This is a genomic window from Vampirovibrio chlorellavorus, from assembly GCF_003149375.1.
Taxonomy (GTDB): domain Bacteria; phylum Cyanobacteriota; class Vampirovibrionia; order Vampirovibrionales; family Vampirovibrionaceae; genus Vampirovibrio; species Vampirovibrio chlorellavorus_B.
In genome coordinates, this window is record NZ_QFWH01000008.1 from 115343 (window position 1) to 171451 (window position 56109).

A 56109-nucleotide genomic window follows, 5' to 3' on the forward strand; every position below is an offset into this window, starting at 1 on the left:
TGAATGTGGGTGTTGAGGAGGCCCGGCGTGATCAGGCTGCCGGGTTTCGGCACCGGGCATTGAGCGCTGGGTGGGCAGTCGGCATATTGTCCCACCGAGTGGATGTGAGGGCCCTCAATGGCCAAAAATCCCCATTCAATAGGAGGTCCGTCAATGGGGATGACCCACTGGGCGCTGTGGTATTGAAGTGGGGTGGGCTGGCTGGTGGACATGGGCGGTTATTCGTATGGCCTGAAGCCATTTGGAGGGTACCTATAGAGCATAGACCGAGCAGGTAAGTCCGTAAAGCCAGAGATGGAGGACCCGGCGGGGGGAATGGCTCCGGGACTTTGTCCTTGTTATAATACAGGTAAGTCAGGCTGGTTTATTTATAATGACAGTCTACCCCTATATTCCAAAGAGAAAGGTAAATGACCCCGCCATGAGCGATAAAGCCAAGTCTTCCTTTTTGTGCGCCAACCCGGAAAAAGCCATGATCATCATGTTCCCCCTGATTTCCTTTGCCCTGTTTGCGGGTGGAGCGGTGTTGTGGTGGCTGGTGCAATTTATTTTGTCGCTCTAGTTGAAGGGGTTGTCTTTTTTTTAATGGCCTAGAGACCAGAGCCGGTCGTTTGCCTTGTCGGCTGTCTCTTTGACAGGGCAGGGTTGACTCAAGTTTCAGGAGCGGGGACGGGAATGACCACCAGCAGAACCTTTATGTCGCCAATTATTAATCCGTTGGTCGTGGCTGGCGTGCGGTTTATGCTGCCCTTTTTGTTTCGGCATTTATCGGGTCGGCTCTCGATTCATATTTCCCAGCAGGATCTGGCCAGGCTGAAGGAGTACCAGAACCAGCGCATGCTGCTGTTGCCCAATCATCCCACCGGGGAAGAGCCATTGGTGCTGTTTGAGATTGCCCGGCGACTGAATGAGGTATTTCACTTTGTGGCCGCCCGGGAGGTGTTTGACTGGGAACATGGCTTTCGGGGCTGGTTGCTGCGCCGGGTTGGGGCTTATTCGGTAATTCGGGGGGCCGCTGATCGGGAGTCCTTTATGACCTCCAAAAAAATCCTGATGGAGGGCCTGCATCGGTTGGTGATTTTTATTGAAGGGGAAATCTCGCGCGGCAATGAGACACTCATTCCCTTTGAGCCCGGGGTGATCCAGCTGGCCTTTTGGGCTCAGGAAGGCTTGGTGAAAGAGGCTGTCAAGCAGGCCCGCTCCGGTTCGGAGCCCGGTGCTGTGGCCGCGCCGCCTATTTATATTGCCCCTGTGGGCATCAAGTATTTTTTCGCGCCCGGTTTTGAGCCGACCGTCGAACAGGCCCTGCAGCGTCTGGAAATGGCGGTGGGCTTAAAGCGTAATGCCCGACAGGATTGGTATGAGCGCATCGGGGCTGTGGGCGAAGTGGTTTTGAAGGTGCAGGAAGAGTTGCATCACGTGGTCACCCGCCCGGAGGCTAGTTTTACGGAGCGTGTGGAGACAATTCGCAGCTGCATGTTGCAAAAAATGGAACTCTTCCTGGACATAACGCCACCTACTGGGGCTAGTACGCTGAACCGCCTCCGGGAAATTCGGAATACCATGGATCACTTGATTCACACCTATGAAGACCCCACGGATCTGACGGATTATCAGCGCCGTATGGTAGAGCATTTGCGCATTGCCCTGAGCGATTTTTATACGGATCTGGACCGAGTGGTCTATTTTCTGACCTATGACGAGGCTTATTTGCGTGAGAGCCGCTCTCCGGAGCGGTTTATTGAAATGGTCTGTCGGCTGGAGCGGGAAGTGTACGGGGAAGTGCGCCTCCGGCATCCCCGGGTGGCCGTGCTGAAAGTCGGGGAGGTGCGCAATCTGCAAGCCTGTTACCCGGATTACGAGCGGGACAAGAAAGGGTATGTCCGGCAGTTGGCCGCCGAGCTGGAGGAAGATATGCGGGCCATGATTTTGGGAATGCCAAATCCCTTTCACCATCACCAGTAGCACAGGGGGCGGTCCGTAAAATATTTCAGGCGCAAAAAAGCCTCTGGGGGTGCCAGAGGCTTTTTGAGCTGAGTTGGAAAACGAATTAACGTTTGGAGAACTGAGAAGCTTTCCGGGCTTTTTTCAAGCCGTACTTCTTGCGCTCTTTCACGCGAGCGTCACGGGTGAGGAAGCCCTCTTTCCGCATGACAATTTCGTGTTCCTTGTTGATTGCTTTTAAAGCACGCGCCACACCCATACGGATGGCGATAGACTGGCCCACAACGCCGCCACCGGTGGCGTTCACAAGCACGTTGTAGCGATCTTCGACGCCTGCGGCTACCAACGGTTGCTTGACCGGAATGTGCAAGGCTTTGCGGTTACCCAGGTATTGCTCCATGGATTTACCGTTGATGATGACCTGACCGTTGCCGGGAACCAGACGGACGCGTACAATTGCTTCCTTCCGGCGGCCGGTGCCACGGGTGCCTACTTTAGGATATGCGGCTGCCATTAGTTAGCGCCCTCCTTTGCGAACTGGTAAGAAACAGGTTTTTGAGCGGCATGCGGATGCTCTGCGCCAGCGTACACAAACATTTTGTGAAACTGCTGACGTCCCAAGGTGTTGTGGGGCAGCATGCCTTTTACAGCGATTTCAATAATTTTGTGCGGGCGATTCGCTTGCATATCGCAGAATTTAACAGTCTTCAATCCACCGGGATAGTGGGAGTGACGGCGATACAGCTTGGTGGTGAACTTGCTGCCGGAAACCTTTACTTTTTCGGCGTTAATCACGATCACGAAATCACCCGTATCAATGTTGGGGGTGAATTGTGGTTTGTGCTTACCACGGAGCAGGTTTGCGATTTGGGAAGCCAAACGCCCCAAGGTCAGACCTTCGGCATCGATTACCCACCAGGTACGCTCAAGCTCAAGAGGCTTTGCGGAATAGGTTTTCATTGTGTGGAGACTCCATTTGGGTTGATTTGAGTAGTTGTGTTAGCTGTCGGACACGGGAATCCGACTCGAAGTAGTTGAACGGGGAGGGATAAACAATTGCCATCAGGCTTAAACCTTCAGGGCGAGCGGGTGAGGCTGCCTTGGTTCGGTCGCGCCCAGCCAGCACTTGTAAAATACTTTCTGGTGACAGGGAATTTTCAGGATTCCCGATGAGCAGAAGCTGACCAGCGATATTCCTTACCATTTTATAAAGAAAACGGTTGGCGGCAACGTCAAAATTAATAAATTCGCCTTCTTGCTGCGCCTGAATATGCCAAATCGTGCATAAATCATTGGTTTCCGGGGAACTGGAGTCTTTAAAACTTGTGAAAAAATGAGAGCCAAGCAGGTATTGAGCCGCCTGATTCATTCGTTCCACATCCAAAAGCTGAGGATAGTGGGCACTGTCGTTCCCCATCAGGGCTGACCGCTGGCGATTGTTGTAAATGCGGTAGCGATACCATTTGCACTGGGCTTCCCGGCGGCTGTGGAAGTTTGGCTGCGCGTTCAGCTGAAAATCCCGAATGGAAACGGTGTTGGGAAGGCGCACGTTTAAAGCCGCCGCCAGGTTGGGAATATTTCTTAAAGCGCCCTCTGGGAGATCAAAATGAGCCACCTGCCCGTACGCATTTACCCCGGTATCGGTTCGCCCCGCAAAGCTGACCGCAGAGGCGGTTAAGCCCAGTTTTGACAACGCCAGCTGAAGTTCAGCCTGCACCGTCGGTACGTTGGGCTGGAATTGGCTACCATGGAAGTCTTTGCCACAATACTCAACCAGAAGAGCGACTCTGGTTGTTGAATCCTGCTCTTCTGGTTGGAGTGTATTAAATTGTGAAATGGCGTTAATCATGCCTGCCTGTTTTCAGCCTGCTACTTTTCACAGTTCGCCGCGTAATTGAAATTTATTCGGCCAACTCGTAAGTCAGTTGAATCAAGGCCATTGGGGCTGCATCGCCACGGCGGGGAGGCATTTGAATCACTCGGGTGTAGCCACCTTTGCGGTTTTCAAAGCGCGGGCCGACCTTGCTGAAAATACGGCGGAGAACGGTTTCAGGTACTTCCCGATTTTTTTCATCAGTCAGCATTTCACCAGTCCGGCTATGATAAATCAGGTTTTTGACCTGACGAATGGCATGGACATCCCCACGCTTGGCCAAAGTAACGATGCGATCGGCGTGCTTTTTCAAAGCCTTTGCCCGCACCAGGGTCGTGGTGATCTCATCATGCGTAAACAAGCTGGTAGCCAAAGTGCGGATCAACGCCTTGCGCTGATCGGCAGGTCTGCCCAGATGGTCAACTTTACAGCGGTGTCTCATGATGAATGGGTTCCTTTTAGGTTGTGATCTTTAATAATGATTGCTATTCAACGTCAACCGGCAGCACAGTGCCTTCCGGATCAGGACGCAAGTACAAACTGAAGGCCTGAAGCCGCTCAATTACTTCATCAGAAGACTTCTTGCCGAAGTTTTTGATATTTAGCAGATCACTTTCAGACTTGGTTAATAACTCGGCGATACTGTTGATATTGGCACGTTTCAAGCAGTTGAACGCACGAACGGAGAGTTCTAGATCCTCTATGGTGATATTGGGGGCCTGAACCTCTTCCTTGCTTTCGCTCTCCGGCTGGGCCTGTGTTACCAGCGTCGGAATTCCGCTCAAAGAAGCAATGGGGACCAGGTGTTCGATCAGCAAATTGGCAGACTGGCTGAGCGCTGAGCTAACATCAATGCTGCCATTCGACCAGATTTCCAGAATCAGTTTGTCGTAATCGGTACGCTGACCAACCCGGGTATCTTCGACGGTGTAAGCCACACGACGGATGGGCATGTACACAGCATCCAGCGTCAGGGTGTCAACAGCCTTGTTCGCCGTGTTGGTGTCTGCCGGAACATAGCCTTTACCCACTTCGGCGGTCATCACAGCGTGAACGCTGGCACCTTCGCTCAGTGTGCAGATGTGCCAGTCGGGATTAACGATTTTTACATCCGCAGGGACTTCCAGATCACCGGCTACCACAGGACCCGTCTTGTCGGCATCCAGGCGAATGTAAAGCGGCTCATCGCTGTTGCTCTTGAGAACAACACCCTTGAGGTTCAACATAACATCCAAGACATCCTCAACCACACCGGGGATGGTTGTAAATTCGTGGGTTACACCTTCGATACGCACAGAAGTGATAGCGCAACCTTTTAAGCTGGACAGCAGTACACGTCTCAGGGAATTCCCCAAAGTCGTACCGTATCCTCTCTCCAGAGGCTCAATCACAAACTTACCATAAATGGAACCATCCGAATCAGTAGTAGTGTTTACACACTTGATATTCAGTTGCTGATCCATGTGATTTGTTGCTCCAAAATTAATACTTTACGAAGTAGATCAATGCGACTGTGATTAACGAGAGTAGTATTCGATGATGAGTGCTTCGTTAATGGTTTGATCCAAATCTTCGCGCTCAGGAGTACTCTTGAATTTAACCACCATGTTGGTTTCATCTACTTCTAACCAGTGTGGAACCATGGGAGAGTGGTGCGGGTTGGCTGCTTGCAGGTTTTTAGCCAATGCCTTACTTTTTTCACGGATGGCCAACAAGTCACCGGGCTTCATTTTGTAAGAAGCGATGTCTACTTTATGACCGTTGATTTCGATGTGGCCGTGGCTAATCAACTGACGCGCTTGAGGGCGGGTGGTGGCCAAGCCGGAACGATACAGAATATTGTCGACGCGACTCTCTAAGAACTGGAGCAGAATGGTACCGGTTACACCTTGACGGCGTACAGCCTTTTCATAAGTGCGACGGAACTGCTTTTCAACCAAGCCATAAATACGACGAACTTTTTGTTTTTCAGCAAGCTGCAAAGCATATTCGGACAGCTTTTTGCGCGCTGCGCCGTGCTGACCTGGCGGGTTGCTGTTTTTCATTTTGGCTGCTTTGGGGCTTATGTCCAAAATGGTGCCGGCTCTGCGGCTTTGTTTGAAAATTGAATCGCGATAACGTGCCAAGGCAAAAACTCCTATTAGGCTTTAGTAATTAAACTCTACGACGCTTGGGTGGACGGCAACCGTTGTGAGGAATGGGCGTCACATCCTTGATCAAGCTGATTTCCAAGCCAGCCACTTGCAGCGCACGAATGGCCGTTTCCCGACCGGCGCCAGGGCCACTGACATAAACCTCTGCGGAACGCATGCCGTTATCCATCGCTTTTTTAGCCACGGATTCAGCAGCGGATTGAGCAGCAAACGGGGTCCCTTTGCGAGCACCCTTGAAGCCTTCAGAACCTGAACTACCCCAGGCAATTACATTACCTTGAGGGTCGGTTGCCGAAACAATTGTATTGTTAAAAGTGGACTGAATATGAACAACGCCTTGAAGAATATTCTTCTTCTCTTTGCGTTTTGGTTTTGCAGACTTGTCAGCCATATCGACTTTATATCTCCATAATAAAGATTGTTAAAGTGAAGTTTACCTTCAGTTGAAGACCGGTTGAGATTGCTGAGCCAAAAGCAGAAGTCCTGATGGCTCATTGCTTAATCTGTGAAGGTTAAGCTTTCTTCTTCATCGGGGCAGAGCGTTTACCGCGACGAGTCCGTGCATTTGTTTTGGTACGCTGACCGCGAGTTGGCAAGCCACGTTTGTGACGTTGACCACGGTAGCAATTGATTTCAATCAAACGCTTGATATTCAAGGACTCGGAGCGACGCAAATCACCTTCAACCTGGTAATTCTTTTCGATTTCGTCCCGGAGGGCGTTAATTTCAGACTCAGTCAGATCGTCAGTCCGCTTGTCCGGGTCAATTTTAGTAATCTGCAGAATTTTACGGGCCAAGGACAGACCAATGCCGTAAATGTAAGGCAGAGCATATAACATTTTTTTGTTTCTAGGGAGATCGACTCCAACGATTCTTGCCATTAGGACTCCTGTTTAACTGGTCTTCAGAACTGATGAATAGAAAGAGGGAGGTAGCACAAGGTGTTGTGCAATTGCACACTCAAGACAAACAAAGTTAGTTTAAAAACAACGCATAATCAAGAGGGTGACTTTTATCAGGTGCAGTTTATAAACTTATGTAAAACCCTGACTGCCAGATCTTCAACAGCAAAGAGACTCTTTTGCCAGAGTCCCACAGCGTTTTACAAAGCCTTTTACCCTTGACGTTGCTTGTGCTTGGGGTTCAGGCAGATGATAGCAACCCGTTTCTTGCGACGGATTACCTTGCAATGCTCACACATTTTTTTTACAGATGTACGGACTTTCATGGTCTAACCTTCGATTTTATGGGGGATGGACTTTACTTGAGACGATAGGTGATTCTGCCACGGGTGAGGTCGTAAGGCGACAATTCAATCTTGACTTTATCGCCAGGCAGAATACGAATAAAATTTTTGCGAATTTTACCAGAAATATGGGCCAGGATCACCAAACCGTTTTCCAATTCTACCCGAAACATAGCGTTGGGTAGAGATTCATGGACGGTGCCTTCCATTTCAATGACATCTTTGGCCATAAGTATTTTTATAGGTTCCTAATAATGCGACTGGGTGTGCTGGAAATCACTTCAGGAGGGTGAGAATCTCAGGCTCTCCTTTGACAACAACTACTGTATGCTCAAAATGCGCTGAGGGCAAGTGATCTTTTGTTAGGACAGTCCACTCGTCTTCAGCTGTATAGACGTCATCGCCGCCCAGATTGAACATGGGTTCAATTGCCAGAACATTGCCCTCTTCTAAGGTGGGGCCTGCTTCGCCTGTCCTGAAATTGTGAATAAATGGTGCCTCGTGCGGTTTTTTGCCCACGCCGTGGCCGCCGTAGTTACGCACCAAGCCATAGCCATATTTTAGACAAACGTCTTCAATGGCCCCTGAAATCTCATCCAGCGGGTTACCGGGCAGCATTTTGCTGATGCCCGCCATCAAAGCCTCTTCGGTGGCCGCAAGTAACTTTAAAACTTCTGGTTTTACCGTGCCCACCGGCCAGGTGACTGCTGAATCAGAGTATAAACCCTTGTAAATCGTTCCACAGTCGACGCTGACCACGTCTCCTTCCTGAAGAATCTTGTCGGACTTAGGGATGCCGTGAACGACTTCCTCATTGACCGACACGCACAATGTGGCCGGAAAACCATAGAGTCCCTTGAAAGCAGGTACACCACCGGCCTTTCTGATATGAGCCTCTGCGATTTCATCCAGTTCCAGCGTTGAAATGCCTGGCTTGATGGCTGCCTGAACTGCTAGATGGGCTTCTGCGTTAATTTTGGCTGCCGAGCGGATCAGGCTGATTTCGTGTCTGGATTTGCGGTCAATACGTTCCGGCATGTTTAATTTCCTTGGGAAGCGGTGGTTAAGCCCAATAATGGGTGAATGATCTGCTCAATGGCTTGAGTAACTTTTTCGGGAGCCTGTTCTCCGTTGATTTCGGCGATGAGGTCTTTTTCTCTCAACAAGGCGATGAGTGGATTGGTTTCTTTTTCGTATTCCTGCAGGCGCTTGTCCACTGTCTGGGGCTCATCGTCAGCCCGTATGATGAGTTCAGCCTGATCGATGTCACAGAGCCAGATGGCCCGACCTTGGGCGTCGGTCACTGGTTGGCCGGACTCGCTCAACTTTTCTTGTCTGGGTGCGAGCCGGGCATCGTTGACATTGTAGACGTGCCGGGTATTTTCTGAGCAAAATCGGCGGCCGGTGGCTCTTGCCCTGACCACATCCAGACCCACGTTCAGGTATATGGTTTGGCTAAGGGTAGCGCCCCAGTGCTGGCATAATTTTAGCAATGCGTCTGCTTGTTCGTTGTTTCGGGGAAAGCCGTCCAGGATGAAGCCCTTGGCTTCAGGATGACTCTCGGCCAGCGCTTCAAAACCTTTTTGGAATACCTTTACAACCGTGTCAATGGGCACCAGTTTCCCATTGTTCATGTAAGACTCCAGCTCCGCCTTGAGTTCGGGGTCTTTTCCCTCTTTCATGATGGCCCGGAAAGTGGAGCCCATGTCAAACGTGGGTAGATGGTAACGGTCAGAGAGAATTTGGGTTTGGGTGCCCTTGCCACCATTGGGAGGAGCCACGAATGGGAATAAGAGTTTGTCCTTTAAAGCCGGGCTGTGATTACTCATAAGTCATCCTTTGCGGGGAGCGGGGTAATTACTTGAGGAAACCTTCGTATTGGCGGGCCAATAGGTGAACCCTGATTTGGTTCACGGTGTCAAGAGCCACACCAACCATGATGATCAGAGAGGTGGCCCCCAAGCCCTGCAGGGTGGTGATTCCGGTGATACTGGTGGCGGAGCTGGCGATTAAAGTGATGGCGGCCAGGGCAAACGCACCAATGAATGTCGTGCGACTCAGGATTTCACCCAGTTTCTCAGACGTGGGTCGTCCCGGTTTTACGCCGGGAATGGAGCTGCCGTATTTTTTGAGATTGTCCGCAATTTCCTTCGGCTGCATGCTGGGAATGATGGACGAGTAAAAGAACGTAAAGAAAACAATGAGCAAGAATTCCAACACGATGTAGGCGGGTTTACCTGCGGCCAGGTACATGGTGTAGAAGTCAAGCACATTCCGCATCAGGCCGGTGGGATTTTGCTGCTGCAGGAATGCAAAAATGGTGCTGGGGAAGGCAAGTACCGCAAAGGCGAAAATAATGGGCATAACGCCAGCCGGATTAATTTTGAAAGGAATGTGCGTGTTTTGCCCCCCGTAAATGCGATTGCCCACCTGACGCTTGGCGCTGACAATGAAGATTTTGCGGGTGGCTTCCTGCAACACAATGATTAAGCCAATGGTGACCAGATAAATCGCGAGCAAAATAACCAGAAAGAATGCTTTTTGGGCGTCATTGGATACCAGCTGCTCGGTTTGAGTCCAGTAAAAAGGAACGCGGGACAGGATGCCAGAGAAAATCAGCAGCGAACCGCCGTTACCAATCCCGCGCTCGGTGATGATCTCCGAAACCCACAGCGCAAAGACTGAACCAGCGGTCAGTGCCAGAATAGCCTGCACGTAGAATACCCAGGGCGTGATACCAGGATCAATGGCCCCTGCGCTGCCAATGAGACGCAAAATCAAACCTGCCTGAAACATGGCCAAAACCACGGTCAGGTAGCGGGTGTATTGAGAGATTTTTCGGCGGCCAGCCTCACCCTCTTCCTTCTGCAATTCCTCCAGGCGTGGAATGACCACTGTGAGAAGCTGCATGATGATGGAGGAGGTAATGTACGGGCCAATCCCAAGTGCCAACACCGAAACACTGGTCAGCGCCCCACCGGAAAACATATCCAGGAAGCCGAGCATTTGACTGCCCAGTGCCCCTTGGAGCCGTTCCGCGTGGACGCCCCAGACGGGTACTTGAACACCCAGTCTGAAGACGGCGAGCATGGTGATGGTGAATAGCAATTTGCTTTTGAGGCCGGACGCTTCCCAGATGGCCTGGATATCGCCGACTCCCGGGATTGCGCCTGCTTTGGGCTTAGCCACCGAAGAATCCTCTTAAAAATACACGGTATGGTGAAACGAATTACTTACTTTCGGCTTCAGCGCCCATCAAACGGATGGTGCCACCAGCCGCTTCAATTTTCTCACGCGCGGAAGGGGTCACATAGTGCGCTTCCACGGTGATCTTGCGCTTGACTTCGCCTTTACCCAGAATGCGGATGCCGTCGTGCTTGATCTTCATCAGGCCGCCGGTCAGCAGCAAATCGTAGGTCAATTCGTTTTCTTCCGGTAACAGGATTTGTTCCAGATCTTCTACGTTCAGTTCCAGCCACTGACGGGGGTTTACCAGCTGGAATCCGTTGATCTTGGGCATACGACGATAACCGGGCATCTGGCCACCTTCGAAACCACGTTTTCTGGAACGACCGGAACGCTGGCCTTCACCATTGTGTCCCCGGTTGGCGGTTTTACCAGCGCCGCTGGCGCGACCCCGACCCACCCGTAACTTGGCTTTGACAGAGCCTTTGGCTGGTTTTAGGTCACTCAATGTGAGAAAAGCGGCGCTTTCGGTAGCTGCTTCAGTTGATTTCTTTGCCATGATTATGCGGTCTCCACGGTGAGCAGGTGAGAAATTTTGGTGATCATGCCACGGATGATATCCGTGTCGTAATGCACCACGGTGTGATTGGTTTTGGTTAAACCCAAAGCTCTGGCCACGCGGCGGTGCTTCTCTGGGCGGCCCAATAAACTGCGGGTCAGGGTTACTTTCACCTGACGATCGCTTTTTTGTTGTTCGTTATTCGCAGACATTTGAAACTTTCTCCAACGTTAGTGGCAATTAAAGCAGAATTTCTTTGACGGTTTTGCCACGGCTGCGAGCGATTTGCTCGAAGGTGCGCAATTCAGCCAAACCTTTTAAAGTGGCGCGGGCCACGTTCAAAGGAGAGTTAGAGCCTAGGGACTTGGACAGGATGTTTTCAATGCCCGCCAGTTCCAGTAGCGCACGGGCAGCGCCACCAGCGATGACTCCGGTACCTTTGGAGGCGGGACGAAGGACCACTACGCTGCCGCCAGCTTTGGTCTTGACAGGGTGAGGAATGGTTGTGTTGTGCAAGGGAACCGTGATCAGACTCTTCTTGGCTGCGGCGACACCCTTCTGGATGGCCCCGATCACTTCGTTGGATTTGCCGATACCGATACCAACCTGACCCTTGCCGTTTCCTACGACCACAACGGCCCGGAAAGACATTTTTTTACCGCCTTTAACAACTTTAGTTACCCGGCGGATTTGAATGACCTTTTCTTTCCACTCGTTGCGCTCATCATCTTCAGCCTGGGAAGGACCTGCGTTGCGACGATCGCCGGGACGACCGGGGCCGCCACCGGGGCCACGCCCTTGACCGCCGCCTCTTCTGGGGCCGCGATCACCGCCACGTGGGGGCTGTGCTACGGGGGCCTGAGGTTGAGCAGATTCGGTTACAGCATCCTGAGCCACCTGGCTTTGCTCCTGTTGCAATTCGTTATCTTGAGACATTTCGTTTGTCATTACCTTTTCAATTCCTATGTAAAGGGCTATTGCTGCAATTGCTTGCAAGAAGTAAAGCGCATTTTTCTCGGGTTAGTTAGAAAACTGCGGGTTAGACAAGGCTTCCGTGGACACTGAATACGGTTAGAGGGGACTCTAAGGGCCAAGCCTACATTGAGGACTGTTACTCTAACAAAAGCATATGGTACTGACAAGATTTGTGTAAATTTGCCTTGTTTTTGCGTGGCGGCACTATTTTAGGGTAATCTATGTTCGGCACCCGTTTCAATGAGAGAGGTAACGCGTGGCATGAATCGTTCTGTTTTAATAGCGTCTCTGCTGTCCCTGTTTTTGGTGGTTTGGGGCTCTTTTGTCACCCGAAGTAACGCGGTTGCACCGTCCAGGCCTACTTTGGATGGGCTTTCGGCCTATCAGGGGGCAAAGCCTGTCGCTGGAGCCACTTATCGATTTGTGGCCATGGGCGATTGGGGTGCTGGCACCCCCTTTCAGAAAGATGTGGCCGCGCAGTTGGCCAAGCGTTACAAGGAAGCCCCTTATCAGGCGGTATTGTTGCTGGGCGACAATATATACCCGGATGGCAATGTCACGAAGCATGGAAAGGCCTACTTCACCGATACCTATGCTCCTTTGATTGAACAGTCGGTTCAGTTCATTGTGGCGCTGGGCAATCATGACGTCTTGGCTGGTCATCAGGATGACCAACTGCGTTTTTTCCACATGCCCGGTTATTATTACTCGGTTCACAAGCCGCTTGTTGATATTTTTGTGATTGATTCCAACCGCTTTGCCAAGGATGAAGTGCAGCAGCGCTGGCTCGCAAAGGCCCTCCATGCTTCCAGAACGCCATGGAAGGTGGTGATGGGACACCATCCCATCTACTCTTCCGGGGATCATGGGCTGAATTCTGGATTGCGTAAAACCCTGGAGCCCATTTTGGTGAAAGAAAAGGCGGATTTGTATCTGGCAGGACACGATCATGAGTATGAGCGCTTTCAGCCGATTCAAGGGGTGGTGCATCTGGTTTCCGGCGGAGGTGGCGCCTATTTGCGTAACTTTGAAAAGCCCCTGCCCGGTTCTCTGGTGCGCGTAAAAGCCCATCATTTTCTGGATTTTGAAGCCAGAGCCAATCAACTTACCCTGACGGTCATTTCCAAAACCGGAGAAATCATTGATCAGGCCTTGTGGCCCAAGCATGCCCCTGCCCAACTGCCCTCCGCCGCGGTGGTTACTCCGAAATCCGCCGCGCTGCGATAGCGCTGGCGCCTAGATACTCCAGAATACAAGGGACGGACTCAACAATGCCCTCTAGCATCTCCTCTTCCTCTCCAAAGTCGACCCGGACCAAGCGAATCTGGGGACTGCTCGCACTTAGCCTGGCCTTGTTGCTGGGAGTGCTTTTCTGGGCATTCTGGTTTGAGGATTTTGACTTTTACCGTCCCCAGACGCCCTTGCTCTGTTCCGAAGCCCCAGCGCAGGAGCGGCCCTTGCGCTTTATCGCCTTTGGGGACTTTGGACAGGGTACCCCCTTTCAGGCCCGACTGGCGGATGAAATGGTCCGGCTGAGCCACCGAAAGCCTTATGGGCTCACCCTGCTGTTGGGCGACAATATTTATCCCAACGGGGATATCAATAGACTGGCCAAATCGCATTTTGAAGATCCCTATTCGGGGTTGATTGCACAAAAAATGCGGTTTCTGGCGGCCATTGGGGATCATGATGACCGCAAGGGCCACAGAGAAGATGAAATGGCTTACTTCAAAATGCCCGGGGATTATTACAAGGTCTCTGAGGGGCCAGTAGACTTTTTTATCCTGAATACCACCTATTTTGTGCGCAATCCGGCGCAACGGGCCTGGATTGCCAAAGCGCTGGCTGAAAGCAAAGCGCCCTGGAAAGTGGTGGTGGGCCATCACCCGCTGTATTCATCCGGTCGGAATGGTAATACGGAAGGAACACGGGCCATTCTGGAACCTTTATTGGTGAAATACAATGTGGACTTGTATCTGGCAGGCCACGATCACGACTATGAACGCTTTGCGCCCATACAGGGCGTGCGTTACATTGTTTCTGGCGGCGGTGGAAGCTATTTGTACAACTTCAAGCAGATCCAGCCGTATTCCGAAGTGCGCCTGAAAACGCATCACTTCCTGTTTCTTGAAGTGACGCCCAAGCACATCTGGGTCAAGGCCATCAATCGGCACGGCGATGTGATTGATTGTCTTGACTGGGAGAAGCAACGCGCGGGTACCGATGCCAAGCCGCCCACGGAGAGTGTCTTGTAGCGGAGCCGTTTCCCTTTCGCTGATTGGGGGGGCGTGATTGGCCTTGCTTAGGGACGCCGGCGTGAACGTTGAGCATTCTTTTTCATCGTTCCATTACTACTCAACAGATTCTTGTGTATAATTTTGTTAAGTAATCGGATTGTTGGCTAAAGTTTTCCGTATCAGGTGTCGAACTTTAGGCAACACGTTACTTTCCTTTTATTTTGAACTGCCTGCCACGATGGAAGAGCGTTTCTGGCGATGAAAGTAAAAATCAAGGAACTGGCCAAAGAAAAAAAAGACTGGAGCCTGTACCGACTGGCCAAGGAGTTGGGCTTGCCGCAGCAGACCGTTTATTCCTGGGCCAGCGGGCGAACGCAGCCCAGCTATGACAACATGGATCGGCTGTGCGATATTTTGGATTGCCCGGTGGGCGACCTGTTTGAGGCGGAGCCGGTTCAGAAAAAACTGTTTTAAAAAGACTCTGCCCGTATTGAGATTAAGGACAGGCGTTGTAAGGACAGGCGTTGTAAGGACAGGCGTTGAATGTCCTGGGGCATGGCCTAATGCTGTCTGGACTTCGAGTGGGGCCGAGCCCTTTGAAGTTGACTTTACACCTGTACGCTGGGCTTTTGCCAAACGTCGCCCACCAGCACTTCTTCAATCAACGGTGGAAGGGTGACGGGTTGGGGGGAGAAGTGGAAGGCTTTTTTCAGTACTTCAAGGGCCTCCCAATGATCTTTATCCCCGGCGTGCAGCTCCACCAGTGTTTCACCTTCCTTCACGGCATCGCCCACCTTTTTACGCAACACCACGCCGACCCCCAGGTTGATGGGGCAATCCTTGGTCAGGCGACCGGCGCCCACCAGCTTGGCGGATTTGGCCACTTCCAGGGCATCAATCTCGGCAATGTATCCCGATTGTGGCGAAGGTACCATGAGTACCCGATCTGGCTGCGGTAACAGGCTGAAGTCATCCAGAATGCCTACATCCCCCCGCTGAGCCTGAATGAGGGCCTTGAATTTGGCCAAGGCGGTTCCATCGTGCAGTTCAGCCCGCAGGGTGCTTTCGGCTTCTTCCAGACTGTCAAATCGCCCGGCGCCAATCAGGGCCACCCCGCCCAGCCGCACGCACAGATCCTCTAAATCCTGCGGGCCTTGCCCTTTCAGCAGGTTGACGATCTCGATGACTTCCAGACTATGCCCGATGGCATAGCCCAAAGGCTGGTTCATGGCGGAAATGACCGTGGAAATACTTTTACCCAGTCGCTTGCCCACTTCCCGGCAGGTGAAGGCCAGGTCCTTGGCATCTTCCAGGGTGCCCATAAAGGCCCCGGAGCCATATTTAATGTCCAGCACAATCACGTCAGCCCCGGCGGCAATTTTTTTGGAGATGACCGAGGCCGCAATCAGGGGAATACTGGCCACTGTGGCGGTCACATCCCGCAAGGCGTACATTTTGCCATCGGCAGGGGCCAAATCGGCGGTTTGGGAGGAAATGGCCATGCCCAGTTTCTGGATTTGCTCCACGAATTCAATGCCGCTGAGGGAGGTTTTAAATCCCGGAATGGCCTCCAGCTTGTCGATAGTGCCGCCGGTAAAACCCAGCCCCCGCCCGGAGAGCTTGGCCACCTTGACACCGGCGCTGGCCAGCATGGGGATCAGCGCCAGGGTAGTTTTATCGCCCACCCCGCCGGTGCTGTGTTTATCGACCACCACACCGCCAGCCTCGGACAGGTCGATTTTCTTCCCGGAGTCCACAAAGGCCTGGGTCAGCCAAGTGGTCTCGTCCATATTGAGGCCCTGAATGCACACGGCCATCAACCAGGCCGAAATCTGGTAGTCGTGGGCTTTTCCCGACTCCATCATGCCTACCAAAGTGGCAATCTCTTCGTGGGAATGGGTTAACCCCCGGCGTTTTTTATCTATAATCTCAATAATGTTCATGGACAGTGCCTGCCTAGATTGACTGAATATGGTCGACTGAATGTAAATGGCTGGATATGGACAACAAAACTTTGAAAGCACAGATTTAAGGGAAGGCGGCGTTTACAAGCGCCTTTCCCCAAATTATAGCCCAAAAGCCAAACAGGATTTTTTACCATGTCTTTTCAGGAACAATTGGCCGAAGCCGTCGCCTATATCCAGAATCACCTGTCCGGTCAGTCTCTAAAGGGGCTGGTCATCTTGGGATCTGGGCTGGGGGCCTTTGCGGATACCTTGCAATATTCGGTTGCCATCGATTACAAAAATATTCCCCATTTCCAAAAGTCCTGGGTGCAGGGACACGCGGGCCGTCTGGTGATTGGGGATGTGGCGCCCGGCTTTACCATCGCCTGCATGCAGGGGCGTTTTCACTACTATGAAGGGCACTCCATGGAGACGGTGGTTTTTCCAGTGCGAGTTTTGAAGCAACTGGGCATTGAGTTTTTGATTGTGACCAACGCCGCGGGCGGCATTAATCCCGCATTCCAGCCGGGGACGCTGATGCTGATTGAGGATCATTTGAACTTGATGGGCGATAATCCGCTGCGGGGAGAGAACCATGACAGTCTGGGGCCTCGTTTCCCGGATATGAGTGAAGCCTACAGCAAGCCACTCCGCGTCCTGGCCCAGCAAGTGGCTCAGGATAACAGTGTTGAGCTGGCGTCCGGGGTTTACGCCGGACTCAGTGGACCCACCTACGAAACACCCGCCGAGGTGCGCATGCTACGTGCGTTGGGTGCGGATGCCGTGGGTATGTCCACCGTGCCAGAGGTGATTGCGGCCAATCACATGGGGCTTTCCGTGCTGGGGATTTCCTGTATTACCAACGCCGCTTGTGGCCTGTCGGATCAGAAATTGAGCCATCAGGAAGTGATGGAAACAGCCGAGCAAGCCCGTCAGCGCTTTACCACCTTGCTCAGTGGGGTCTTGATCCAGTTGGCCAGTCAGGCTGCGGGCGCTTTGTCGCAGGTGGGCCGGTGATGAGCGGATTTCAACTGGAAGATTTTCAGGCCCAGCTCGATTTTCCGCTGGATGATTTCCAGCAGGAGGCCATTCGCAATATTTCCGAGGGGCACAGTGTGGTGGTGTGCGCCCCCACCGGTAGCGGGAAAACCATCATCGCTGAATACGCCGCCATGCGGGCCCTGGCCGAAGGGAAAAAAATCTTTTACACCACGCCGCTCAAGGCTTTGAGCAACCAGAAGTATTTTGATTTGAAAAAGCAGTACGGCGAGGCCAACGTGGGCTTGCTGACCGGGGATTCCTCCTTTAACCGGGATGCCCGTATTATTGTGATGACCACTGAAATCTTCCGCAACATGTTGTACGGCATTGAGGGCGATAGCAGTGTCCTCAGCTATCTGGGCTATGTGGTGCTGGATGAGTGCCACTACATGAACGACTCCGAGCGGGGCACGGTGTGGGAAGAGTGCATTATTTACTGTCCGGACAACATTCAGCTCATCGCCTTGTCTGCCACGGTGGCCAATGCCGCGGAGCTGACCGACTGGATCAATGAGGTACACCACGATACCCGGCTGATCTGGAGCGATTTTCGTCCGGTGCCGCTGCGCTTTTCCTTCTACGATCGGGATCGCCTGCTGCCCCTGTTTGAACCCATTGGCGCTGACGGGCAGAAAAAGCTCAATCGCAAGCTGAAACTGGACCTGAAGGGCCAGCGCTTCGCCAAGGGCAGTCGCTTTTTCCGGCCCAACGAGCTGATTTCGGCCATGGCGGAGAAGGACATGCTGCCCGCCATCTTCTTTACCTTCAGCCGCAAGGATTGCGATAAGCATTTGGAGTACACCTTCCCCCTCAAGCTGTTGTCTCCCGCCGAGCGCAAACAGTTAGAGCGTAAGGTGGATGAGTTCGTGGCCCAGAATCCCTTTCTGGAGAGCAGCCCCCAGATCAAGTTCATTCGTAATGGCTTTGCTAGTCACCATGCCGGGTTACTGCCGGCCATGAAGCATCTGGTGGAGACTTTGTTTCAGCAGGGCCTGATTAAAGTGGTCTTTGCCACGGAGACCTTGGCCGCGGGCATCAACATGCCGGCCCGCTCTACGGTCATTACCAAGATTTCCAAGCGCACCAACGACGGGCACCGTATCCTGACGGCCAGCGAGTTCCTGCAAATGTCCGGACGGGCCGGGCGGCGGGGCATGGATGACGTGGGCTACGTGATCATCGTCAGTTCCCAGTACGAAGGGGCCCAAGAGGCGGCCACTCTGGCCAGCAGCCCGCCGGAGCCCCTGAACAGCCAGTTCACGCCCACCTATGGCATGGTTTTGAACCTGTTGCAGAAGCACAGTTTGGAGCAAGCGGAATTCCTGATTCGGCAGAGTTTCGGCCAATTTACCGCCGCTCGGCGCTTGCGCCCCCTGGAGGAGTCTAAAGCCCATCACGAGGCCGAATTACAGCAGTTGTTAGGCTTCAAATGCCCGGTAGGGGTCACGGACAAGGATTTTCACGGCTACTTGCGGGCCAAGGAACTGGTGCATGAAACCGCCCGCTTTGTGCGCATTTTGCAGAAGCAGCTCAAACAGCATGGCAATTCCCCGGAAGTGCATAAGCAGCTGAATCACGAGCAGGGCAAGCTGAATAACCTTCGGGCCACCATAAACAGCAGTCCTTGTAACCGCTGCGATGTGCTACGCAAGCACGAGCGGGTGGAGGAGCGCATTCAGCGGGAGCAGCGCAAGCTGAAGACGGTGAATCGCTTGCTGGAGGAAGAGAATAATACCCATTGGCGGCGCTTTATGAACATTTACGCCTTGCTGCGAGAGACCGAATACCTGAACGAGCAGGACAAACCCACTCGTCGTGGGGAGCTGACCGCCCAGATTCGCTCGGAGAACGAGTATGCCATGGCTGAAATTCTGCTGGCCGTTGGGGTGATTGATGATCTGACGGCCCCGCAGTTGGCCGCTTTGGTATCCGCCTTGCTGAACGACAGCAACCGGGAGAATTTATACGTCAAATTCCACTTGTCCAATGCGGTGGGAGAGGCCTTAAACAAGGTGGATCTGCTCTTGCAGCGGGTGGATCGTCTGCAACGCAAGCACAAGGTGGCCGTGGGCCTGATTCTGAACCCGGTGGCCAGCGGGCTGGTGGAAGCCTGGGCCATGGGCTGGGCCTGGGAACGCCTGACGGGTATTACCAATATCGGGGAAGGCGATATTGTGCGCTTACTGCGGCGTACCGCCGATATCCTGCGGCAAATCAGCCGCATTGATACCTTGCCCCTGAACATTCGCCTGACCGCCAAAGAGGCCCTGAAGCTGATTGATCGGGAACCCATCAAGGAAATCGAGCTGATTGAAGAGCCGGTGAGCGTGGCGGTGGCAGCCACATCGCCGGTGGAGCCTGCCACCGAGGCGGGGCAATTATTGCCGTTTCCCAGTGTTGATTCACTTAATGGCGCCTCTGAAAACCTGGCCGTAAATGCTGATGCCGCTGAGGAATCAGAATCGGAACCAGAAGCCACGCTTGGCGTCGACAGTTTCCAAGAGGCTTTGCCCCAGACCCCGGAGTTACCCCAGTCATGAATGATCCCAAAAACTTGGAGCCCAAAGCCAATGAGACTTCGGCGAGCGCGGAAGGGACGGAGTCCGATGGGGTTGTTCGGTCCAAATTGCCGGATTTTCGTCCGTTGGGAACCGTGCGAGATTATTTTACAGAACTGATGCGGCAGGATAGTATTCGTTAAGGACTTCCCCCTGCTCAATCCAAACCAACAGGTGTACAATTAACTTTATGACTCAATTTCAAACCCTCCCCCTTGATGCTGCTGTTTTAAAATCCCTGGATCAGATGGGTTATCAGGAGATGACCCCCATTCAGGAAATGGCTATTCCCAAACTATTGACCGGACAGGATTTTTTAGGCCAGGCGCCTACCGGAACCGGTAAAACCGCCGCTTTCGGCATTCCGCTGATTAGCCGCTTGCAAGCGGGCAGTGGCAACATTGATGCCCTGATTCTGGGGCCCACCCGTGAATTGGTGCAGCAAATCGCCGAAGAGCTGAACCGCATTGGCGCTGAAAAGGGCATTCAGGCCCTGCCCATTTTTGGCGGGGAAAACGTATTTGTGCAAAAAGAAGCCCTGCGGGAGCGCAAGGCCCAGATTATCGTGGGAACGCCCGGCCGGGTGCTGGATCACATCGGGCAGGTCACCATGGATTTGTCTCAAACCCGCATGGTCATTCTGGATGAAGCTGATGAGATGCTGGATATGGGGTTCCGACCCGATATCGAATCCATCTTCAAGCATTTGCCCGGCGGTCGGGAAACCTGGCTGTTTTCGGCCACCGTGTCTCCAGAGATTCGCAAAATCGCCGATCAGTACATGTACCACCCGGAAGAAGTGCGGATTCAGCCGCAAACCAAAACGGCGGAAAATATCCAGCAGCTTTACTACATCGTGAAAGACGAGGAAAAGCATCGCCTGCTGCGCCGGATTGTGAAAGATCACCCGGATATGTACGGCATTGTGTTCTGCCAGACCAAGCGGGATGTGGTGCTGTTGACCCGTAAAATGCGGGATTACTACCCCATCGATTGCTTGCACGGGGCCATGGCTCAGGGCGATCGGGATCAGGTGATGGATGCTTTCCGTTCTGGCAAGCTCAAGTTGCTGGTTTCTACCGATATTATGGCCCGGGGCATTGATGTGGATAATCTGACCCATGTCATTAACTTCTCCCCCCCGCATGACCCGGAATCCTATATCCACCGCATCGGACGGACGGCCCGTAAAGGCGAGACCGGTGTGGCCATGACCTTTTTTAATCCCTTTGAAAAACGGGCTCTGGAGCAATTGGAACGTCGGGTGAAGATGGGCTTGCAAAAGCACCCCAGTTGCGAACTGGAGTTTGAGGACGCCCCTCCCAAAGGGTATGGACGTTATCAAGGGGCGGGAAATGCCGGTTATTCTCACGGTCGTGGCGGACAAAAGCCCAACGGGCAGCATCCCAATGGACAAAAACGCCGTCCCCGTCGATCCGGTTCCGGTAAGCCGAACCCGGTTGCGGGCCCAGCCGGGGCTGCTGCCGCACCCACCACGGCGGAAAGTTAAACTCCCCGAGCCTGCCCCCCCGGACCCGATCTATCGGTTCAAAGCCATCGCCAGAAACACGGGCGTTGGGAACAGACTCGTGCCGGATATCGTCTTTAGGGTTTGTGGCGTGGCGCAAGGATAACGGAATGCTGATGGACGGTGCGAAAAAAGGGGTCCTGCTGATTCATGGGTTGACCGGTTCTCCGCTAGAGATGCAGCCGATTGAGTCCTGTCTTCGGCAGGGAGGCTATTACACCCGGCTGATTACCTTGCCCGGACACGGGGAGCGGCCTGAGAAGCGCTTTTTTGAAACCTCCGCCCTGGAGATTCTGGATCACTGCGCCGCCGAGTATGAGCGCTTTGCCAGTCTGGTGGATGAGGTTTACATTGTGGGGCACTCGCTGGGCGGCATTTGCACCCTGTTGACGGCGGCAGTGCGCCCCCCGAAGTTGGGCGGCATTGTGGTTTTTTCCGCCCCGTACGAGCATGCCTACTTTTATAATCACCTGCGGGGACTGACTCAAATGTCTTTCCCGCAGCTGGTGCGCAGTATTTATTTGGCTCCGCGAGACAGGATTGTCTTCAACCGACCGGATGTGACACTGTGGAATGTGCCCAAGCTGCTGCAACAAACCCAGATTATGTTTTCGCTGATGAAGGAGCAGGTGGGGCATATTCAGGTGCCGGTCAGTCTGGCCCATTCCATTTATGATCTCACCATCCCCTACCGGGAAATGGAAAAACTGGCCGAGGTCATCGGACGCTCGGCCCCGGTCAAGACCACGGTGCTGGAACGTTCCGGGCACCGTATTTTTCCGGTCAGTCAGGATATGGACACCGCAATACAGGTTATTCACGATTTTCTGGAAGCGGATTGTCAAGCCATGCGGGACTGCTGGCCCATTCGATATTCCGGTTAGCCCCGGCCGGTTAGCCCGGGGCGATTACGGGGGAATGGCTGGGGGTTACTGGAAGTTGTTCAGGATTTTTTGATCCGCTTCCAGCCCGCAGGGGGTGGCCCGGTAAACAATGACCGGCTGTAAGGGGTTTTCCCGATACTGGCGCACCACGATTTCATAGACGCCATCCTTGTCCAGATCTTCCACAACCCGGTTGGGAATGGTGTTGGCCCGGAAGTTGGCCAAAGGCTGGCCAGTGTTGCTGGTGACCCGAACGTGATACTGCTTTTCCACCGAGGTTGGGAAAAACTGGATCAGCGCCGGATTCCCATTCAGGTTGGCCGCTTGCTGGGCGACCATGGCCCCAGCCTCTCCCGCGGCGTTCAAGTCAAGCGGACCGGGCTCCGGGCTGCACACGCTGCCAAATGAGGCGCTGGTCAGTGCCCCTTCTGGGTTATTGGTGGTCAGGGCCTGACTGCTGGACTGAATGCCGGGCAAGGGCACCACGGCATTGCCATAAGGAACGTAAACCAGACTGAAGTCCCGACTGCTGAAACTTTTGTAGGCGGGCATCTCTTTCATTTTTTCGATGACCTGAATGTAACTGGGCCAAAAGCCGGGCTGATGATTCTTGGCATCTCGCTGAACGGCGTCGGCCAGCTTGAACATGGCATCCAGCTTGCGGGTGGTGGTGACTTCCGGGGTGGACTCCTCCAGATTCAGATCCGCCTCCACTTCGGCCATGCCATAGGCCAAAGCCGAGAACTGATCCTGAAAATAGTCGTTGGCCTTGCGCAAAAAGAACAATCCGGTTTTGTTTTGCCTGAAAACCAATTGGGCATAGCCATGATCAAAGCCCAGCATCAAATCTTTTTCGTTGGTCATGCGGCGTTTGTGGATGGCTTCCAGCAACTTCTCATGGCTGCCAATGTCCAAATCGTGATAGGCCCGACGAAGGGCTTCCATATGCACCAGCAGCACCGGCGTGCTGTTCAGGGCCTGAATCACTTGATCGGGGGTGGTGAATTTTTCCGGGAAGGTTTTGGCTGAGGCGTACCCTGTCACATTCAGGGGAATGGTTCTCAGAAAATCCACGGTCTCAGCCTGAGCGGGGATGCTACAACTCCACAAAAGACCCAGGCAACTGACCCACAGCCCGATTATTTTGAGGCTGGCTTTTGGGGGAAATCCGTTAATCACGCTCAGGTTCATGCCTTACTCTCCCGGTTTTCTATCTGGTACGGACGCTTGAAATAAATGGGTGCGGCCACCCGGTTGGGGTCAAATTAAAGACAACCGTTCACCCGCTAGAAAGGAAGCGGCTGGGGCTGGCTCTGTAATAACGTCTAACGCTCTCTAACGCCAGATTGCCTGACCTGATGAATCCGGCAATCGAATACACTGATTTTAGCACGCCGGTGGGCTGAGCCCAAAAAATATATTGATGGCGCTTTTTTACTTGATTCTACCGGGTTCAACCGGCACAATGAGACACAGGCGGAAGCTGCGTTTTTCTGGCTGGTTTTCTCGGCTGCCAGCCCACCCTGGCAGTCCTGCCCTCCCCCTTCTTAAAGGACACGTTTTGAGCCAAGTCAGTTTTTTCAGGCGTTTTGAACAGTACCCGTTTCAAGTATGGGTGCTGGTGATGGCCTTGGCTTTGGGGCTGACGGCGGTATTTTATAACATCCCCTTCCTGTCGGGGCCGCGCTGGGCCCGGGAGGTCTTTGTCTGGCCCCTGACTGCAGTACTGGTTTTTACCTATTGGCAAGGCTTTCTGGCCCTGCAACGGCAGTCGGTTTCCCTTAAAACCCTGTGGATGACAGGGTTGCTGCTGGCGCTGCTGGCCTGGGCCATTCCCCCGTTTCATTCCACCGATCTCTTCGGCTACATCAACCGGGGATGGCAACAATGGCACTATAGCCTTAACCCCTACGTTTATACCGTGGATCACATTCCCCATTGGGAGCAGGACCCCATGATCACCGATCATTGGGTGAATAATCCCAGTCCGTACGGCTTTTTATACCTGTTGTTGGCCAAGGCCCTGTGCGCGCTGGGAGCGGGCCATAAAGCGCTGACCGTGTTTGTGTTCAAAGCCTTCAATGTCCTGATTGTCGGGCTGACCGGCCTGCTGATCGTGGCCGGGGTCAACGCGCTGAATCGCACCCGTGAGGCTTCCGCTCAGCCGACGGCGCTGAGGGCCCCACAGGCGTTATACCTCTATTTGTGGAATCCGCTGGTTCTCATCCATGCTATCAGCAACGGGCACAACGATAGTGTCATGGGCTTTTTCGTGACGCTGGCCGCCCTCCTGGCCATTGCCGGGCAGTGGCTGTGGATTCTCCCCGCCTTGATGGCCGCCACCCTGATTAAGTATGGTGCCGTCGTGATTCTGCCACTGGCGGTGCTGTTTTTGCTGAAAAATCGGGCCTGGTGGGCTTTGGGCGGGGGCTTGCTGTTGGCGGCCCTGTTGTTTGGGCTTACTGGTCTGCCCTATTTGCCGGATTGGCAGCAGTTTCATCTCACGGAAATCAACCGGAACGCCTTTGTCAGTCATGGGTCGCTGCACTCTTTTGTGTATGCCCTTTTTAAAAATCTGGACAAAACCCTCTTGCCCGGTCTACATGCTCATCGGGAAACCATTCGGGCCATCCTGAAGAATGCCTTGCTGGGGGCGTATGCCCTGTTTGTGGCCGGTTTGTTTTGGCGTCGTGTTCGGCAAGCGGATTACCCGCCCCGGGTGTGGATTCGGGATGCCTTGCTGGCCATGGCGGTGCTGATTGGTTTGGTGAGTTTGAAGTTTTACCCCTGGTATTTGGGCATGTTTTTCCCGCTGGTGCTGTACCTGTCCCCGGCGGATGGCCTGCAACGCCTGTTAATTTGGGTGTCCTGCACCCAGATGCTCTCCATCACCTTTATTGGACAGGCCCATTTGCTCAATTTTGTGCTGATGACCGGCTTGCCCATTTTTTACTGGTGGCGTCCACAGAAGAAAGCGACTATTTCTGAGCAGGAGCCTTCCGCAATGGATACCGAGGGGCCCGTAGCAGAATGAAGCGGATGAAACCCTGGGCCTGGATGCTATTGGCCGTCATTTTAGTGATTGCGGCCATGGCCCGTTTTTACCGGCTTGAGGAAAAAAGCCTGTGGAGTGATGAAATCGCCACCATTGCCACCAGCATGGGCAATTCTATTGATCCGGAAGCCTTTGCCCTGCGGGGAGAGCGCTTTGATCCGCCCGCTCCTGTGGCGGCTTCGGTTTACCGGGCCAAGGCTACCCAGTCACACGGGGCTGGCAACTGGGGACAAACCGCTGAGGTACTGAAAGCCAACGTGCATCCGCCTTTGTTTTTTATGCTGATGAACCGCTGGATTCATCAGGTTGGGTTGGCGCCGGGAACGCTGCGAATCCCGGCTGCGCTGTTTGGGCTGCTGTCGGTCGGGTTGATGTTTGGCCTGGCCTTTAAGTTGGCGGATTGGGATTCGAAGAACTTTCTTGGTCACCAGCGGGAAGGGTTTGCCCTGCTGGCCGCCGCTTTTATGGCCTTTTCCGCCTATCAGGTGGATCATGCCCAGGATGCCCGGCAGTACACCCTGCTGATTGCTTTGGCCTTGACTGCCTGCTGGCTGGCGGTGTCTTTAATACAACGTCAAGGGAAAAGTGTGTGGCGCTGGGGGGTGCTGGCCCTCTTGCTGGCCGCTGGGCTCTACACCCAGTACTTTTTTGGCCTGTTTGGCGGGTTGATGGTTGTTCTCTTGCTGGCGTTCGGCGGGCGGCACAAACGGATTCGGGTGGGTTCGCTGGCTTGTGGTTTGCTGGTTCTTCTGTTGCTGTTGCCCTGGCTACCCGTGTTTCGGGAGCAGCTGGTGTTTTTGAAGCTGGCCGGACACTATACGGCCGGGCTGTGGAATCCGCTTCAATTACCAGAAAAGCTGTGGCGCATTTTTTGTGAGTTTTTCCTGCCAGAGAACAAGGCCGGTAAAGTGGTGCCGCTGTTGGTATTGTTGATAGGCATCGGGGGGGGGCTCTGGCATCGGGGGCAGGGGCAGCAGACCGAAGCAGAGATTGGCCAGCCGAAGGTCCTGGGGCTTTCCCCCGTGCTGGCTTTGATTTTACTGTGGTTGCTGGTGCTGGTGGGCGGACAAATCGGCCTGGATTTGCTGAAGGATTCGCACACGGCCACCATTCGGCGCTATTTGTTGCTGGCCAGCCCGGCGGTGTATTTGCTGATGGCTTATGTCCTGTGTGTGGGGTACAGGGCTTTTTCCAGGGGGCGTTCCCGCTGGATTCCCCGGGTGTTGACCGGGGCTTTGTTGGCCTTGATGCTGGGGGACACCTGGCACTATTTGTGCCGGGATCACACCGCTTCCGATGAGTTTAAACAGGCGGTCCGCCACATTCACCAGCAGGGGCAGCCCCAGGATTTGGTGTTGATGAGTAAAACCGGGGCCATGGCCGTGGGGCTGGCATTTTACCTGAATCCTGAAACCCGTCTGTGGGGGATTGATGTGCCCACTGCCAGCACCCTAAGTCCCGGTTCGGAGACGGTGAAGCGCCTGAGCGCAGTGCTGGGTCAGCTTCCGAAGTCCGCCGGGGTGTGGCTGGTTTTTTCTCATACCGCGCCCAGTACCCGCAGCCGGTTGTCCGGGTTGTTGACGGACTTGGGGTATCAGGCTGGTTCCGAGCTGAAAGTCCCCGGGGTACGACTGACCCGCTGGCAAAAGGTCTCCGACTGACATCCCATTCAAAAACATGATTCAAAAACCGAAACCTGTAGCAAAAAAATCCTCAAATTTGTTTTCATGCTTGTACAGGGGATTAGGCAGTTTTTTTAGAACGTTTAATCACACGATAGAACAGGCAATAGGGGACAATGATTATGGCATATCCTTTCGCCGGTTATGGCGGCGGTTATGGTTATGGGTTTGCGCCTTCTTATGTTCCGACTCCCGGTGGCTTGACACCCGGTAGGGTCGGAGCGGTGGAAAGCACGCCCACAACTCCTTTCGAAAAAACCAGCGGAAAACTACACACTCATGAAGAGGGTGTCAAAGGTTCCTGGATTGGCGCTGGCGCCGGTGCCGGTGCGGGTGGCCTTGTAGGCGCTGGCATTGGCTATAAGTTATTTGGAAAAAGCGGTACAGGCGCCCTTTTTGGGGGGCTTTTAGGTGCTATCGGCGGCGCATTGGGTGGTATTTTTGCCGGTAAAAACATTGGTCAGGCCAAAGCGGCTGAATCCGACGCGCGGGATGATGGCAAATTCAATGGATCGGGTAGAGGCGATTTCCAGTGGGATCGTACCTACAACGGGGTCTTCTAACCCCCTCCACTATACCCTCCTCCGCAACCGTCAAAGTCGTCTGACTTTGGCGGTTTGCTTTATGACTTGTTTTATTCAAGGTGTGGCTGCGCTCACAACCCGTTTGTAACTGTTTGAGTACAGCGAGTTCAAAAAGAGTGCTGGGTCTACTTGCCATAAGCGCTCTCTCTTTGTTTGAGCTGCACGCAGTTTTACAGACGGGTTGTGAGCGCAGCCACACCTTGTGTAACGAAAGATCAAATAAAGCGACGGCGAGACAGCGGTCGTAACAAAAGCATCGCAACGTCTTTTCAAAACCCGTATTTGAGAGAAAATGGAGTTGTATCCTTTAATACTGATTCGGCGAGGTCAGTAAGGGTTCGACAAACAGCGCAATATAGATGCACCGCTTGCTCGGCAAGAGCCTTTTAGGGCTCGAGTGTGCGCAACACTAGTGAGTCTATAGAATCTGTTCAAGCACACCATGCCCTCCTCGCCCCAAACAGGAGGTTTTTTTATGGCTATACATCCCCCGTTACCGGGTAGTGGGAGTTGGAACCGGCGACATGTCATCGATTCGGCGTCTCTCACCTACGAAGAAGTGCAAGAGGTCCTGCGCACCGCGGCGTCCTTTGCCCATATCCTGAGTCGACCGGTCAAAAAAATTCCCACCTTGCGAGGCAAAGTGGTGGTCAATATGTTCTACGAGAACTCCACCCGCACCCGCACCAGCTTTGAGCTGGCCGCCCAGTATCTGAGTGCGGACGCCATCAATTTTTCGGTGTCCAGCTCTTCGGTGAAAAAGGGAGAATCCCTGATTGATACCGCCGAAACGTTGGCCGCCATGGGCACCGATGCCGTGGTTATTCGCCACGCCAGTTCCGGGGTGTGCCAGCAGTTGGCCAACTACTTCGGGGATCGCATGTGCATCCTCAACGCCGGGGATGGGTACCACGATCATCCCACCCAGGGCTTGCTGGATTTGTTCAGTCTGAAAAATCGAATGGATGATTTGCTGGGCAAAAAAATCGTGATTGTGGGCGATATCCTGCACAGCCGGGTGGCTCGCAGCAATATCCACCTGCTCAAATTATTCGGGGCCGAAGTGCATTTGCTGGCCCCCTCCACCCTGTTGCCCATGAACATTGAGGCGCTGGGTTGCAAGGCCCACACCGATATCGAGGAAGCCTTGCGGGACGCCGATGTGGTGATGTGCCTGCGCATGCAGCTGGAGCGTCAGCGGGCGGGCTTGATCCCGGCGTTGCGGGAGTACATTCGCTTTTACTCCATTACTCAGGAGCGTCTGGATCGGTTTTGCAAGCCGGATGTGCTGGTCATGCACCCCGGCCCTATGAACCGGGGCGTGGAGATCGCCAGCGATGTGGCTGATAACCAGCAACTGTCCCTGATTACCAATCAGGTCACCAGCGGGGTGGCCATTCGCATGGCCCTACTCTACCTGTGTATGAGTACCCCCACTGAGCGTTCCGGTCTGGAGCGCTTTCAAAGCAGTCAGTTTCAAGGCAGCCAGAGTAATCAGAGCTTGCAGGAAGGAGTGTTGGCCGTATGAAGACTTTACTGAAAGGCGGACGGGTCATTGACCCCGCTTCCGGCCTGGATGCCGTGATGGATGTGCTGATTGACGGAACGCAGGTGGCGGCTATCGCTCCCAATATCGCCCCCGAGCAGGCGGATGAAGTCGTTTCGCTGACCCCGCAGCATTGGGTCACGCCGGGCTTGGTGGATGTTCATGTTCACTTCCGCGATCCGGGCAGCCCGGACAAGGAAACCACGGAAACTGGAGCCGCCGCGGCCATTGCGGGGGGCTTTACCACGGTGTGTGTGATGCCCAACACCTCGCCGGTCATTGATAGCACCCCCATGGTGCAGTACATCCTGAATGCGGCCAAGCCCACCGGGATTCAGATTTTCCCCATCGCTGCGGTTACCCGTGGACTGGAAGGGGAGGAGATGACCGCCATTGGCACCTTGGTCAGTCAGGGGGCAGTGGCTTTCTCCGATGATGGGAAGCCGGTGTCCAGCGCTAACATGATGCGCAAGGCTCTGGAGTATTCCAAAATGTTTGACGTGCCCATTGTCTGCCACGCCGAGGATTGCTCCCTGTTTGGCAACGGGGTGATGCACGAAGGGTATTACTCCACCCTGCTGGGCTTGCCGGGCATTCCTTCTGTTGCTGAAAGCGTGATGGTAGCTCGGGATATTGAACTGGTTCGCTTCACCGGCGGTCGGGTGCATTTTGCCCATATTTCCAGCAAGGAAAGCGTGGCCCTGATTCGTAAGGCCAAAGCGGAAGGACTGCCCATTACCGCTGAAACCACCCCGCATTACCTGGCCCTGACCGATGCTTGCTGTCAGGCTTATGACCCGGATTTTAAAATGAACGGCCCCTTGCGGGGAGAAGCGGATCGGGAAGCGCTGATTGAGGCGGTCATGGATGGCACCATTGACATGATCGCCACGGATCACGCCCCGCATACACCGGATGAGAAATCGATGGCCTTTGACTGCTCGCCCAATGGGGTCATCGGCCTGGAGACTTCTTTGGGGGTGGTGTTAACCCAGTTGTTCCATACGGCCAAGCTGAGTCCCACGGCCATTATTGAACTCATGTCCTCCAAACCGGCGGAAGTCTTCAAGCTGAAGGACTCTGGCAGATTGTCGGTCGGGCAGCGGGCCGATATTACGGTGATTGACCCGGAGAAGGAATGGACGGTGGATCCGGCCCGGTTCCGCAGTAAATCCCGCAACAGTCCCTTCAAGGGGCAAGCCCTGAAAGGTCGGGCCATTCTGACTTTTGCCAACGGCCAGTGCCTATTCCGAGAACCCGGTTCGTTGCTGGCTACGTCCTCCTTATAGCGACAAGGCGATAGGCACCCCTAAAATCGAATATCCCTCTTGGGCTCCCGGCTTGAGAGGGATATTTTTATAGAGAGCGGGCACAATTTTTTAGCCATCCGGTTTATTTTTTATGTATGATGCCCTTACAACGTTATGTTCTAAACATAGATTCGCTGTCCATGTTCATCTCGTCCATTCAATTGAGTACAGTTTGTTGGTGGTGCCCTGCGATTGAAGGGCCGCCGTTCTCAAGGTAAGTTTGGACATTGACTTGAAATTTTGAGAAACCGGCAGACTTCAGCCCCTTGGCAAGTACGTCGGTTTTTTTGCTAAGCCTCTTTTTTACAAGCCCTTTTCTTTTTTACTCCTTTTTCCGGAAAAACAAGTTTACTGATGCCGCCTGTTGAAACACAAATTGCCAAAGTCCCGCTGGTTCTCCAGAAAATGCCTTTCTGGGAGAAAAGCGTGGGCAATTTGCTGCACCTGAGCGAGGGGCAAAATGGCTTGTCCTGGATGTCCTTTATTCGGGATACCTCGGTGGCCTGGTTGCCCAAACTGGTGGTTTCCCGCAGCCTGATTGAGATTTCGGAAAGCACTTTCCTCGAGTTTCTGGAGTCGGGGGTGGTGTATTTTTCGGTGCCGGTGGCCGCTCAGGGCATGCACAAGTTTTTCCGGCGTCAGGCGGAAAAAAGTTTGAACCAGAATTTGTCCAAGGAGTATTTGGGGCATTCCGTGGCCAAATTGACGGAGTTGGCTGAAAAGGCCGGGCATGAGGGCCTCAAGAAGGAGTTACCCCATTTGGTGGCGGTCAAGGCGGCTACCATTTTGGGCCCCATGGTGGCGGTAGGGCTGGGTTGCGAATACTTGATCAATTACAGCAAGAACTTGATGACTGCCCACTTTTTTAAAAAAGATAAATTCAGCGACATCGTGAATTTATCCAAGGGGGAGATGAAAACGGGTGAAGAGAGCCAGGTGGTCAAAAAATCCCTGCATCGGACACTAGCCACCCTGGGCCTGATGGGGGGGACGTTACTGGGTTCCGTGGCTTTGGCCAAATTTGGACACCGGTTGCCTCAAAAACCGCTGGCGGCCTTGAAGCAAAGACTCCTCAGCAGTCCGCGGTTTGGCAAACTGGGCCGCTGGGTACCGGAAAATCCGGTGGGCGCGCTGGTGGATCATCTGGATTATGATGCCAAGAAGGGCGGTTTTTCCATTTCGGGCAAGCAGTTGCGCTGGTACATGGCCGCTTCCATCCCCGCTTACGCCGATGCGGCCCGGGACAAGCTGGAGCGGGTGGAGGCGGTGTCTCGACTGGGTGTGATTATGGGCTACCTGGCCTTTGGGCAGCAGGCCCTGGAGCGGGGTATGCTGGCTGTTATCAAGAAGTTTCGTCGGGAATTGTATGACGCCATGGTGGCCCCGGTGGGGCCCAGCGGAAAAAAGCAGGTCATGCGCTTGCAGGATGTTGTGGAGCGGGCGTTCAGTAAGGCAAATGCCGCTCAAGGGAATCAGGTGGTGGTTGTGGATAAAGTGGAAGGCTTGCTGAGTAAGGCCGATGAGGCCGCCGCCAAAATTGCCGCCGATGCCCAGCTGAAAAAGGCCGTTTTGGGCAAGAATGTATTGTTCGGGGTGCCCATGGTGGTGGGGATTTTGGGCACCGGGGTGGGGGTGACCCTGCTGAACCAGTTCTGGACCAAGTACCGATTTGACAAGGCCCAGCAGCCGATGCCGTTACGAAATGCCAGTCCTGTGCCAGTCGGAGGCGGTTCACAGGCCGCTGTTCAGCCCGCCCTGTCTAGCCCCTATCGTTCTGCAAGCAGGCCCGTGTGGAGTCAGGAATTTTCCGGGCAACCAGGCCGTTTTCCCCGCCCTGCGGCTGCCAGTCCTTTTTCAAATATAAATCCTAGCCAGTCTTGGGCATGGCAGATATAATGCTTGCAACTGTCCAGCTTGCGCTGGCTGTGTGTTCATCCCTGTAGCCCGGTTGCTGGGCTTGCAGGCCGCCCTAGACGTATTGAAATAAAAGCCTGAACGCTTGCCTTGATTGTAAAGGGTCTCGACGCTGGCTGGCCTTGTGTTTTTTACAAAATGTATACAAGCCGGTCAGACCTGTCAGGATAGCGGACACAAAATTGCATGAGTCGTTTTAATACCACTGACCAACCAGAGTAATTCGGTGTGACCAAGGTTTCCCCCGTTCATTCCATCGCTTCAAATGCGGCCCAGGTGCTAAAGCAAAGCAAATTGGCCCAAACACTGGCTTTTCAGGAAGGCCAGGGTGGGGGGACTGCCATGAAGTTTTTGCAGGACACCGGCACCGCCTGGATGCCCAAAATCCTGATTTCCCGCAGCAAGGCGGAAGGGGCTGAAGTCAGCCTGCTGGAGTTTGGGGAGTCGGCCATGACCTACGCCTTGCCCACCCTTTTGGGACCGGGTCTGGCCAGTTTATTTTTCAGGGCCGCAGGCAAAAGTGAGGGATTCCGTAAACAACTGCTTACCCAAACTTTTGAGCAACTGAAGCACGAAGGCAACGCGCAGGCCGTTCATCGGGCCATGGCGGCCAAGGCGGGTATGATTCTGACCACCATCGGCGGAATTGGCCTGTGGGGGGAGTCGCTGGTCAATTATGGCAAGAATTTGATGACCGCCAAGGTTTTCAAGAAAAATACGTTCAGCGACGTGATTAATTTGAACCCTGAAACTGCCAGCACCGCCAGTGATGCGAAGGCAATTGATGAGAGCCCGCAGGTGCGCAAGGCCCGGCGTCGTATTGTGCAGGCCACGGCCGCCTTTGGGGGAATTGTCGGCAGTTCTGTTTTACTGGCGCGTTTTGGACACCGATTCGGCTGGTCCAAGGCCCTGTCCCAAAAAATGGTCAAACACCTTGATTTTGATTTTGCCCATAAAGAGGGCGGCAAGGTGGCCTTTGGTCTGGGGAACCGCAAAGGCTTGCTGGGGGCTATTATGCTCACCTGCGCCATTCCGTATCTCGATTCCGCCCGGGATGGGTATGAGCGGCTGGAAACGGCCATCCGGCTACCGGTGGTGTTCGCCTATATTTTGTACGGTCAGGAATTTGTGCAAAAGTTGATGTTCAAGAACTTCCCCGGTCTTTTCAAGGGGGCCCTGGACGACAAAAATCAATTGCTCAGCACTCAGCAGATTGCTCAAAACGCTGTCCAGGGGCATTGGAAAGAGGGACAGGCCTGGTCTTCGGACATCCAGCAGAAAATCCTGCAGGACATGAAGCGGCCCATGGTTTCCAAGGCCATGACGGTGGCTTTCCCCTTGCTGAGCGGTGTTTTTGTAACCGGCATTGGCTTGGGCCTGTTCAATCGCTTGCTCACCGCGCATCGGTTTAAAAAACAGGCCCAGCAACAGCCCGCTGTACCTGCTGCTGGCATGACCGCCGCAAGCGAGATGTCTAGCGCCCCGGCTACGCCGTCCCTGACCCCTTCCGCAAGGTCCTTTGGATTCTCCGCCGCGTCACAGCCGTGGTCGAATCATCCGGCAAACCCGGGTTTTACAGGATTTCAAACCCTGACCGCCCCCTTGAGCCTGCCCGCACCCATCCAGCAGTCGGTGGTGACGCCGGTGGCTTACCGCTAGTCGTTATAGGGGGCTGGAAACAGTCTATCCGGTTATTTTTCGGCCCGAGTGATTTTGGCCCGAGTGTTTTCTGAGCCTGTCGATCAAGCGGTGGTATCGGGAATAAACTGCTTGATTTCCAGTAGTTTGCCGGGCCGCTGAGCCAGGCTGAGCATAAACTCTTCCAGCCGGTTGCCGGGGACAAAGTAGTTGTTCAGGCGAACGGTGTGGCTGTCGTGATGGACTTCCATCATTTTAATGACGTAATGCTTGGCGTCCCCTACTTCCAGCAGGGAAGTCTCCTCGTTCAGCCCGTTGCTGTCGTGTTTGATGCTGACGTAGTTGAAACCGTCCGGGCTAATGACCATTTCCCCGCCTTCTTCCACCTCAAAGTGAAAGTGTTCGCCCCGGCGGTATTTCTGGAAAATACTGATGACTTTATTGCTGAGATCGTCGGTGGTCATGATGCGTATTCCTGTTTGAAAAAAGTGCGATGTTGAAAATTTAAGATATCTGGGGATTTAAGTCGATTATCAGGCGTTTGGTTTGAGTCGGTGGGCCCCGGGCTGGCGTTGCTCAATCCAGAGTTGTATGTCCAGTCCCTCGCTGCGTGCCTGGCAGTCGTACCACATCAAAATCAGGGCGCTGACGTAATAGGGCATCATTAAGCAATTGACCAGGCTATTCCACACGTTCCAGACCGTTTGCAGATAGAGGGGGATGGTCTGGTGGAGTCCCAGTCGGCTTTGCTCAAGGCCCATCCACAGCACCACCGGACTGAGCAAAACAGACAAGATGGAGAGACTGAGCAGCAGTCCACAAACACTGAAGCCGACCAGGCGTGGAAAATTACGGAAGATGAGCGTAATAGACCCGCTGACGGTTTTCCAGAGGTTTGGCTTTTCACTGGGAGCCGTGGCCATGGCGGCAATGGGAAAGTTGAGTAAAAACCACTGCAAGCTGATCAGGCAGGTCAGTATGCCCAGGGCTAAAGCGCCAGTCATCAGGATGGAGACCCCGATCATGAATTTGACGCCGAGATTGCCAACCGCCAGGCTAGAGCCCACTAAAGCCCCAACCGTCACGGCCACAAAAATAAAGCCCGCGTAAAAAACAATGACATTCACCACAATCAGGCTCAGGAACAGGAAGCCCAGCAGCAGGATCAGGCCGGTCAGTGGCAGCCAGTTTTTTTGCAGGTGCAGCAGGCATTCCCGCAGGGAGGGTGGTTGTTCCTGAAGCAAGGCCAGATAGAAAAACCGGCAAAGCAAGGAAAAGCTGATCATATAGACCATCGTGGTGGGAATGACCAGTAAAAAACTACCCAATAGCAACAACAGGCGGGTTTGTAACTCCGGTAGCGTACTCTGGGTCAGAAAAGCGCTGCTGGATAAAAGACTGATCAGAAAGTGCAGGGCCGTATTCAGCAAGGTTAGGGGAAGGAGTACCCACAGCACTTTTTTCAGGTTTAGGCGTAGTAAATTCCAGGCGCGGCTGAGCAGCGTTAAAACGCTCTGGGGCTGGTAGATGCCTGCGGTCACTGTGTTCATGATTTTAGAAGATCCGTTGGCTGACCGAACTCTTCTTCAGAAGCTGAATCTGGCTTTTTCAGCCTCTCGGTGCCCGGTGGGGCCATTTGCCTCAACACATCCTGAAAGGTCTTCAGCAGGCGAAACTGGTACCCGCACCCTTCGGCCAGTTTGCCGCCCATCAGCATGGCATGTTCCGATGGGTATTGGCGGCAAAAATTGGGGCGATCGTTATAAATACCGCAGGACTTGTCTGCCTGTAAATGCACACACTGAAACAACAGTCCTTCTTCGTCACTGTCCGCCAAAAGGGGTTTGAAGTATTGATATTCAGGGTTTTTGGCCTTTATGTCCTCAAACATGGCCACGCTGTTAATGGTTTGCTGCCCGTACACCAGATAAATATGCGAACAGCATTTACCGCACTGGTTACAACCGCCGGTACGCTCGTAATACTGCCCCTGCACGGAGCCACTTTGGCTGGGCTCCGCCCCGCTCAAAAACGATTTGACGATCTCTAACATACCCCTATTGTAGCGTGTTTAGCAGACTGAGGCGCAAAATCCGCCCCTCGACTCTGGCGGTCTGAAACAGCCTGATATCCGGTTCAGGATGGCAGAGGTGCGCTGTTTGAAATTCAGCCGACTAAATTCAGGGTTTTTCGGGGCAGATCCCGGGTTTTTCGCAAAATGACCGCATGGGTGATGTTGTTGTCGTTACCGTGAACGGTGGCCACTTTCTCGAACCCTGCCAGACTGGCGGGATCCAGACCTTCATACATGGCGTTTTTAAGGCCATCCACACTCCGAACAATGACCGTACAGCCGGGCCGGGCGGTTTTGGCAATTTGTTTTAGAATCTGGCCTTTGTTGGGCACCATTACTGCGATGCCGACATGGGAGTAGGGGCCGTAGTCAAATTTCTCACCGGCCATTTGCTGAAAGCCAATTTTCCCTTGAGACTGGGCCGCAATGCCTTCGGTTGCTGCGATGGCGAGTCGGTCAGTGTCGATGCCTGTTACCCGGTTGGCAAACTTGGCGTACGACAGCACCGTGTTGGGCTGGGGCCCACTGCCCACAAAGACGGCGGTAGACTGCCCGTTCATGCCGCTGGTGCGGGCTTCCAAGTCGGCAAAGGAGGTATTGAGAGCCTGATAATTGTTATCAGCCACCTTGGGTGTGGGGCCCTTATTGGTCTTTTCCAGGAGCAGGACCCGTTTTTGATATTGCTCCCGCAGGTATTGCATATCATCCGCATGAGCCTGCATAACGAAATCGCCTACGGTTTCTTGCCAGGGTTGGCTTCGGGCTTGCTCCTGAAGTTTTTCAATCCACTTTGGCTGAATGTTCCTCTCATTTACCGGGTTCTTTCGGGCCTCACTGGCCAGGGCCATAAACTGATCATCCAGTTTTTCGTAGGCGTCCACTAACATATCTTTGGGTGCGGAATTTAAATTCAGACTGCGGGAGGAGTGGGTCCGTTGCAGTGGCGAGCTTGGTTGGGGTGGGGTCATGCTGGTTGATTGAAGGACTAACACGGAAGCGATTCCTTATGAATGATGTCTATCAGGATGATTTGGAAAAACAGGGGGAGCGTTTAATATGGCCATCATCAGGCCCCCAGGGTGAGCAAGGGTTGTAAGTAGCTGGCCAGAGTCATATTTTCGGTTTGCTGCTTGGCAGCGCCTGCCCGCAGCAGGTTCAAAATGTAATCCACCCGGAACTGGCCCATGGTTTCGGCCATGGTTTTGAGTTGCTGAGGGTTGGACTCAAGTTGCTGAAGGATATCGGTGGCCCGCAGGGCGGGATTTCGCAGGGCTTCCTGCTGCAGGGCGGTCAGGTAGTTGACCTGCGCCCGGTATTTCTTGCTGTTAATGCGCTTGCCCTCGTTCACAATGGGGCCTCCCATTGAGGTTAAGCCTTGCCAGTGCTTGAGATCCAGAGCCCCTTTGAGTACCTGACCCGCTGTGATTAGCGGTACCCCCAGGAAAGTGAGCGCCCCGTCCACTTCTCCCTTGCTTTGCAACGCCCGCATCAGCACAGGCATATAGGAAATAATGGAGAAGACCAGGACAAATTGAGATAGGCGAGTAAAGCGTTCCGGGATTTTTTTAAACTCGGCAGGCCACTTGTTAAAGTTGTTCAGCTCTAATTTTACGTGAGGATTGTTTTGAATTTCCCTTTTTTGGAAGAAGTAGGCCAGAGTAGAGGCTATAAAGGCCACCAGATTGAGTTGGGCCCCAATGGCGGTTTGGTAAGGCTGCGGTTTTTTAAAATCTTCCTTGTTTTGAAGAGATTCCTGCAGGTTCTTCCAGGGCCCGGTGGATAAAGTGTAGCGAAAGTCCTTTCCCATAAATTTCAGGGTGTTCCACAGTTCCCTGAAAAACCCTTTTTCATCGGCCCGTTGTTCGCCTTTAAAGGCTCGAAACAGGCGATGTTGATCGAACTCTCGGCGTTGGCCGGGGTTGTTGGTGTTTTTAATGTCGTTGGTTTCCCCGGAAAACCAGAAAAACGAACTGAGAAAGCTGATGGTCTGAAAGTAGGGCCTTTTGACGTTGATGCAGGTGAGGGCCTGGGTGGTGGTGCCGGTTAAAGAGGACAGGCTTTTGGAGGGTTGTTGGGTGTTGATGCCCACCTGATAGCCGGTATTGAGCTGAAGCAACGCCGCAAAGCTGGCGGCCTTGTTCAAGGTTTCCATCAGGGATTTTTGATTTGCGTGTTTTTGGGCCCATTGCTCCACATTAGCGCCCCACTGTTCCCCCAGTCGATCGCCAATGACGGTTTTCAGTTTGTTTTGAACGGATTTTTGGGCCAGCTTTTGGGCAATTTGAGGAGAGAAAAACAGCACCCCATTGACTATGGTCATCCCGGTCAGGCTGGTTTTGGCCAGGACGTCCCAACCGCTGCGTTTGGGGGGGGCGGTGTCGGTCAGGCCGAGGGAGGCGACGGGGATGGCTTGGCTTTCAGGCCTTTGATTCCAGCCAGCAAGGGTATTATTGCCGTCCAGTGCAGTGATCAACTGGCCCGGGCGGATTGGAGGCCAGGCTGGTAAAGGGTTAACTTGTGAAGCCGCAAGAGAAATGGCGGATACCTCGGGGTGACATGGGGTGTGAGGGTTTGAGAATAATTCTCAAAATATGACAAATGAGAATAATTTTCAATAGATAGAACGATAGGCCTTCGGGGAAGGTACTTGGGGATATGTTGTATGAAACCCATCTTATTCAAACCCATGGGGTTTCAGGATTTGTCTGCAGATATAAAACAGCAGTGAGGCGCACGATTGCTGTGGGTTGCATTTGGGGGGGGCAACTTTTGAGATTGAGGGCATTCATAATAATATCTAATCCCTATCAGATTGAATGTGTTCATCCCTTTTTTTCCGTTTCCAGTGTTTTCCTCAAAAAGGATTGTTCAGATGATTACACCTGTTTTTGCCGCTTTGCCCCCCCGCTCAGTCGATCGCCAGCCTCGTCAGGCACAGCCGGGCATTCCCCTGCCCGCACCGCAACCGGGTGTGAATCCGGTGGAGAACAACGCAGAGGCCATTCCGGCTATTTTAAATGATAGTCTGCGGATTATGCACCAGCGCAGAGCGCAAAACCAAAACGCCGTGCGCTTTGGCATGGACGCTCACCCCCCGGAAGGCCCCAACCCGCCAGGGTTGCCCGGCCAGGAAGAGGATGACCCGCCGGGAACCCCTCCCGATCAGGGGATTCCTCAGGTTGTGCCCAATGCTCCGCAGGTGAATCGGGTGATTCCACGGGCAGCGGCCCCTCGTGGGGAGGCGCTGGTTCCCCAGGCCTTCCGGAACCTGTTGCCCCAATTCAATGTGGCCGCTCCGCCGCAGCCGCAGCAACCGCCGCAGTCTCCCTCGGTGCAATCTACTCAAACCCGGGTAGAAATGCCCTCTCCGACCAAATCGGTGAATGATTCCAGCCAATAGACGGTTTTATTCGGCTTTCAAATTTAAAATTGCCTGAAGGAACAGCCTCAGGCAATTTTTTGTTCAGGGACGGCCCGGTAACGCCAAGTAGCGTTTCACCCCCATTAGCGTTTTTGTAGCAGCAGCCATAAAAAGAAAGGGCACCCCAACATGGCCGTAATCACCCCCACCGGGATTTCCGCCGGGGCGATGATGCTGCGGGCCACCGTGTCGCAAATTGTTAACAAACTGCCGCCCAGCAATGCCGAACCCAGCCATAAATAGCGGTGATCGTGACCCACCAGCAGGCGGCCGGTATGAGGGGCCATCAAGCCCACAAAGCCAATGGGGCCACAAATGGACACAATCCCCCCCACGGTCAGGGAGGTTCCCCAGAACAGCAGCTTGCGGGTCTGGTTCAAATCCACGCCCCGGCTGGCCGCAATGTCATCGCCCATGGCAAGCAGGTTCAGCTCGTAGGGTAAGCAAGCGATGAGGATTAGCCCGGGGGTGATAAACAGGGCCAGTTGCGTCAGTGCGTTCAGGTCGACGCCTTCTAAACCGCCCATCAGGGAGTGCAGGATGCGGAACACGTTGGTAAAGTCGCTCAGGTACTGGATAAAAGTGACCGCCCCGCCAAAAAAATAGTTGATGGCCACCCCGGCCAGCAGAAGCGTGCTAATCGAGAATCGGCCACCCAGGCTGGCCAGCTGATAAACCAGTAGGGTGGTTAAGGCGGCTCCCAGCAGGGCCAGTAGCCCCGGCGCCCCGTAAAAGGGAAACAGTCCGGCCAGCACAATGGCCAGTACACTCCCGAAGGATGCGCCGCTGGCCACCCCAAAGGTAAAGGGGGAGGCCAAAGGGCTGCGAAACAGGGCTTGAAACACCATGCCGCACAAGGCCAGCCCCGCACCGGTGATAAAGGCGCCCAGAACCCTCGGCAGGCGAACCTGCCAGAAAATATCCGCATCCAGCGAGTGAGCGGCGCTTGTATGCCAGGGGGAAATCCACTGCATGCCAAAGCAGGGCGCTAAAAGCAGGACGAGGCAGGCTGTGAGGGCCAAGGCGATCAGGGTGCTTTCAGGCGTTCGCCGGGAGAGAGGCTGATTTTGAGGCTGATTTTGTGGCGGGTTCATTGGGCCGGTCTCCCGGTCGGTGGAGAGGAGGGATTCGGGGATGAGGCAGGCTGGGGCACCAGCCAGTGCTTGGGGCCAGTGGCCCTGTCGGGTACGGTCAGCTTGAGAAAGGGCAGTTCAAATAACGCCTCCAGCGGCTCGGGTTGTAGGGTTTCCTCCGTAGAGCCGTTCAATAGAACCGCTCCCTGCTTCAGGCCCAGAATGCGGTTTGCGTAATGGGCGGCGCTGTTGAGATCGTGGGTCACGCACAAGATGGATAGCCCTTGGGCTTGGTTCAAGTGGCTCAGCAGGGCCAGAATTTCCTGCTGGTTTTTGGGATCGAGAAAGGTGTCCGGCTCATCCAGCACCAAAATCTCAGGTTGCTGGGCCAAGGCCGCCGCGATCATTACTTTTTGTCGTTCTCCCCCACTGAGACTGCTCAGGGTGCGATCTGTCAGCTGACTCGTTCCAGTTTGTCGCAAGGCCTGCGCGACCCTTTGTCGATCGGCTTCTTGTGGGGCGGCCAGCGGGGCTAAATAGGGGTAGCGGCCCATCATCACAAAATCCCAAACCCGTTGGGCATCGCTGAACGCCGTGGCCACAACCGATTGGGGCACGTAAGCCAGATGCCGGGCTTTTTCCTTGGGAGAGAAGCTGGACAGCGGTTGCCCTCTTAGCGTGAACTGCCCGTCAGCGATGGGGGTAAGGCCCAGCAGGGCTTTGACCAGCGTGGATTTTCCAGCCCCATTGGGCCCGATGATGGCCATAAAATCACCGGTCTGCATCTGGAAAGAAACGTCCGTCAGGATGCTGTGGTTTTGCAAACGCACCTGAATGGATGTGGCACACAATAAAGGGGGGGAGGACTTACTCATGTTCCCAGTGTAATTCAGGGTGAATGGCCTCGGCAAATCGCTTCAGGATTTGGGGAAAGCGGGGGCCGGGGATGACCATATAATCTTGCCCGAAGTGGTATACCCGATGATGTTTCACGGCGGATACCTGCGGCAGACTGCGCCACTGCGCTTCGGCCATGGCGTTTTGTTGTGCTTGCGACAGAGTGCCGTGGGCAGGGCCCAGCGATTCGGTGGTTTCAATAATCACATCGGGATTCAGGCGTAAAATGCCTTCGGCGGAAATTTGTAGAAAGCCTTTTTTGCCTTTGGGCAGTACGTTCCGCCCCTCGGCGTTTTCCACCAGTTGGTTGTAAAAGCCGTCTTCTCCGGCCACAAAGGCCCATTTCAGTTTCTCCGATTGCACGTTGCGATCCAGCACCACCAGGACGGTGGGCCGACGGGTGGCCTGTTTCAGGATGGCGGCTATCTGGTTTATCTGCGCTTGCAGTTGTTGGTGCAGCGCTCTGGCCTGGGTTTCCCGGTGGCAAACCTGACCCACGGCCTCAATGGAAGCTAAAATCCCGGGGACGGTCTGATGATCCACAGCCAGTAGGGGAAAGCCCAGCGCCTTGAGCTGGTGGCTGAGCTGGATTTGCTCTTCTCGCAAAATGACCAGATCCGGCTGGAGGCGCAACAGGGCTTCGGTATCCGGGTCGACGTAGCCACCGACTTGCGGCTTGGCTTGGGCTGCTTTGGGATATTTGCAGTAGCGGGTCACCCCAGCAACTCGGTCTCCCAGATCCAGGGCGTATAAGACTTCCGTGATGCTGGGGGAAAGGGATACGACCCGTTGACAGGCGCTCGTCAGAGGGGCCTGACGGGCGCTTGGGCGTACGGGTTGAATACAACCGCTCAGGGTCACCAGCGCTAAAAAAAGAATGGCCAGCAGGGCCCTGACTTGGAAACAGGGGAACGTTTTGCGAATGAACTGCTGGCGATCCATAGCGAATGGGGTTGACTCTGGTTGAGGGAGGGGATATGTACAGGCTGACAGGGATAGGCTTACAGGGCCCAGCGTAAGCCGCCATAGGCGGAGATCCGGGGATTGCCGTAGCCTTTGACGGTCTCGTAGGGGGTGTCCAAAATGTTGACCAAACGCCCGTACACACTGACCTGATCGGTCAAAGCCAATTCCAGGGCCAGATTGATCAGAGTGAAGGATTTTAACTTGACCGGTCGGGCCGGGAAGGTAAAAAAGTCCAAATCGCTGCGCTGGCCGGTGTGGGTGATGTCCAGGTTGATGTTCAGCCGTTTGATGGGCTGGTAGTTGATGTTAAAGGAGGCCTTGTTGCGGGGACGTCGAAACAAGGCGTCGCCTTGCGTGCTGCTGGGCCCCAGATCCTTGGTATCCGTGTAGGTGTAGCTGCTTCTCAGTTGCAGGCACTTGAATGGCTGGCTGGTAACGTAGGCTTCCAGCCCTTGCATGCGGGCCTGGGCCACGTTGGTATAGGCCGTGGAAAACAGTCCGGTGGGTCGAAAATCAATCAGGTTGCGCACCTGATTCTGAAACAGGGTGGCCCCCACCTGCATTTTGTTGCCCAGCAAGGCTTGCTCCAAACCCAGATCCCAACCGGTGCTGGTTTCCGGCTGCAGGTTGGGATTGGCCCCAAAGGTGCCGTATAACTGGGACAGAGTGGGCGCTTTAAAGCCCGTGCCAATGCTCCCTTTGATGCTGGTGCCAGTGCGCTTGACGGTATAGATGGAATCGGCCCGGAAGTTATGATGACCCCCGAAGCGATTGTGCCGATCGTAGCGATAGCCCAGCGTGGTGAACCAGCGATCCCACAGTTGGATGCGATCTTGCACGTAAAAGGCCGTGTTGGTGGCGGAGCGTAGTTGGGCGGCGCTGTTGAATGGCCCGAAGATGCTGAGCGAGTTGTAATAGGAATCGCCCCATTCATGCTGCACGTTGAGCCCGGTGGTCAGGGTGTTGGTGCGGTGCAGGCGGAAGTTGTTCTGAAAGTCAAAGTTCAGCAATTTTCCCCGGTAGCGGTCGTGGCTTTTGCTGGAATCCAGGGCGTCCGGTTCGTTAAAGTTTTCCCGGCGCACATTGGTAAAGGCCAGCCGGGTGATTTGCTCATAACGATCGCCCCACAGTTTCAGGCGGGAGCTGCCGTTGAGGGTTAATGTGCGGTTGGTGCCGGTGAAGTTGGGATCATCCCCGGTGTAGCCGCCGTATTTGTCCAAATCAAAGCGGGAGCGGGTGTACAGGCTGGACAAATCCAGGGTCAGGTTTTTGAGCGGGGTGTATTCGGTGCGGGCGGTAATGGTGGTGTTGTGGTAACCATCCGGTTCCGCGTTGCGATAAAAAGTACCAAAGGAGTTGATACCGTAGCGGCTACTGGCCGCCGAAATGCCCCGCACGTCCTGCCGGGTGATGTGCAGGAAGGTTTTCAGCTTGTCGCTGTATTGGCCGCCCATCCCGATGTCTTCTTGCAGGGTGCCCTGCGCTCCGGCGGTGACCTTAGCGTACAACGTCGGTTTGCCCGGTTCGCCTTGCCGGGTAATGATGTTGATGACCCCGCCCATGGCGTCAGACCCGAAAATGCTGTTTTGAGGGCCTCGCAGCACTTCCACCCGCTCCACGGCGTCCGGGCTGATTTGATCCAGATAGCTATAGGTGCGATCAGGGGAGATGGGATCGTTCATGCGCACCCCGTCCACCAGCACCAGCGTATGGCTGGCGTTCATGCCCCGCATAAAAATAGAGGAGGTGGCCCCCAGATAGCCGTTGCGCACCACGTCCACGCCGGGCACCTTGGTCAGCACTTCGGTCAGCGAAAAGGGCTGCATTTGCTGAATTTGCTGCCGGGTGATGACCGTGGCCGACGTGCCGGTCTGGTTGCTGGGAATCCCGATTTTGGTGGTTTGTAGCATTAGGGGGGCGGTAGCGGCGGGTTCCAAGGGTGGTAGCGCATCGCCGCTGGCGGTGGCTTGGGTGGGGCTTTCTGTCTGGGCGGTCGATCTGCTCAAGTCCAGACCTTCCGAGGTGTCGGTTTCCAGGGCGACTTCTTCCAGCGGAACGCCCGATGCTTCTCCGTGGGCGCTCATAAGCATCCCTGAACTGAGTAACAGTAGCAGGCCCAAAGCGATGGTACGGGCCGCTTGATTCAAGTGGAATAAGGAGAACTGACAGCCTGAAAGCTGAAGTGAAAACTGGAACAAAATGGGGTTCCTTCCTGCGTCAAAAAATGTACGGCGAGACAGGCCAGATTCAATCAGGTTGAAACTCCGGTCCAAAATGCGGAAGTGCCTGACGAATGTGCCTTGACGATGAATTGGATAACTATCCAAATAGCCCCGGGACGGGGGAACCCACTAATCAAACTCGAAATGGTGCGCAGACATACTCATTATCCTCTTCGTGCTCGCAAGAGTGTAAACAAGCTCCCCCACGGTGTTCTGACTTTCCATTGCGTTTCATGCAACAGATTCACAGTTGCGGCACAGTCCCGGAGTTTCACCGGGTTTCCCGAATATAGGACGAGCCTGATAATAAAAACACAGAGTTTGCGTTCACGCAATCAGTCAGTCATCCAGAAGAAGGGGAGGAGAGCGGGTGCTTGCTATCTGCCTGCAAAATATTGCCAAACAGGAAGAAATTTTGTTGTTAATGGGAAATTCCTCCTGAGCAAGGGAAAAGAGGCTCCCCTGCAAAAATCCCCCGCTTACTAGTAAACGGGGGATTTTTTCTGTCTGACTGATTTTTCTACCACCAGCCGCGACGGGGAGCGGGGTGATTTTTATAATATCCCCAGCGATTGCCCGGCAGGTAGGCCACCCGGCCCGGGCGAACCCAGGTGTTTTTGACCACGGGTCGATAGTATCGGGGGCCATAGTTCTGCCTGTAATTCCACGAGCGATTGCGCCAGCCATCCCGATAGTCGCCCCGATCATGGGCAAAGGCGCTATTGCCGAAAACGGTAAGCGCTAACAGCCCTAACGCCCCCAGCCCCAGCATGGCCTTGCGATTAGACCCGAGCTTGATGAATGGTTTCATGTCCATCTCCTCCTAAAAAAACGAAAGTGTGGTTTGCGAAGTTAAAAACTATGAGCGAAAACTACCAGCGGAAACGGTTGTTGCCGAAAGTGCCCTGACGTCTGAGGTATTCATAACCGAGTCCGGCCCCGGCCCCAATCACAGCCCCTTTAATGGCCCCATCGCCGCGATAACCGTCGGGAGCCAATACGCCGCCAATCAGGGCGCCAGCGCCGCCGCCAATGGCCGCTTTTTTGACATAAGGATGCCGCTGACCAAAGGTTCCCCAGTTGCTGTTATAGCGAGAGTCATAATACCGGTTGTAGGATCGATCATGCGCTTCGGCAGTGGGGACGAGCGTGTTCGCCGCCAACATGCCCAGCATGACGGGTAAAACCAATAATTTGGTCAGGGTATTACGGGCACTTTTCATGGTGTTCTCTCCTCTTCCTGATCGTCACCGAGAATTGACTGTCACATTGTCTTTACGCAACAGCCCGGGAAAGAGTTTCAAAAAGGAGAGGTCATTTTTTCAAAACTGAAAATTTCAGAGTGTACCTTCAAATGGAATAGGGTGCTTGCCAACATTTGCCAAGACCCAGCAAAGATGGACCTTAGCATTGGTTTTTCAGTCCTGGGTCATGATTCGGGAGATATTAGCTCCTGGTATTTGGTAATCGGTTCTCTTGTTTTTCTGTTTATCACAACCTTATAGCGGAGAAACTCCTTAGTTGTAAGTCTGTTCACAAGTGTCGTTTCACTTATAGGAATAACAGTTGCTGGTGCAATAACATCATTTTCCCCACTCGTGTTAATTAGGCCCAAGGGAATTGTCAAATAATACTTATTACCGATGGTTTCATCCGTTGGCATTCTTTTGAGAAGATTATGCTTGTTATCTTTATCTATGATCATATAGGTGGATGATGGGGAAGCATCTCCAAAAAACTCTTGAAATGCAGTTAGGCCGTACCCAGCAGTTCCATCCTGTAAGCACCGAGCCAGAAAATGCTGTTTTTCAATTTTCTTTTCCCGGTTCGGATCCAGACAAATGTTTTTGCTTTCATTTAAAAACTGCATCAGTTTAATGGTCTGTTTCAAACTTTCTTCAGAGGGGTATCTCCGGGAAAATTTTTTTTCATTATGAAGCCCTTTTATCGCAACCTCAGCTTCTTTTAATGCCTCTCTTATTGTATTTTTGTCTTGCTCGTTATTTAGCAGTGTATTGATAATTGCCTCTTGCTCTTCCGTTGACATAACGCAGGTTGGATTTGCTTCATTCGGAGCAGCCTCGGGATCTGATCTTTTTTTAAATGAGTCAGCCGTTTGGCCGGAAAATATGTTTGTAAATGAGCGAAGCGGCTCGACGGGACTATTGTTTGGGCCTGTCTTAATGCCGATTGGCAGGGGCTTCTTGGGTTTCGATGGTGTAATTTTTTCGGCCGCGCTATTGAGTAGTGGTTTTGTCGGTGATGTAAGAGGTGTATTAATGCTCATGGGGTAGGTTCCTTTTACAGGGAATTCAGAGTCTTAATCGCAGGATATTCCATCAGTCCGGCAAGGGATTGGGCACCAGCTTCATTGATTGATGAACAGGCGAGTTTGGGCGCACGCTTTTCTGTTGGCATGCGTTTTAGGGATGGTTTCTGGATTGATCGATAATGGAGTGAGGTGGTGAACATCAATTTGATATCATAAAACCGGGCTGGGCTCCAGGATTGCTCTTTGCCTTGGGCGATGGGCACATTTTTGAGGACCGGTGTTTTCTTACACTGTAGCTAACGGTCAAACGAAACTCTGAATCAACCGCACCCATCAACTGTAGAATGGTACTTTTTTATTTCCTGTTTTTTAACTTTACCCGATGGATTGAAAGTAGTATTGAACAATGACCCATGTTGCGTTTTCCTTACCCGGCTGGTTTGATTACAGCGCCACGTTTTTGTTTGCCATGGCCGGAACCTTGTTGGCCCTGCGCAAGGGGTACGACATCGTGGGCGTGTTTACGGTGGCTTTTGCCGGTTCCGTGGGGGGCGGTCTGATTCGGGATGGCGTGTTTTTGCAGCAGGGCCCTCCGGCGATTACCACCAACGGCAATTACCTCATACTCATCGTCCTGGGCGCCTTGGTGGGGGTGCTGTTTCAGCGACGGGTGCCCCGTTTGCAACTATTGATTGAAATGGTGGACGCCCTGTGTCTGGGGGCTTATGCGGTGGTGGGCTGCAATAAGGCGCTTTTGGCCGGATTGGCCTGGCCAGCCGTGGTGCTGGTGGGGGTAGTCAATGCCGTGGGTGGTGGGATTCTGCGGGATATCCTCATCCGGGAAGAGCCCCTGATTTTCAAGCCGGGACAGTTTTATGTGGCGGTGGCCCTGGTGGGTTGCCTGACTTTTGTGTTGCTTAGCCGGTTTGTCAGTTGGATTGGTCACTTTGAGGCGGGTTTAATCAGCATTGCCGTCACTTTTACCTTGCGGGCCCTGGCCATGCGGTACAACTGGCAAACCCCCAGCCTGACAATCCCAGAGGCTACTCAGTCTCAGGGGTCCTGATCAAATTCATAATTATTGTTTTCAATTATTAAAACAATAACAATATTTCAGGCGAACTCTTTTTCATGCAGTTACAGGTTTTATAAATCTGGTATCTCACGAGTGGGACATCGATACACGTGGGGGTTGTGGGTTAGGAAAACAGGCGTTGATGAAAACGCTAAGTGGAATGGGGGTATACCATGGGAATTTCTTCTATATTCAATGCGGCACGGCGATCATCGTATGCCAAAAGCAGTTACAAAACTGCTGGAGGCTTTGGGTCAAAGGGTGCGCCCCATCAACCAAAAGGCGGGGTTTTTGGTACGCGGGGCGGTGTATCTGTGAACCCGGGACCAGCGGGTCTCGGCGCTTCATTACGAGGATTGGGTGGTAGACTTTTCACCAGGGTCCAGTCGGGATTGAGTTCTTTAGGACGTCTGGGGAGTAGACTGTTCAACCCCGGCTTGCAGGGCTACCATAAGCCGCAGTCGGCTGGAGATTGGGCGAGTCAATTTACGGGGCATTCTTACACATTTCCTGGCAAGCAGCACTATAAGCCCAGGCCAAACCCCTCTGGAGATGGTGATTGGGCCAGTCAATTCACCAGACCTCAGGCGAATCCTTATTCATCCGCAGGCAAACCGCATGGGGCTAAGCCACAAGGGGCTCAGCAAAGGCCGCAATCAGGTCCTAAGCCTCAAGCCCAAGGCGCTCAGCAAAGGCCGCAATCAGGTCCTAAGCCTCAGGCTCAAGGCGCTCAGCAAAGGCCGCAATCAGGTCCTAAGCCTCAGGCTCAAGGCGCGCATCAAGAACAGCATTCCGGTGGTAGTCGCCCATATAGCTTTATGACAGAAAATGCAAATAAGCGGAAAGATGCTCTGAATACATTGGGTATGGGGCACCTGAATCTGGAAAACATGTCTCCCGCAGACAAAGCAGCCCTTCGTAAATCTTACTTGCAGTGGTCAAGGAAAAATCACCCCGATAAAGGGGGAGACACGGCCTTGTTCCAGAGCGTCAGCGGCGCATTGGATACCTATATTAAATAAATTACAGCTACAATCATTGAGTTTAAGCAGGGCCTTTAGGCCCTGCTCAAGCGTTTCCGCCACTGAGCAGGCTAACCACCAAACGGCGTGAAGTGGGGCTGAACGCCTCAGTCTTTAAGGCTGGATAGACCGTGCCGCCGGATGCCCCTTCCACGGTTTGCCCTAGATCGCTTTGCACAAAGCGCACCCCTTGGGCCATATGCTCTTGGGCCATAGTCTGAATGCTGACGTTCAGGGCGTTCAGGGCTTGCAAATTATCCGGGGCGATTTCAGCCACCCGGATGGCATCGCCCAAGGGCGCTTGCAGGTCTTTCAGCCGCAAGCCCACAAAGCGCAGGTTGACGTTCCGAAAAGCCGGTTCCCACGCCGAAGCCAGCTTGAGTGCCGTGGCTGTTCCGGTCAACAAGCCACCCCCGCCAATGGGAGCGATAACGACCACCTCTTCATAGGGGTGCTGGCCCAGTAAATGACCAATTTGGGCCAAGAGTTCCAAGCCAAGGGTACCTTGACCGGCCACTACCCAAGGGTCGTTGTACGGATCGAGGTAAGCCTCATCCTGCCCCTGGTTGGCCATGGCCCAGGTGCGGGCTTCATCAAAGGTATCCCCTTTACATAATAAATCGGCCTGAACACCGTTGGCATTCAGACCGTCTATCGCTTTACGCAGCTTTTCGAGTTTAAGGACGGCGGTGTTACCGGGTACCACCAACCGTACCACCTGCGGAAGAAGAAGTTCCGCAGCCTTCAGCACTCCCAGGGCATGGTTGCCGGTGGATACGGTGAGAAAGCACTTGACCTGCTGGCTCTCCAGGGCTTTGGCCATGCCCACCAGGGCGCCTCTTAACTTATAGGCCCGGGTGGCGGTCTGATCCTCTCGCTTGTAGTACAAGTGTGGCAGCAAGGTGGAGGGGCTCAGGGCGGTCAGGGGAGCCTGCGGCTCCCGGGCGTTGGCCAGCGCCGGGTTGAATCGGGCCATCAATCGCAGGTGATCCCGGTGGCGATCCAGTATGCGGCTAGCCTCCAGAATTTGGGTATAGCGATGCACCAGCGGCAGATAAGACTGAATGGATAACCCCGCCGGAAAGCCCGGCAGCCTAATTCGACCGTCCGCATCAATGGCCGGAATGGGGCTGGCCGCTTGATGGCTGGGGTCGAATTTCAGGTAGGCGTTCGGGCTTTCCAACATGGGTCTATCTCGCTCTCTGTCTAGTTTTTATCCCGGTTGACCAGCTTATTGCCAGACAACCAGCTCATCATGCCACGGAGTTTACGGCCTGCCACTTCCAGCGGATGCTGGCGATCGGCTTCCACCCGTTTTTTCAATTCGGGCATGCCGCTGCGGTATTCTTCCATCCATTCACGGGCAAACTCGCCGGATTGGATTTCGGTCAGGATCTGCTTCATGGCCACTTTGGTATCGGCGGTAATCACCCGAGGTCCCCGGCTGACATCGCCGTAACGGGCCGTATCGCTGATGGAGTAGCGCATATCCTCCAGACCGCCTTCATACATTAAATCCACGATCAACTTGAGTTCGTGCAGACATTCAAAGTAGGCCAGCTCCGGGGGGTATCCCGCTTCGGTCAAGGTCTCAAACCCGGCTTTCACCAGGGCGGCGGCCCCACCACACAGCACGGCTTGCTCCCCGAAGAGATCGGTTTCTGTTTCATCTTTAAAGGTGGTTTCAATGACCCCGGCCCGACCGGAACCCAAGCAGGCCGCGTAACCCAGGGCCAATTCACGGGCTTCCCCGGTGGCATCCTGATGCACGGCAAACAGGGACGGCACCCCACGATCCCGCTGGTACTCAGAACGCACCAGATGACCGGGGCTTTTGGGGGCGATCAGGAACACGTCCACATCGGCGGGTGGCACGATTTCGTTGTAATGGATGCTGAACCCGTGGCTGAACACCAACGCCTGACCGGGCCTGAGTTTGCCTTCAAAGTATTGTTTGTAGACGGGGCCGTGTTGCACATCGGGAATCAGGAACATGATCAAATCAGCCCACTCGGCGGCTTGTTCCAGAGAAATGGCTTCCAGACCGGCTTCTTTAACTTTGGCTTCGGTGGCGCTGCCAGAACGCAAGGCGATTTTTACAGTGGCCCCGGACTCTTTCAGGTTTAAACTCTGTCCGTAGCCTTGGCTGCCAAAGCCCACCACGGCCACTTTTTTAGCCAGCAGTTTACTGCGGTCGATGTCTTTGTCGTAAAAAATATTCAGGGTTTGGGGGGCGTTAAGCGTTGTGGGCATGGGCCATTCTCCTTTGGGGCTGATCTTGAATCATATCGGACACGAACAGGGGGGTAATGTTAGACACTTCAGCGCTGTTCTTCGCTTCGGCGGCCGGTTGAAGGGTGTGCGCTTTCAGCACATACACTTGCTTTTGCAGGAATTTGACCAGTTTTTCGATGGTCTTTTCATCCTGCGCTTCAAAGGTCAGTAGAATTTCCAGTTGATTGTTGTCGCACAAGGCGGAAGCCATCCGTTGGGGGATGATGCCCCGATGGGTCAGGGCGCCCAGCACCCGATCCAGTGCCCCCAGGCGGTTTTGGGTCAAGCAGTATAAGTGCTGCGAGTCGCAAGACTGGTTGGGATCAGTCATTTCAGAACCTCTTACATTATGGGTAGGTGATAATTGCATACTTGAATCTCTTATTTTTTAATTCTCTTTATTTTTTAATCTCTTATTTTTTGTCATTCCCGCGCAGGCGGGAATCCAGTAAGGGTCTATCTTTTTCAGCGATTTGTCGTTCATTTTTTGTCTTTTCTGCTTTTTTTAGTGTTCTGTTGTTTCTGGATTCCCGCCTGCGCGGGAATGACAGAGAATGTTTGTGGGTCTTTGCTTTACGGTCTTGTGATTTCTTGGGCCTTATTTTTCTAGCTGTATTCCTTTGGCGTTATTCTTCGGTGAGCATGTCCTCATTGGCCCCGCCTGCGGGCACCCACGGATAAACATCCGCTTTTTCCCGCACCCGGAAATCAATCAACACCGGGCGATCGGTAATGGCGTAGGCTTGCCGGATCACGGTGTCCACATCTTCCATACGCTCCACCACAAAGCCCGCACAGCCGTATGCTTCGGCCAGCTTCACGTAATCGGGAGAGGTCATTCTGGATTGAGAAGGACGATTCCAGGTTTTGTCCTGCCACTGGCGAACCATGCCCAGATAGCCGTTGTTGATGATGGCCACTTTGACGGCCAACCCGTGATCGCGGGCCGTGGCCAGCTCTTGGAGGGTCATTTGGAAGCTACCATCCCCGGCGATATCAATAACCGTTTTATCGGGAAAAGCCGCTTGCACCCCAATGGCCGCTGGAAAGCCAAAGCCCATGGTGCCCAATCCGCCGGAGCTGATAAAGCTGCGAGGGCGATCCAGGTTGAAGCGCTGGGCGGCCCACATCTGGTGCTGGCCCACTTCGGTGGTCACAAAGGCGTCTTTGGGCAAGTGGTGGAAAATGCGATCCAGCACGTATTGCGGGGTCAACACGCCATCCAGCGTTGGCTGATTCTTGCGGCGGGTTTTCCAGCTCTGGATGGTTCTGAACCAGTGGGAACGGGTATCCAGAGCCTCCCAATAGGGCGTCAGAACTTCCGTTTTGGCCAGCAGTTGCTGAAAGATGTTTTTAATATCCCCTTGCACCGGCAAAAAGGCGTCCACGTTTTTTTGCAAGGTGCAGGGATCCAGATCGATATGCACGATTTTGGCGTTGCGGGCAAAGCGATCGGGCTTGCCGGTTTGCCGTTCGCCCAGCCGGTTGCCAGCGATGATTAACAGATCGGCGTTGGCAATGGCGATGTTGGCCCAATACTGGCCGTGCATGCCGCAAAAGCCCAAAAACTGGGGATGGCTGGTGGGAAAACCGCCCAGCCCCATCAGGGAGTTGGCCACCGGCAAATGAAAGCGCTCGGCGAAGGTTTGAATTTCGGCATGGGCCCCGGCGTTGATCACCCCACCCCCGGCCAGTAACACCGGTTGCTTAGCCTCTTGTAGCAGGGCCAAAACGGTATCCAGATCCGCATCCGTAAATGATTCTTCTACCGTGTAACCGGGCAGATCAATGCTGGCTGCTGCGTAGTCAAATTCAGCGGTGGCCAGCAGCACATCTTTGGGGATGTCCACCAGCACCGGGCCCGGACGACCCGTGGTGGCCACATGGAAGGCTTCCTTGATGGCTTGCGCCAAATCTTCTGCCCGCCGCACGATGATGTTGTGCTTGGTCACCGGGCGGGTGATGCCCACAATGTCAGCTTCCTGAAAGGCATCGTTCCCAAGCAGGGAGGAGGGCACATTGCCGGTAAAGGCCACAATGGGCACGGAATCGTAGTAGGCATCCGCCAAGCCGGTGACCAAATTGGTGGCCCCCGGGCCGGAGGTGGCGATGGCCACACCGGGTTTACCGGTGGCTCGGGCATAGCCTTCCGCCATGTGGACAGCCCCTTGTTCGTGGCGCACCAAAATGTGGTTCAGGCTGGGAAATTCGGGCAACGCTTCGTAAATGGAGAGGATAACCCCGCCGGGCATGCCAAACAGGGTGTCTACCCCTTCGGCCACTAGGCAACTCAGGAAAATCTCCGCCCCGGTCAAGACGCTACGGTTTAGGTTGGTTTCGGGAGCAGTGGCATTGCTCCATTCCAGTCTTTCACTAGGCGCGGCCATAACACCCTCCTTGCAGGGTAATTCGGCTTTGGGTGTTGGCGGCGGTGGCCGCGTTCAGGGCGAACACGACCACCCGGCTAAGGCATACCACAGTGGGTGGTGTGCCCAGGAGCAGTACGACCACACGGTTCAGCAGCTTGGACAGGGCTTGGCACTTGCTGAAAGTCTGGGTGGTCATTGGGGCGACTCCTTTTTTGTGTTGACTAAATAAAGTGGAATAAGAGGAAGTTGGTTTTTAAAGCAAAACCGCCGGTCCCTGGGGCCCGGCGGTCTGTTGAATCTGTTGCTCTCTCGTTCTGAACAGGATTCAAATCCCACCGGCAGGGCCGCTGAGAATGACTACGAGAATAATGACTACGCTGTTCAGAATGTTCATAAGAACGAAAGAAAATTCCGTACTCAATAAGTGCCAAAGCCAAAAAAGAACGAGTCAGTTTTACACTTTGGTAGGTGTAATTATAACACATAGCTCAGGAAAAACAATGCCAGAAAAATAATCGGTTCCGTTTATTTTGCCTTGTTTCTCGCGTTGCGGCCCGCGCGGGAATGACAAATCGTGCGACCGGAAATCACTCCGAGCTTTTTTATGGTGGGGATATCGACAAGGGCGATCTTCGGGATGATATCGGGCAAGAGATTGGCGAATGAAAACCGGATGTGTACAATAAGGACAGCGTTTTGAGGCGAGGGCGGCTTGGTTTGGCTTAACCCGGATATTGTCGGGATCGGTTTTCTGTTTGGGAGCCAGTTCAAGTCAATGTCCACAGATTTTCAGGCCGTTCGCCCGGATAATTTTTGAAAGCGTGAATTCTGGAAGTGGATCTTAGAAAAGGATAGAGAGAGCGCAGATGCCGAATTTTTCACCACCGGTGCCAGGGAGATCCCAGAGAGGCCCGAATGAGCCTGGACTGGCCCTGATGCACCCGGGCGACAGTGGTAACGCCGTGCGGGTCATTCAAACCCGTTTGGCCCAGTTGGGTTTTCATCAGGGGGCCATTGACGGAACCTATGGGGCCATTACCCAGAAGGCCGTGGCTGCTTTCCAGCGTTCGCAAGGGCTTTACCCCACGGGGCTGGTGGATCATCAAACCTTGCGGGCCTTGGGGTACGAGGTCGATCCCGCCGCTCCCCCGCCTACCCAGATGAATCCTTCCATTGAAGCGGTGGCCAAGTTATTCCCCGACGCGCCCGTGAACAACATTCGCAATTATCTGCCTCTGGTGCTGCGGGCGCTGGCCGAGCGGGGCTTGGGCGATAAGTCCATGGTCCTGATGGCCTTGGCGACTATTCGGGCGGAAACGGCCAGTTTTGCCCCTATTAGCGAGTACCAGTCCAAGTACAACACCGCCCCGGGTGGAAAACCTTACGCTTTGTACGATTTTCGATCGGATTTGGGCAACAACGCAGCGGGCGACGGCGATCGCTATAAAGGGCGCGGCTTTATCCAACTGACCGGTAAAAGCAATTACGCCACCTACTCCCAAAAGCTGGGCTTGGGCGATTTGTTGCTGCGCCAGCCGGATGCGGCCAATGATCCGGTCATTGCCGCCCGTGTTTTGGCCGCTTTTTTGAAGGACAAGGAAGGCACCATTCGTTCCGCTTTGGCCAAGGGCGACTTGAAAACCGCCCGAAAGTCAGTCAATGGAGGCACTCATGGTCTGGACGTATTCACGTTGACCTTCCAAAAAGGGGCCAAGATGTCAAATCTGGCCTACGCTTGATTGCATGCCTCAAAGCCGAAAGGGCCTTTTCTGGGCGAAGGGGCTTCTGCTCTGTGCTTTTGTTCTGATGGGTTATTAACGGCTAGGGCAGAATCACCAGCACCATAAAGGGATCGTACAGAACCAGGGCATGTTCGGCCAGGGCCAGCTTGATGTCCTCATTGCTTAAGGATTCAGGATGCTCATCCAGCGAGGCCAACGCTTCAAACACGTTGTGCTGTCGCAGCAGGTGCAGGGTTTTTTCCTCGTTTTCGTTGCGAGGCTCGTACTGACGAAGCTGCTCCAGGGTGGCCTCGGCGATATCGCCACTGATGTTGTGCAAAATCTCCAGCATGCAATGGGCTTCCAGACGCAAGGAGGGTTTGCGCTGGGTGGGACGAATCTGCTCGTGCTTGTGGTCGTCAACGGCGTCTACCGTGTCGATTCCGTGGATGGTTTCCATATCCGGGTGAGAAGGGCCGGACTTGAAGAACACGATGGGGGCCGAGCCGTAAATGGAGGGGTTCCACAGCAGGCTGGTTAAAACCCGCAGGGCCTCCGGGGTGACCAGCCCGTTGTTGGGTGCGGCGATTTTTTCCAGCACCTTGGACACGGTGGTGGTTTGCAAAAAGCGCAGAGCCTCTAGCTGGCGGCCTCTCAGGCCACTGGCAATGGCGGACATGGTCATCAAGGCATCGAAAGGCAGGCCGGTTTGGCCGGGCTTGATGAGCAGTTGCAAGGTTTCCAGTAAGTCCTGGGTTTGCAGTTGCCCAAACCGTGCCGTCGGAGCGCCCACCAGTGGGCGGGGCGCTGCAGGCGCTTGCAGCGGAGAGCCTTGCAGGTAGTTGAGATCCTCGTTTGAGAGCC

Annotated in this window: 58 protein-coding genes (2 of these 58 only partly in view); 21 read left to right on the plus strand and 37 right to left on the minus strand. The window is 54.0% G+C overall.

Annotated features, from left to right (window positions below; translation table 11 throughout):
- Nucleotides 1-212: the start of an amidohydrolase family protein gene (locus tag DF283_RS11025; protein ID WP_303674927.1), read on the minus strand. It extends 1057 nt beyond the left edge of the window; the window shows 212 of its 1269 coding nt (coding positions 1-212); the start codon lies at nucleotides 210-212; its stop codon lies beyond the left edge, outside the window.
- 209 nt (nucleotides 213-421) lie between these two features.
- Here DF283_RS11025 and DF283_RS11030 point away from each other — a divergent pair, with 209 nt between their 5' ends.
- Both DF283_RS11030 and DF283_RS11035 read left to right on the plus strand, forming a co-directional pair.
- Nucleotides 422-562: a hypothetical protein gene (locus DF283_RS11030; protein ID WP_303674928.1), complete on the plus strand. Its 141-nt coding sequence runs from the start codon at nucleotides 422-424 to the stop codon at nucleotides 560-562.
- Between the two features lie 113 nt (nucleotides 563-675).
- Nucleotides 676-1965 (plus strand): lysophospholipid acyltransferase family protein, encoded by a 1290-nt coding sequence (locus tag DF283_RS11035; protein WP_303674929.1) that lies wholly within the window; start codon nucleotides 676-678, stop codon nucleotides 1963-1965.
- Between the two features lie 85 nt (nucleotides 1966-2050).
- Here DF283_RS11035 and rpsI read toward each other — a convergent pair whose 3' ends face one another.
- The 16 genes from rpsI to rpsE form a co-directional block, all read right to left on the minus strand.
- Nucleotides 2051-2458 carry a 30S ribosomal protein S9 gene (gene rpsI / locus DF283_RS11040; RefSeq protein ID WP_303674930.1) on the minus strand — a complete coding sequence of 136 codons (408 nt, stop codon included), beginning with the start codon at nucleotides 2456-2458 and terminating at the stop codon, nucleotides 2051-2053.
- Nucleotides 2458-2904 (minus strand): 50S ribosomal protein L13, encoded by a 447-nt coding sequence (gene rplM, locus DF283_RS11045; protein WP_303674931.1) that lies wholly within the window; start codon nucleotides 2902-2904, stop codon nucleotides 2458-2460. The genes rpsI and rplM overlap by 1 nt, the downstream gene beginning before the upstream one ends.
- Entirely contained in the window at nucleotides 2876-3793 is a 918-nt protein-coding gene (gene truA, locus DF283_RS11050) for a tRNA pseudouridine(38-40) synthase TruA (RefSeq protein WP_303674932.1), read from the minus strand. The genes rplM and truA overlap by 29 nt, the downstream gene beginning before the upstream one ends.
- Nucleotides 3794-3845: 52 nt before the next feature.
- Nucleotides 3846-4259, minus strand: coding sequence for a 50S ribosomal protein L17 (rplQ, locus tag DF283_RS11055; RefSeq protein WP_303674933.1), 414 nt, complete (start codon nucleotides 4257-4259; stop codon nucleotides 3846-3848).
- Nucleotides 4260-4302: 43 nt separating this feature from the next.
- Complete coding sequence (locus DF283_RS11060) at nucleotides 4303-5280, minus strand: DNA-directed RNA polymerase subunit alpha (RefSeq protein ID WP_303674934.1); 978 nt, start codon at nucleotides 5278-5280, stop codon at nucleotides 4303-4305.
- A 54-nt stretch (nucleotides 5281-5334) separates the two neighbouring features.
- A complete protein-coding gene (gene rpsD / locus DF283_RS11065; RefSeq protein WP_303674935.1) occupies nucleotides 5335-5943 on the minus strand; it encodes a 30S ribosomal protein S4 in 609 nt (202 codons plus the stop codon).
- A gap of 28 nt (nucleotides 5944-5971) precedes the next feature.
- Nucleotides 5972-6361: a 30S ribosomal protein S11 gene (gene rpsK / locus DF283_RS11070; RefSeq protein ID WP_303674936.1), complete on the minus strand. Its 390-nt coding sequence runs from the start codon at nucleotides 6359-6361 to the stop codon at nucleotides 5972-5974.
- Nucleotides 6362-6482: 121 nt separating this feature from the next.
- A complete protein-coding gene (rpsM, locus tag DF283_RS11075) occupies nucleotides 6483-6851 on the minus strand; it encodes a 30S ribosomal protein S13 (RefSeq protein ID WP_303674937.1) in 369 nt (122 codons plus the stop codon).
- 233 nt (nucleotides 6852-7084) lie between these two features.
- Entirely contained in the window at nucleotides 7085-7198 is a 114-nt protein-coding gene (gene rpmJ / locus DF283_RS11080) for a 50S ribosomal protein L36 (RefSeq protein ID WP_181385504.1), read from the minus strand.
- A gap of 32 nt (nucleotides 7199-7230) precedes the next feature.
- The gene (gene infA / locus DF283_RS11085) at nucleotides 7231-7446 is read right to left on the minus strand and encodes a translation initiation factor IF-1 (RefSeq protein ID WP_144102307.1); all 216 of its coding nucleotides are present in this window, start codon (nucleotides 7444-7446) and stop codon (nucleotides 7231-7233) included.
- A 46-nt stretch (nucleotides 7447-7492) separates the two neighbouring features.
- The gene (map, locus tag DF283_RS11090; RefSeq protein WP_303674938.1) at nucleotides 7493-8254 is read right to left on the minus strand and encodes a type I methionyl aminopeptidase; all 762 of its coding nucleotides are present in this window, start codon (nucleotides 8252-8254) and stop codon (nucleotides 7493-7495) included.
- A 2-nt stretch (nucleotides 8255-8256) separates the two neighbouring features.
- Entirely contained in the window at nucleotides 8257-9045 is a 789-nt protein-coding gene (locus tag DF283_RS11095) for an adenylate kinase family protein (protein ID WP_303674939.1), read from the minus strand.
- Between the two features lie 28 nt (nucleotides 9046-9073).
- Entirely contained in the window at nucleotides 9074-10405 is a 1332-nt protein-coding gene (gene secY / locus DF283_RS11100; RefSeq protein ID WP_303674940.1) for a preprotein translocase subunit SecY, read from the minus strand.
- A gap of 40 nt (nucleotides 10406-10445) precedes the next feature.
- Nucleotides 10446-10961, minus strand: coding sequence for a 50S ribosomal protein L15 (gene rplO, locus DF283_RS11105; protein ID WP_303674941.1), 516 nt, complete (start codon nucleotides 10959-10961; stop codon nucleotides 10446-10448).
- Nucleotides 10962-10963: 2 nt separating this feature from the next.
- Nucleotides 10964-11173 (minus strand): 50S ribosomal protein L30, encoded by a 210-nt coding sequence (gene rpmD / locus DF283_RS11110; protein WP_303674942.1) that lies wholly within the window; start codon nucleotides 11171-11173, stop codon nucleotides 10964-10966.
- A 28-nt stretch (nucleotides 11174-11201) separates the two neighbouring features.
- Complete coding sequence (gene rpsE / locus DF283_RS11115; RefSeq protein ID WP_443083016.1) at nucleotides 11202-11897, minus strand: 30S ribosomal protein S5; 696 nt, start codon at nucleotides 11895-11897, stop codon at nucleotides 11202-11204.
- 300 nt (nucleotides 11898-12197) lie between these two features.
- On the opposite strand from rpsE, the gene DF283_RS11120 reads away from it, so the two are divergent.
- The 3 genes from DF283_RS11120 (at nucleotide 12198) to DF283_RS11130 (ending at nucleotide 14647) form a co-directional block, all read left to right on the plus strand.
- Complete coding sequence (locus DF283_RS11120) at nucleotides 12198-13163, plus strand: metallophosphoesterase (protein ID WP_303674943.1); 966 nt, start codon at nucleotides 12198-12200, stop codon at nucleotides 13161-13163.
- A 44-nt stretch (nucleotides 13164-13207) separates the two neighbouring features.
- On the plus strand, nucleotides 13208-14191 hold the full coding sequence (locus DF283_RS11125) for a metallophosphoesterase (protein ID WP_303674944.1): 984 nt from the start codon (nucleotides 13208-13210) through the stop codon (nucleotides 14189-14191).
- Between the two features lie 240 nt (nucleotides 14192-14431).
- Nucleotides 14432-14647: a helix-turn-helix transcriptional regulator gene (locus DF283_RS11130; RefSeq protein WP_303674945.1), complete on the plus strand. Its 216-nt coding sequence runs from the start codon at nucleotides 14432-14434 to the stop codon at nucleotides 14645-14647.
- Between the two features lie 134 nt (nucleotides 14648-14781).
- Here DF283_RS11130 and DF283_RS11135 read toward each other — a convergent pair whose 3' ends face one another.
- Nucleotides 14782-16116: a thymidine phosphorylase gene (locus DF283_RS11135; RefSeq protein ID WP_303674946.1), complete on the minus strand. Its 1335-nt coding sequence runs from the start codon at nucleotides 16114-16116 to the stop codon at nucleotides 14782-14784.
- Between the two features lie 156 nt (nucleotides 16117-16272).
- Here DF283_RS11135 and DF283_RS11140 point away from each other — a divergent pair, with 156 nt between their 5' ends.
- From DF283_RS11140 to DF283_RS11160, 5 genes are all read left to right on the plus strand, one after another.
- Complete coding sequence (locus DF283_RS11140) at nucleotides 16273-17136, plus strand: purine-nucleoside phosphorylase (protein WP_303674947.1); 864 nt, start codon at nucleotides 16273-16275, stop codon at nucleotides 17134-17136.
- Nucleotides 17136-19700 (plus strand): DEAD/DEAH box helicase, encoded by a 2565-nt coding sequence (locus tag DF283_RS11145; protein WP_303674948.1) that lies wholly within the window; start codon nucleotides 17136-17138, stop codon nucleotides 19698-19700. Before DF283_RS11140 ends, DF283_RS11145 begins: the two co-directional genes overlap by 1 nt.
- Nucleotides 19697-19861: a hypothetical protein gene (locus DF283_RS11150; protein ID WP_303674949.1), complete on the plus strand. Its 165-nt coding sequence runs from the start codon at nucleotides 19697-19699 to the stop codon at nucleotides 19859-19861. Before DF283_RS11145 ends, DF283_RS11150 begins: the two co-directional genes overlap by 4 nt.
- A 47-nt stretch (nucleotides 19862-19908) precedes the next feature.
- Nucleotides 19909-21228 carry a DEAD/DEAH box helicase gene (locus DF283_RS11155; RefSeq protein ID WP_303674950.1) on the plus strand — a complete coding sequence of 440 codons (1320 nt, stop codon included), beginning with the start codon at nucleotides 19909-19911 and terminating at the stop codon, nucleotides 21226-21228.
- 134 nt (nucleotides 21229-21362) lie between these two features.
- Nucleotides 21363-22130 (plus strand): alpha/beta hydrolase, encoded by a 768-nt coding sequence (locus tag DF283_RS11160; RefSeq protein ID WP_303674951.1) that lies wholly within the window; start codon nucleotides 21363-21365, stop codon nucleotides 22128-22130.
- 45 nt (nucleotides 22131-22175) lie between these two features.
- Here the strand turns inward: DF283_RS11160 and DF283_RS11165 are convergent, their stop codons facing one another.
- Nucleotides 22176-23321, minus strand: a complete 1146-nt coding sequence (locus DF283_RS11165; RefSeq protein WP_303674952.1) for a hypothetical protein — start codon at nucleotides 23319-23321, stop codon at nucleotides 22176-22178.
- Nucleotides 23322-23691: 370 nt separating this feature from the next.
- On the opposite strand from DF283_RS11165, the gene DF283_RS11170 reads away from it, so the two are divergent.
- From DF283_RS11170 to DF283_RS11200, 7 genes are all read left to right on the plus strand, one after another.
- Entirely contained in the window at nucleotides 23692-25164 is a 1473-nt protein-coding gene (locus DF283_RS11170) for an MptA/MptB family glycosyltransferase (protein WP_303674953.1), read from the plus strand.
- Nucleotides 25161-26846, plus strand: a complete 1686-nt coding sequence (locus DF283_RS11175) for a glycosyltransferase family 39 protein (RefSeq protein ID WP_303674954.1) — start codon at nucleotides 25161-25163, stop codon at nucleotides 26844-26846. The genes DF283_RS11170 and DF283_RS11175 overlap by 4 nt, the downstream gene beginning before the upstream one ends.
- A gap of 143 nt (nucleotides 26847-26989) precedes the next feature.
- Nucleotides 26990-27430, plus strand: coding sequence for a hypothetical protein (locus tag DF283_RS11180; protein ID WP_303674955.1), 441 nt, complete (start codon nucleotides 26990-26992; stop codon nucleotides 27428-27430).
- 496 nt (nucleotides 27431-27926) lie between these two features.
- Nucleotides 27927-28979: an aspartate carbamoyltransferase catalytic subunit gene (locus tag DF283_RS11185; protein ID WP_303674956.1), complete on the plus strand. Its 1053-nt coding sequence runs from the start codon at nucleotides 27927-27929 to the stop codon at nucleotides 28977-28979.
- On the plus strand, nucleotides 28976-30286 hold the full coding sequence (locus DF283_RS11190) for a dihydroorotase (protein ID WP_303674957.1): 1311 nt from the start codon (nucleotides 28976-28978) through the stop codon (nucleotides 30284-30286). The genes DF283_RS11185 and DF283_RS11190 overlap by 4 nt, the downstream gene beginning before the upstream one ends.
- A 375-nt stretch (nucleotides 30287-30661) precedes the next feature.
- Nucleotides 30662-32203, plus strand: a complete 1542-nt coding sequence (locus DF283_RS11195) for a hypothetical protein (protein ID WP_303674958.1) — start codon at nucleotides 30662-30664, stop codon at nucleotides 32201-32203.
- A 246-nt stretch (nucleotides 32204-32449) separates the two neighbouring features.
- Nucleotides 32450-33880: a hypothetical protein gene (locus DF283_RS11200; RefSeq protein ID WP_303674959.1), complete on the plus strand. Its 1431-nt coding sequence runs from the start codon at nucleotides 32450-32452 to the stop codon at nucleotides 33878-33880.
- 83 nt (nucleotides 33881-33963) lie between these two features.
- Here DF283_RS11200 and DF283_RS11205 read toward each other — a convergent pair whose 3' ends face one another.
- The 5 genes from DF283_RS11205 to DF283_RS11225 all read right to left on the minus strand — a co-directional run bounded on the left by DF283_RS11205 (nucleotide 33964) and on the right by DF283_RS11225 (nucleotide 38406).
- Nucleotides 33964-34323: a hypothetical protein gene (locus tag DF283_RS11205; RefSeq protein ID WP_303674960.1), complete on the minus strand. Its 360-nt coding sequence runs from the start codon at nucleotides 34321-34323 to the stop codon at nucleotides 33964-33966.
- 69 nt (nucleotides 34324-34392) lie between these two features.
- Nucleotides 34393-35409, minus strand: a complete 1017-nt coding sequence (locus tag DF283_RS11210; RefSeq protein ID WP_303674961.1) for a hypothetical protein — start codon at nucleotides 35407-35409, stop codon at nucleotides 34393-34395.
- Complete coding sequence (locus DF283_RS11215) at nucleotides 35406-35912, minus strand: YkgJ family cysteine cluster protein (protein ID WP_303674962.1); 507 nt, start codon at nucleotides 35910-35912, stop codon at nucleotides 35406-35408. The genes DF283_RS11210 and DF283_RS11215 overlap by 4 nt, the downstream gene beginning before the upstream one ends.
- Nucleotides 35913-36025: 113 nt before the next feature.
- Nucleotides 36026-36925 (minus strand): nicotianamine synthase family protein, encoded by a 900-nt coding sequence (locus DF283_RS11220; RefSeq protein ID WP_303674963.1) that lies wholly within the window; start codon nucleotides 36923-36925, stop codon nucleotides 36026-36028.
- 74 nt (nucleotides 36926-36999) lie between these two features.
- Entirely contained in the window at nucleotides 37000-38406 is a 1407-nt protein-coding gene (locus DF283_RS11225; protein WP_303674964.1) for a hypothetical protein, read from the minus strand.
- 399 nt (nucleotides 38407-38805) lie between these two features.
- On the opposite strand from DF283_RS11225, the gene DF283_RS11230 reads away from it, so the two are divergent.
- A complete protein-coding gene (locus DF283_RS11230; protein ID WP_303674965.1) occupies nucleotides 38806-39333 on the plus strand; it encodes a hypothetical protein in 528 nt (175 codons plus the stop codon).
- Between the two features lie 104 nt (nucleotides 39334-39437).
- Here the strand turns inward: DF283_RS11230 and DF283_RS11235 are convergent, their stop codons facing one another.
- The 7 genes from DF283_RS11235 to DF283_RS11265 all read right to left on the minus strand — a co-directional run bounded on the left by DF283_RS11235 (nucleotide 39438) and on the right by DF283_RS11265 (nucleotide 46799).
- Nucleotides 39438-40448, minus strand: coding sequence for a FecCD family ABC transporter permease (locus tag DF283_RS11235; RefSeq protein ID WP_303674966.1), 1011 nt, complete (start codon nucleotides 40446-40448; stop codon nucleotides 39438-39440).
- The gene (locus DF283_RS11240) at nucleotides 40445-41302 is read right to left on the minus strand and encodes an ABC transporter ATP-binding protein (RefSeq protein ID WP_303674967.1); all 858 of its coding nucleotides are present in this window, start codon (nucleotides 41300-41302) and stop codon (nucleotides 40445-40447) included. Before DF283_RS11240 ends, DF283_RS11235 begins: the two co-directional genes overlap by 4 nt.
- Nucleotides 41295-42266 (minus strand): ABC transporter substrate-binding protein, encoded by a 972-nt coding sequence (locus tag DF283_RS11245; protein WP_303674968.1) that lies wholly within the window; start codon nucleotides 42264-42266, stop codon nucleotides 41295-41297. The genes DF283_RS11240 and DF283_RS11245 overlap by 8 nt, the downstream gene beginning before the upstream one ends.
- Nucleotides 42267-42325: 59 nt before the next feature.
- Nucleotides 42326-44374 carry a TonB-dependent receptor plug domain-containing protein gene (locus DF283_RS11250; protein ID WP_303674969.1) on the minus strand — a complete coding sequence of 683 codons (2049 nt, stop codon included), beginning with the start codon at nucleotides 44372-44374 and terminating at the stop codon, nucleotides 42326-42328.
- Between the two features lie 658 nt (nucleotides 44375-45032).
- Entirely contained in the window at nucleotides 45033-45323 is a 291-nt protein-coding gene (locus DF283_RS11255; RefSeq protein WP_303674970.1) for a hypothetical protein, read from the minus strand.
- A gap of 61 nt (nucleotides 45324-45384) precedes the next feature.
- Nucleotides 45385-45735, minus strand: a complete 351-nt coding sequence (locus DF283_RS11260; RefSeq protein ID WP_303674971.1) for a hypothetical protein — start codon at nucleotides 45733-45735, stop codon at nucleotides 45385-45387.
- A 206-nt stretch (nucleotides 45736-45941) separates the two neighbouring features.
- Entirely contained in the window at nucleotides 45942-46799 is an 858-nt protein-coding gene (locus tag DF283_RS11265) for a hypothetical protein (RefSeq protein ID WP_303674972.1), read from the minus strand.
- 391 nt (nucleotides 46800-47190) lie between these two features.
- On the opposite strand from DF283_RS11265, the gene DF283_RS11270 reads away from it, so the two are divergent.
- Both DF283_RS11270 and DF283_RS11275 read left to right on the plus strand, forming a co-directional pair.
- Entirely contained in the window at nucleotides 47191-47850 is a 660-nt protein-coding gene (locus DF283_RS11270; protein ID WP_303674973.1) for a trimeric intracellular cation channel family protein, read from the plus strand.
- A 627-nt stretch (nucleotides 47851-48477) separates the two neighbouring features.
- Nucleotides 48478-48681 carry a hypothetical protein gene (locus tag DF283_RS11275; protein ID WP_303674974.1) on the plus strand — a complete coding sequence of 68 codons (204 nt, stop codon included), beginning with the start codon at nucleotides 48478-48480 and terminating at the stop codon, nucleotides 48679-48681.
- Between the two features lie 246 nt (nucleotides 48682-48927).
- Here the strand turns inward: DF283_RS11275 and DF283_RS11280 are convergent, their stop codons facing one another.
- The 5 genes from DF283_RS11280 to DF283_RS11300 form a co-directional block, all read right to left on the minus strand.
- On the minus strand, nucleotides 48928-50067 hold the full coding sequence (locus DF283_RS11280; RefSeq protein ID WP_303674975.1) for a pyridoxal-phosphate dependent enzyme: 1140 nt from the start codon (nucleotides 50065-50067) through the stop codon (nucleotides 48928-48930).
- Between the two features lie 20 nt (nucleotides 50068-50087).
- Nucleotides 50088-51104, minus strand: a complete 1017-nt coding sequence (gene ilvC, locus DF283_RS11285; protein WP_443083017.1) for a ketol-acid reductoisomerase — start codon at nucleotides 51102-51104, stop codon at nucleotides 50088-50090.
- Nucleotides 51105-51117: 13 nt separating this feature from the next.
- Entirely contained in the window at nucleotides 51118-51486 is a 369-nt protein-coding gene (locus DF283_RS11290; protein WP_303674977.1) for a hypothetical protein, read from the minus strand.
- A 295-nt stretch (nucleotides 51487-51781) separates the two neighbouring features.
- On the minus strand, nucleotides 51782-53542 hold the full coding sequence (ilvB, locus tag DF283_RS11295; RefSeq protein WP_303674978.1) for a biosynthetic-type acetolactate synthase large subunit: 1761 nt from the start codon (nucleotides 53540-53542) through the stop codon (nucleotides 51782-51784).
- On the minus strand, nucleotides 53529-53720 hold the full coding sequence (locus DF283_RS11300) for a hypothetical protein (RefSeq protein WP_303674979.1): 192 nt from the start codon (nucleotides 53718-53720) through the stop codon (nucleotides 53529-53531). Before DF283_RS11300 ends, ilvB begins: the two co-directional genes overlap by 14 nt.
- Before the next feature lie 670 nt (nucleotides 53721-54390).
- Here DF283_RS11300 and DF283_RS11305 point away from each other — a divergent pair.
- Entirely contained in the window at nucleotides 54391-55263 is an 873-nt protein-coding gene (locus DF283_RS11305; RefSeq protein ID WP_303674980.1) for a peptidoglycan-binding protein, read from the plus strand.
- A gap of 82 nt (nucleotides 55264-55345) precedes the next feature.
- Here the strand turns inward: DF283_RS11305 and DF283_RS11310 are convergent, their stop codons facing one another.
- On the minus strand, nucleotides 55346-56109 hold the 3' portion of the coding sequence (locus DF283_RS11310) for a hypothetical protein (protein ID WP_303674981.1). Its footprint extends 427 nt past the window's final position; 764 of the gene's 1191 nt are visible here — the last part of the coding sequence; the start codon falls outside the window, past its right edge; the stop codon is at nucleotides 55346-55348.

Coding starts and splice junctions, on each gene's coding strand:
- DF283_RS11030 (WP_303674928.1), top strand. CDS start 422: ATGAGCGATAAAGCCAAGTCTTCCTTTTTGTGCGCCAACCCGGAAAAA.
- DF283_RS11035 (WP_303674929.1), top strand. CDS start 676: ATGACCACCAGCAGAACCTTTATGTCGCCAATTATTAATCCGTTGGTC.
- rpsI (WP_303674930.1), bottom strand. CDS start 2,458: ATGGCAGCCGCATATCCTAAAGTAGGCACCCGTGGCACCGGCCGCCGG.
- rplM (WP_303674931.1), bottom strand. CDS start 2,904: ATGAAAACCTATTCCGCAAAGCCTCTTGAGCTTGAGCGTACCTGGTGG.
- truA (WP_303674932.1), bottom strand. CDS start 3,793: ATGATTAACGCCATTTCACAATTTAATACACTCCAACCAGAAGAGCAG.
- rplQ (WP_303674933.1), bottom strand. CDS start 4,259: ATGAGACACCGCTGTAAAGTTGACCATCTGGGCAGACCTGCCGATCAG.
- DF283_RS11060 (WP_303674934.1), bottom strand. CDS start 5,280: ATGGATCAGCAACTGAATATCAAGTGTGTAAACACTACTACTGATTCG.
- rpsK (WP_303674936.1), bottom strand. CDS start 6,361: ATGGCTGACAAGTCTGCAAAACCAAAACGCAAAGAGAAGAAGAATATT.
- rpsM (WP_303674937.1), bottom strand. CDS start 6,851: ATGGCAAGAATCGTTGGAGTCGATCTCCCTAGAAACAAAAAAATGTTA.
- rpmJ (WP_181385504.1), bottom strand. CDS start 7,198: ATGAAAGTCCGTACATCTGTAAAAAAAATGTGTGAGCATTGCAAGGTA.
- infA (WP_144102307.1), bottom strand. CDS start 7,446: ATGGCCAAAGATGTCATTGAAATGGAAGGCACCGTCCATGAATCTCTA.
- map (WP_303674938.1), bottom strand. CDS start 8,254: ATGCCGGAACGTATTGACCGCAAATCCAGACACGAAATCAGCCTGATC.
- DF283_RS11095 (WP_303674939.1), bottom strand. CDS start 9,045: ATGAGTAATCACAGCCCGGCTTTAAAGGACAAACTCTTATTCCCATTC.
- rplO (WP_303674941.1), bottom strand. CDS start 10,961: ATGGCAAAGAAATCAACTGAAGCAGCTACCGAAAGCGCCGCTTTTCTC.
- rpmD (WP_303674942.1), bottom strand. CDS start 11,173: ATGTCTGCGAATAACGAACAACAAAAAAGCGATCGTCAGGTGAAAGTA.
- rpsE (WP_443083016.1), bottom strand. CDS start 11,897: ATGTCTCAAGATAACGAATTGCAACAGGAGCAAAGCCAGGTGGCTCAG.
- DF283_RS11120 (WP_303674943.1), top strand. CDS start 12,198: ATGAATCGTTCTGTTTTAATAGCGTCTCTGCTGTCCCTGTTTTTGGTG.
- DF283_RS11125 (WP_303674944.1), top strand. CDS start 13,208: ATGCCCTCTAGCATCTCCTCTTCCTCTCCAAAGTCGACCCGGACCAAG.
- DF283_RS11130 (WP_303674945.1), top strand. CDS start 14,432: ATGAAAGTAAAAATCAAGGAACTGGCCAAAGAAAAAAAAGACTGGAGC.
- DF283_RS11135 (WP_303674946.1), bottom strand. CDS start 16,116: ATGAACATTATTGAGATTATAGATAAAAAACGCCGGGGGTTAACCCAT.
- DF283_RS11140 (WP_303674947.1), top strand. CDS start 16,273: ATGTCTTTTCAGGAACAATTGGCCGAAGCCGTCGCCTATATCCAGAAT.
- DF283_RS11145 (WP_303674948.1), top strand. CDS start 17,136: ATGAGCGGATTTCAACTGGAAGATTTTCAGGCCCAGCTCGATTTTCCG.
- DF283_RS11150 (WP_303674949.1), top strand. CDS start 19,697: ATGAATGATCCCAAAAACTTGGAGCCCAAAGCCAATGAGACTTCGGCG.
- DF283_RS11155 (WP_303674950.1), top strand. CDS start 19,909: ATGACTCAATTTCAAACCCTCCCCCTTGATGCTGCTGTTTTAAAATCC.
- DF283_RS11160 (WP_303674951.1), top strand. CDS start 21,363: ATGGACGGTGCGAAAAAAGGGGTCCTGCTGATTCATGGGTTGACCGGT.
- DF283_RS11165 (WP_303674952.1), bottom strand. CDS start 23,321: ATGAACCTGAGCGTGATTAACGGATTTCCCCCAAAAGCCAGCCTCAAA.
- DF283_RS11175 (WP_303674954.1), top strand. CDS start 25,161: ATGAAGCGGATGAAACCCTGGGCCTGGATGCTATTGGCCGTCATTTTA.
- DF283_RS11180 (WP_303674955.1), top strand. CDS start 26,990: ATGGCATATCCTTTCGCCGGTTATGGCGGCGGTTATGGTTATGGGTTT.
- DF283_RS11185 (WP_303674956.1), top strand. CDS start 27,927: ATGGCTATACATCCCCCGTTACCGGGTAGTGGGAGTTGGAACCGGCGA.
- DF283_RS11190 (WP_303674957.1), top strand. CDS start 28,976: ATGAAGACTTTACTGAAAGGCGGACGGGTCATTGACCCCGCTTCCGGC.
- DF283_RS11195 (WP_303674958.1), top strand. CDS start 30,662: ATGCCGCCTGTTGAAACACAAATTGCCAAAGTCCCGCTGGTTCTCCAG.
- DF283_RS11205 (WP_303674960.1), bottom strand. CDS start 34,323: ATGACCACCGACGATCTCAGCAATAAAGTCATCAGTATTTTCCAGAAA.
- DF283_RS11210 (WP_303674961.1), bottom strand. CDS start 35,409: ATGAACACAGTGACCGCAGGCATCTACCAGCCCCAGAGCGTTTTAACG.
- DF283_RS11215 (WP_303674962.1), bottom strand. CDS start 35,912: ATGTTAGAGATCGTCAAATCGTTTTTGAGCGGGGCGGAGCCCAGCCAA.
- DF283_RS11230 (WP_303674965.1), top strand. CDS start 38,806: ATGATTACACCTGTTTTTGCCGCTTTGCCCCCCCGCTCAGTCGATCGC.
- DF283_RS11235 (WP_303674966.1), bottom strand. CDS start 40,448: ATGAACCCGCCACAAAATCAGCCTCAAAATCAGCCTCTCTCCCGGCGA.
- DF283_RS11240 (WP_303674967.1), bottom strand. CDS start 41,302: ATGAGTAAGTCCTCCCCCCCTTTATTGTGTGCCACATCCATTCAGGTG.
- DF283_RS11245 (WP_303674968.1), bottom strand. CDS start 42,266: ATGGATCGCCAGCAGTTCATTCGCAAAACGTTCCCCTGTTTCCAAGTC.
- DF283_RS11250 (WP_303674969.1), bottom strand. CDS start 44,374: ATGAGCGCCCACGGAGAAGCATCGGGCGTTCCGCTGGAAGAAGTCGCC.
- DF283_RS11255 (WP_303674970.1), bottom strand. CDS start 45,323: ATGAAACCATTCATCAAGCTCGGGTCTAATCGCAAGGCCATGCTGGGG.
- DF283_RS11260 (WP_303674971.1), bottom strand. CDS start 45,735: ATGAAAAGTGCCCGTAATACCCTGACCAAATTATTGGTTTTACCCGTC.
- DF283_RS11265 (WP_303674972.1), bottom strand. CDS start 46,799: ATGAGCATTAATACACCTCTTACATCACCGACAAAACCACTACTCAAT.
- DF283_RS11270 (WP_303674973.1), top strand. CDS start 47,191: ATGACCCATGTTGCGTTTTCCTTACCCGGCTGGTTTGATTACAGCGCC.
- DF283_RS11275 (WP_303674974.1), top strand. CDS start 48,478: ATGGGGCTAAGCCACAAGGGGCTCAGCAAAGGCCGCAATCAGGTCCTA.
- DF283_RS11280 (WP_303674975.1), bottom strand. CDS start 50,067: ATGTTGGAAAGCCCGAACGCCTACCTGAAATTCGACCCCAGCCATCAA.
- DF283_RS11290 (WP_303674977.1), bottom strand. CDS start 51,486: ATGACTGATCCCAACCAGTCTTGCGACTCGCAGCACTTATACTGCTTG.
- ilvB (WP_303674978.1), bottom strand. CDS start 53,542: ATGGCCGCGCCTAGTGAAAGACTGGAATGGAGCAATGCCACTGCTCCC.
- DF283_RS11300 (WP_303674979.1), bottom strand. CDS start 53,720: ATGACCACCCAGACTTTCAGCAAGTGCCAAGCCCTGTCCAAGCTGCTG.
- DF283_RS11305 (WP_303674980.1), top strand. CDS start 54,391: ATGCCGAATTTTTCACCACCGGTGCCAGGGAGATCCCAGAGAGGCCCG.